This is a genomic window from Ensifer sp. NM-2, from assembly GCF_003024455.1.
Classification (GTDB): Bacteria; Pseudomonadota; Alphaproteobacteria; order Rhizobiales; family Rhizobiaceae; genus Ensifer; species Ensifer canadensis.
Window position 1 is genome coordinate 677,148 of record NZ_PVZR01000001.1, and the last position, 57,166, is coordinate 734,313.

The following is a 57,166-nucleotide window of genomic DNA, read 5'->3' on the forward strand; positions in this document are numbered from 1 at the left end:
CAGGCTTGCTACGATAAGTATCTTCTTCATGACGCGTTCCTATCCGAGGTTTGCTTTGTTGAACATTGAAGGATGCATTCGGCCGAGACCGGTTGCGGGGGACTGATGACGAACAGAATGACGACAATGAGGCCGTTCGCCAAAGCGAACACGCCTTGCCGACGCCAGCCCTGACCCTGGCTTCGCGCCTATCTTAACCACCTTTGGAATGCTCGCAACGGTCGGATCCGCACCGCTCATCAATGTCTCCCTTGTGGTATCGCCACGGGTGCGGCGCTTGTTATTGCTGTGGAAACGACGATCACGCCGATTTGTTCCATTGGGCAAATTCTTCCCAGACCTGTCATCGATCCGGGGATTTGAAGGGCCGCCAGCGGCAATTGCTCCGACGTGCGCCTGCGACCTGTTTCGCCAGCCGCAACCATCGCGCTGGGCATGAAATACCGCGTCGAGTGCTCGCTCCAGCGAAGGCATCGACGAAATTTGATTCGGCCCATGGAACTTCGCGCCGTTCATAACCGTTTGCTGTTCACGTTTTTGATGGAAGGAGCATGCGGATGGAACATATCGCTGCCATCATGGTCCTCGTCGGTTGCATGCAGGGCGACGCCGCCTGCCGTGAAGTCCCGACACCGGTCGTCGGTTTTGAGACTGTCGAGGAATTTCATGAATTGCTTTCGCCGTCGATCGAGGAGGTCGGCAAGGCGTTCAAGAGCGCCTATGGCAAATGTGCCGAAGTCGATCCCGCCCTGTTTGTCGAGGATGCGACGATAGAATGGTGGATCACGCCTTCGCGTCAGCTTGAAGTCAATGTGATCGCTGACGACGGCACCTACGCTGTTGCTGCCCGCACGGACGACAAGCCGAAGTTCCGCAACTAAAGCATCTCCAGGAAAAGTGCGAAGCGATTCTCCGTCGCCGCGCTGAAAGGATCAAAGCATGAACTGGGACATCATTCAGGGCAAATGGGCGGAGTTGAAGGGCAAGGCTCAGATCGAATGGGGCAAGCTGACCAATGACGATCTCGATGTCATCGACGGGCGGCGCAAGGAACTTGCCGGCCGTATCCAGGCCCGCTACGGCATCGCCCGCGATGAAGCCGAACGCCAGATCGACGACTGGGCTTCCCGCCACTGAGAGGCGAACCCGACCGAGCCGAAAGGCCAAAAGCAAACGCCGCCGTGGTGATCGACCGTCGCGGCGTTTGCTTTTGGTTTTTGAGCCCCCACAGCCCCGCGCGTCTTATTAGACGCGCAAGGGTCGCTGTAGCACTTTGAATTGCTGCATGTTTTTATCCTTAATCGAATAGGATTTAAGGAAACAGGCAGTAGCGGAAGAACGGCGCTGCGCAATTATCTCTTCGGTTTCGGCTCGGTCTTTTTCAGTTTTTCGAGAAGATTGTTTAAGTTCTGGCTCGGTTTGTCTGTGTTGTGCGCGTAGAGATCACGCATCGTTCTACCGATGTGAAGATTACTGTCCGGCGTTTCGGCGTTTCGGCGCGCTGTTTCAGCTGCGGACTTCCAAATATGTGACATTGGCATCTTCATGTCGAACCCGCTTCATTCCTTGAGGGAACAACGTAAGACTATCACGAAGGTTCCTGGCGAATTTCGCCTCGGCTGTGCCAAATCGAGACTGTTTTGGCGATCATGGTTAACAGATGGTTTCGAACCTCCGGGGCGGGATTGAAGATTTCATCGTTGCTTGCGTCGGTGCTGGAACAAAATAGGCGGTCATGACGTTTCATTTCCAGCGACGCATACAAGGAGATATCCTATGCTTTACTACGCTCTCGTCTTTCTGGTAGTAGCAATTATCGCAGGTGTACTTGGTTTTGGCGGTATTGCCGGTGCTTCCGCAGGTATTGCACAGATCCTGTTCTTCCTATTCCTCGCCTTCCTGGTGATCTCGCTGGTCGTGGGGCTCATGCGCAGAACCTGATCCAGGCGCTGGTAACGCATTAAACCTGCTGCATAATTATCTGCTTAAATCGATTCAGCTTTAAGGATTTATGCAGTAGGAAATCAACAAGGGACGAATGTCGAAAGACTTCGTCCCTTTCGCATGTCGCGATGCTCCGGTTACATCCCTTGCCCTCCCAGGTGTGCTTGGCTATTCATGCCGAAACGGATCTGACGCGCACCAAGGAATGCGGAACACATGAAATCGCTGGAGCTCCTCGTAGAGCGGATCATTCTGTCCAGTCGCTGGCTGCTGGTCATTTTCTATCTCGGGCTTGTTGCAGCGTTGGCGCTCTACGGCATTTCGTTCATGTACAAGTTCCTGAAGATCGCCGGCATGGTCTTCGTCTACGACGATGCCCAGATGATCCTGTCGATGCTCGGCCTGATCGATGCCGCCCTAGTGGCGAGCCTGATCGTCATGGTGATGATCTCAGGATACGAGAACTTCGTCAGCCGCTTCGACGAGGCTGATGCCGAGGTCTCCTTCCTCGGCAAGCTCGACGCCGGCAGCCTGAAGATCAAGGTCGCATCGTCGATCGTCGCGATCTCGTCCATCCATCTTCTGCAGATCTTCCTCAACACGCAGCAATATACCAGCCAGCAACTGATGTGGGCGACGATCATGCATCTCGCTTTCGTGGTTTCGGCGGTTCTGCTCGGTTATCTCGAGCAGATCATGAATGGGCTGAAGAAGAAGTAGCTTGGGCCGAGCGGCGTGCATCGCTGCTGATGGTCTTGATCGAGTAGCGGGGCACTGGACATGAAGACTGACGTAGTGGTTCTCGGCGCCGGCATCGTCGGCATATCGACCGCCATCCATCTGGCGCGGCGCGGCAAGTCGGTGGTGCTGCTTGATCGTCGCGGTGCGGGCGAAGAGACATCCTACGGCAATGCCGGCCTGATCCAGCGCGAGGGCGTGTTTCCCTACGGCTTCCCGCATGATTTCGGGGCATTGTTCCGCTACGCGCTGAACAACACCATCGACGCGCACTACCATATTCGCGCGCTGCCGGGGCTGGTGCCGTTCCTGGCGCGCTACTGGTGGCATTCCGGCTTCACCCAGCACCAGCGCATCGCCAACATGTATGCGCCGCTGATCGAAAATTCGATCGCCGAGCATGAGGATCTCATCAATGCATCCGGCGCGGGCGACCTGATCCGCAAGGACGGCTGGATGAAGGTCTTCCGCACCGAGAAGGAGCGCGACGCGGCCTACAAGGATGCCGAGAAGCTGTCGACCGGTTTCGGCGTCAATCATCAGAAACTCTCGACCAGCGAATTGAAGACCCTGGAGCCTTCGATCAGGGCCGATCTCGTCGGTGGCCTGCGTTGGAGCGACCCATGGTCGATCCGCGATCCGCACAGCCTCAACAAGGCCTATCTCACCTATTTCCAGTCGCTCGGCGGCCGGCTGGTTTCCGGGGACGCGGCGACGGTGGAACACATTCTCGAAGGTCCGGGCTGGCGGGTCGCGACCCCGGAAGGGCCGCTCGAGGCGCATGAAGTCGTCGTCGCACTTGGTCCTTGGGCCGATACGGTCACGCGCAAGCTCGGCTACCATTTCCCGGTTGCCGTCAAGCGCGGTTATCACATGCATTACGGCATGCAGGAGGGCGCCCAGCTCAACAATTGGGTACTGGATGCCGAGAAGGGCTATTTCCTGGCGCCGATGCTGCGCGGCATCCGCCTGACGACGGGGGCGGAATTTGCCTGGCGCGATGCGCCGAAGACGCCGGTTCAGCTCACCCGCGCCGAGCGTGTAGCGCGCGAGTTCTTCCCACTGGCCGAGCGCCGCGACGAAGAACCGTGGATGGGCGCTCGCCCGTGCACGCCTGACATGATGCCGATCATCGGCAAGGCGCCGCGTCACCAGGGCCTGTGGTTCGCCTTCGGTCATGCCCATCACGGCATGACGCTCGGCCCGGTCACCGGCCGGGCGCTCGCCGAAGCCATGACCGGCGAGAAGACGGTGATCGACATCGCCCCCTATCGCCCGGAGCGCTTCTTCTCCTGATCGTTTATCCGATCGCCAAAAGGGGCCGGGAGCATCGCTTCCGGCCTCTTCTGCATTTGGTCGCCGGTCAGGCGTTCGTGCCGCCGTCGATGGTGAATTCGGCGCCGGTCACGCCCCGGCCTTCGGGCCCGGCAAGCCAGGCGACGAGGCTCGCCACCTCGCTCGCATCGTTGAACCGGGGGATTGCCATCAAGCCGCGTTGCGGATCCGCATGCGCGCCGTCCTGCGGATTCATGTCAGTATTGGTCGAGCCGGGATGGACGATGTTGACGGTGATGCTCTTCGGTCCGAGGTCACGCGCGACCGCCTTGGTAAAGCCGACGAGCGCCGACTTGCTGAGCGCATAGAGGCTGATGCCCGGAAAGGGAACGCGCTGCGCCAGATTGCTGCCGATCGAAATGATGCGTCCGCCTTCCGGCATATGTTTTGCCGCAGCGCTCGTGGCCAGTACCACCGCCTTCACATTGACATCGACCGTGCGGTCGAAATCGTCCGCGGTCACGTCCGTAATGGCGGCTGCTTCATAAATGCCAGCATTGTTGACCAGAATGTCGATGTGGCCGTGCCGCTCGACGACCGTCTGGACGGCGGTCTCCACCGCCTTTGCATCTCGATTGTCGGCGCGTACGGCGAGCGCCTTGCCGCCCGCGCGCTCGATTTCGGCGACCAGTGCATCGGCCTTTGCCTGCGACTGCCCGTAGGTGATGGCGACAATGGCGCCCTCACTTGCCAGCCGCCTGGCGATCGCCGCACCAATGCCGCGTCCGCCGCCTGTCACCAACGCGACCTTGTTTTTCAGATTCGACACGCTCTTGCTCCATATTTGTAGTGATCGATACATATATACGCGGCGACTTGCCTCCCGCTGTCAAGTCATTTATGTATTGATCGATACAAAAAAAGGAGTTCATGCGATGTCCAGCCGTGGCCGGCCGCGCAATTTTTCGCGTGAGGAAGCGCTGAGGAGCGCGATGGAAATCTTCTGGGACAAGGGTTTCGACAACACCTCGCTTGCCGATCTGACGCGGGTGATGGGGCTCAATCCGCCGAGCCTTTACGCTGCCTTCGGCAGCAAGGCGAAGCTTTTCCTCGAGGCCGTCGACCTCTATGGCCGGACCGATGGCGCCGGTATCTGGGAGTTTCTGGACAGCGCACCGACGGCAAAGGAGGCGGTGCACGACCTATTGCGCCGGTCGGCCGAGAATTTTACCCAATGGGCCGAGCCACGCGGCTGCATGGTGGTGCTCTCTGCCCCGCAGATGGAGGGGGTCGACCCGGCGGTGTGCAACGGTCTGAAGGCGCGCCGGCTGGAAAAGCAGGCGGCATTAGAGCAGCGTCTCGAGCGTGGCGTGGCGGAAGGTGATCTGCCCGCGGGAACGGCCTGCGACGACATCGCCGCCTATGTCACGTCGATCCAGCATGGAATGTCGATCCACGCCCGCGACGGAGCCTCGCGTCAGACCCTGATGGCACTCGCCGATTGTTGCGCGGCGGGGTGGGACGCGATGGTCAAGGCGTCATCGACGAGAGAATGACGAGATCTGCTGTCGATGACGGCCGATAAGCGTCGTCTCAATTGATCGCGGTCGCCCCAATGCGCGCGCTCTTCGGCACAACCACGTCCTGGTGCGATCAACACTCGGCCTTTGCCGGAAGAACGCTCTTCCGGCAAAGGCAAGCCATTGCGACAATACCGTTACTGGGCCGGTGCCGGCTGTGTTGTCGTTCCGTTCGTTGCCGGCGGGGTCGTGCCCTGCTGCGGCGTCGTTTCCGGGGCGGTCATCGTTCCGCCGGAAGGTGCGGTGGTCGTATCGGCCGGCGGCGTGGCCGTCGTATCCGTTGCTGGCGGTGTCGCCGTCTGCCCTGATGTCGACTGGTCGGTGGTGGCCGGTGGCGTTGCCGTCTCGGTCGTATCCCGCGTCAGTTCTGCCGGGAGCCAGGCGATCAAAGCGAGCACGAGGCCGGCAAGCAGGATGATGACGAGCGGCCAGCTGCTGCGCCCGGAGCGGACCGGTGCCGGATCTGTCGGCATGGGTGTCGGCTGACCTGTCACCGGGTCGATGAGCGGCTTTTCCTTGAGCTCTTCACGTTGATTCATCGCGTTCACATCCTTTCTGGGCGTCCTCCGGCCTACGGGTCTTGCCGGCCGGAACGGCCTCGGCAAAGGCAGAGGACCGGGTTGTGCGGTTGCAAACTAACGTTGCGAACCTCGCATGCTCGACTGGACGCGCTCTGCAACAGGAAACGCGCGAAAACTTGCAATGTTCCATCGGGTACAACCCACCCAAATCGCATGCGCTTTACAGCCCGCTGTTTTCGCTGCAAGAAAATCATCTCTTTGGGGGAGCGATCATGACGCTTGAGGCATACCGAAGCGGAACCTTTGTCGGGCGCGTCTGGCGATCTGATATTGACGGGCCGGCGCTCGTGACCGTCAGGGACGGCGCGATTGTCGACATCACCTCGAAAATGGCGCCCACCATGCGCGATCTGTTGGAGCTTCCCGACCCGGTTGCCCACATCCGTCAGCTCGATGGCGAACGTCTCGCGTCGGTGACCGACGTACTCACGGGGGAGGGCAAGATCTCGACCCTTCGCCTGCTTGCGCCCTGTGACCTCCAGGCCGTGAAGGCCTGTGGCGTCACCTTTGCGCGCTCGATGATCGAACGCGTCATCGAAGAGCGGGCGGCCGGCGATGCCGCCCGCGCCGAGGCGATCCGCACACGCGTCACTGCCGTCATCGGCGACAGCCTGCGAAACCTTAAGGCCGGCTCACCGGAGGCAGCCCGTGTCAAGGCCGCGCTGATCGAGGAGGGCGTCTGGTCGCAATATCTGGAAGTCGGCATCGGTCCGGATGCGGAAGTTTTTACCAAGGCACAGGTGTTGTCATCGGTCGGTTCGGGTGCCGATGTCGGCCTCCACCCGATTTCGCGCTGGAACAATCCGGAACCGGAAATCGTGCTGGCCGTTGCCTCTGACGGCGCCGTCAAGGGCGCGGCGCTCGGCAATGACGTCAACCTGCGCGATGTCGAGGGCCGGTCCGCTCTGCTTCTCGGCAAGGCGAAGGACAATAATGCCTCCTGTGCGATCGGCCCGTTCATCCGCCTGTTCGACGAGACCTACACGATCGATCATGTGCGCAGGGCCGAACTCGAGCTGCTGGTCGAAGGCGCCGATGGCTACCGCCTGAAGGGAATGAGCAGCATGGCGGAGATCAGTCGTGACCCGCTCGACCTCGTCGCCCAGACGATCGGGCCACACCATCAATATCCCGATGGGTTGATGCTGTTCATGGGCACGTTGTTTGCCCCGGTCGAAGACCGCGACGAGAAGGGGCAGGGCTTCACCCACAGGATCGGCGATTTGGTGACGATTTCAAATGCTGAACTTGGTAGCCTGACCAACGTGGTGCGCCTGTCGACGGATTGCCCGCCCTGGACGTTCGGCATGGCCGCGCTGATGCGCAATCTCGCCAGCCGTGGTCTGATTTAGCCGCGGCTCATCAGCCGGAAATAAGCGCCCGGATTGCGCGCTAGGCAAGTGCCCGCCTTAAAGGAAAGAGGCCCGCCGATCCTCATCGGCGGGCCTCTCATGGAATTTAGTTAAGCTTGGCTGTTGTCTTCGACAGGCGCGTTCGGTCCGTTCTTCTTGATCGAATCGATGGCGTTCTGAGCGCTTGCCTTGCTCGAATAGCCTTCGGTCGAAAACATCACTTCGCTGTTGTACTTGAAGCGAACCCGATATTCGCCAGCCTTGTCTTTGTAGATCTCGAACTTATGAGCCATGTGCCCTCCCATATGTAATCGTGAATCACGCAGGGACTAGCGTGGCAGTTGCAAGCGGCGTTGACAAGATGTCGGCGGTCTCATTCAAATCTACACGTCCGCTTCACCTGACCTTGATCCTCGTATGGACGATGGAGCAATTTCCCACACAGCGGACCGGCCCCGCACTGGAAAGGCAGAAAACCCACCATGAGCATGGAGACTGACGCCCGCTTCTGGGACCGGAGCGCGCGCAAATACGCCATGGGCAAGATTGCCGATCAAGCCGGATATGAGCGCACGCTGGAGCGAACCCGCGCCCTTTTGAGACCAAGCGACCGGGTGCTGGAAGTGGGTTGCGGGACAGGAACAACGGCGCTCCGGCTTGCGAGCCATGTGCAAAGCTATCTTGGGACGGATATTTCCAAAGGAATGGTAGCGATTGCCGAAGAAAGGTGTGCCGCCGATCCCATCCCGGGGCTAGCCTTCCGGGTCGCAACCGTCGAGGCGCTGACGCCCGAAGAAACACAGTTCGACGTCATCATGGGGTTCAACTATCTGCATCTGGTTCGCGACTTGGCCGGCACGCTGGGCCACATTCACGCCCTGCTGGCGCCGCAGGGTCTGTTCATTTCCAAGACGCCCTGCGTCGGGGATATGAACCCGCTCATTCGGCTTGTCCTGCTGCCCGCGATGCGAGCGCTCGGGCAGGCGCCTTACGCCGGCATCTTCCGGGCGGCTGAATTGGGTCAGATCATCCATGCTGCCGGTTTCGACGTGCTTGCCACGGAAAACCACGCGACCAAGGGCAACGACAGCCGTCCCTATATCGTCGCGCGCAAGAGATGACATGTCGGGCCGCGGCTCCGGCGTTCGTGACGATCTCCACGCCGAACTTTGCGAGCCTGATCTTCGCGGTATGTCTGCCGGCAGACTGCGTCAGCCTTCGACATTCGGGCGCAGCCACGCCGAGGTCTGGGGAGAGCCGGCGCGGTGTTCGGTATGCGATTTGCCGGCACACAGCGACCCGACCGCTATTTGCGAGATAGGTCTCGTGATCAAAACGCTCGGCTGTTGTTGGACCAGACCGGTCCCAGGCGCTCTTCTTCCTTGATGCTGTTCGACCCATAGGAGAACCGGAGGCCACCGAAGATCGTGCTGCTGTCGCCCGACACCGACGAACCGAAACCGGATACCTCCTCGTCGGCGTATTTGTATCCGCCGAACAATGTGACCGGGAAGTATACCGAGCGATAGTTCGCCGTCAGCTTCAGGCTGCGGATGTCGTAGTCGATGCCGCTGTCGGTGATGCGGTCGAGAGCGCCGTCGACATCGAAGCGTACGTTGTCTGTAGCATAGAAGCGAGCGCCGAGCGCGGCCATGTAATGGTCGGCGTCGAAACCCTCCCATCCCGCCTGGCCATAACCGGCCGCACCGTGGATGGTCCATGTGTCCTGGAAATAGGCGCCCTCGATGCCGCCCATATAATCGTTGATGTGGCTGTCGAACCCTGCATCGAGACGCGCCGCCTGCACGAACACACCCGCCGCATAGAGGTTGTCTCGGTAATAACCGTGCAGGGTGCCGTTATAAGTATTCGTGTCGGCGTCCCCGATCGAGGCGCGGGCGTAGCCGAGATCCGTCTGGAGATTGAAGCCGCCGCCTGCATCGAAGTTGACGGCGCCACGCAGCGCCCATGCGTCGGCATCAATGTCGCCGGGAGAATCGACGACGCTTCCGTAGGCGCCTTCGATATATCCCGTTACGCCCAGCGATGCCTGTTCGACCGGCGCTTCATAGTAGTCGGCCGCCCCGACCAATGGCCCATCCATATCGGCGGCCGCTGCGAGCGATGCGCTCGACAAGAGAAAAACAAGAAAACCGTTCGTCCGAAACATCTGCCCACCCCCTGAAAACCCTAGCAAAGAGTAAGCAAACATCGTTAATGCAATCTCAACGCGAATTCCGTTTGCAAGGCATCTGGATGTGAGGGTGTCGAACGCGACCGTGTCTTTCGAAAGGGGCATTCTAGGCATCGGCGCAAGGCGTGCGAAAGTCACGCGTGCCGAGGTGTTTACGCTACTGAATTTGTTTGTGAAAGAGTTTGGCTGGGGAACCTGGATTCGAACCAGGACTAACGGAGTCAGAGTGTTATTGCTAACTCTGATTATGTTGATGTTTTTGGCACCGTGTCGCGCTCTTGTCGCGGCTAGCCTTCAATTGGGAAGTCACTGGTATCAAGATTCGTGCCTTCCGACGGCGTCTTTCTCAAGTGACGGATGTCTCGCCTTAAGGCAAGGTTCAGATCGGAGTACCGCTGTTCCGCATTACCTGCATTTACTTTTATCGCTGCAGTGAAGTCGTTTAGCGCCGCGACGACTTGATCCGATCCAATCATTCGCACCTTTCGGGCCGTCTTGTGCCAGTCGGGCCGGTCGGTGGCACTACCGCTGTTAAACAGACAATCAATGCCGGCGACGAGGTCTAGGTATAGATCGCGCCGAAGTTCATAATCCGCCCAAGCATTGTCACTGAGACTCTTACGTTTTTGCAGGCGATAGTTTACGATTGTGCCTACAAGGGCTATTAATGCGGTCACGGCTGTTGCGACGGTCAACCAAAACAGTTCTTTTTCCCAGTCCATCAAGTTTCCCTACCTAAGCAATGCTTGTTCTGCCGCCGCCATCTCCGCTCCTTCATCGTGAGATGGGAACAGGTGCCCGTAAGTGTCGAACGTGACTTGGATCGAGCTGTGACCCATACGGGTCTGAACTGCTTTTGCCGTCAGCTCAAGGCCCCCGTCGACCTTTCGGTTGATGCACCAAGAGGCATACCAGTGCCGGAGTCCATGGAAGCCAGGATACTTCGCAGCGACGATGGGCTCCCCATCTTCATCCGTCTTTCCAGTTGGTACCGTCAGGCCCGCGGCTATCAGCGCTGGCCACAGTCCGCGGCGCAGCATATTTTGGTGATCCTCGATGTTCCCCGCCTGATTGGGGAAGACAAGCCCTGCCTCGCTAATTGGGCATGCAATCTTCCATTCCTTCAGGGTGTTGACGACCATCGGGGGCAGGGGAACGGTCCGTTGTCCTGCTACCGACTTCGGCATGCCGATATCGCCATAGCGATCCGCTCGCTGGCGAACGTGCAGAAGAGCTTTCTTCAGATCCACGTCGTCCCACCGAAGGCCACGCGCCTCACTCGCTCGAATGCCCGTGAAGATCATCGTGACTAGCAATGGGCGATATCGGCCAGCAGCGGCGTCAAGAATGACTTTCGTCTCTGCATTGGTTGGAATGTCTACCCCGACTCGCAATTTCGCTTTGCCGCGCTTCTCTGACGCCTTCGTGCCAGATCGCGCTTTCGACAGTTCGTGCACCGCATTGCGCACCACAAGGCCGCGGCCCTGTGCGTCTGCAAGGATGCTGCCCAGGCTAATAATCACCCGCTTGATCATTGCGGCCGATCGGCCCTTCTCCCTCAAGTCATCCTGAAACGATCGCACCCATGGCGCCGTGACCTTCGTCAGCTTCACAGAGCCGGCGAGGGGGACGATGTGCAGATTGAGGTGCTGCTTGCGCTGGTCGATCGTTGTCCGCTCGAGGCCAGCGGCATCCCCAGATTTCAGCCAGAGTTTGCCGGCTTCCTCAATCGTGATTGTGGCGCTGTCGGCGACGTGAACCCCCTCGCGCACCTCAACCGAGGCGGTCGCAGCGAACTGATCCGCTTCCTTCTTCTTCGTGAAAGTCTTTAGCCGACGCTTTCCTTGGCCGTCGGTGTAGTCGACGACCCAAGCCTCTTTCTCGACACCCTTCGGTGTGGTCCATTTGCGCTTGCGGACTGACATGATCAATCATCCATCTTAAACGGGTCGTCGCCCAATCGCGATGGAGGCTCTTCTCGGAGAATCCGATGTCTCGCCTCTAGGGGTAGTTGTTCGAACCTGACCCTCTCTTCAATTTCCTTCTTCGGCATGTTGCGCACGAGAACTGCCGCTGCTTCAAAGTTGCCTTCGCGAAATTTATTTGCAAGTTCGGCGAGTGCGTGCGCCGGGAGGATGCGGGATAAGAAAATGCTATCTTCCCAGGGGTTTGGCTCAGGCGGTAGGGGATCAGCAAGTTTCTCGGTTCCGCCCGTCAACTCCTGCATCCGCAACTCTTCCTCATCCAGTAGGTGCTGAGATTTTTGATGATCGTACTCGATCTCGGAAAGGCGCTCTCGATAGGAATGCCAAAGTGACCGCACCTCTTCACGAACCGTCGGCTCGATGCCCTTGACGCGACCGTTCACGACCCCCTCAACAGTCTCCTGCATCTCCTTCACGAATTGATCGATTTTTGAATCGGCTGCTCCTGAAGTCATAATTGCGAGCAGATTTGATAAATGCTCCATGCGGTCAGCGATATCCCATTGTTTTGGATATTCGCGTTCGAGAAGTCGTAGAATTTCCTCTGGCGCGGTACGGCCCTGCCGCTGAGCGTACACCGCAATCCGCTCTAACAAGTCATCAGGAATAAATGGCAAGGCTTTGAAAGACCTTTCCAACCGCGAAACGATCTCGGCGTTCATCGACCTCCCATTTTGATCAGCTTCAGTCTTCATTCGGTCCCTCATGCCATTCGGGAGCCGCACCATAAACTGGTCCTGCTTGTCGCTTGGATATTGCTGACGCGCCATCGGTAGGTCCTTTGAGAACTGATGGTACGGAATTGCTATATTCGTCCTCTTGCATCAATAGTACGGAATCGCTAACGTCAAGAGGTAGCGATTCCGTATGATTGCGGAAGAATTAAAGTGGAGGGCTTGAAATTGAATAAGATTGAAAATGAACTCGAGCTGATTTGGGGGGCTGAAGCGATTGCTAAGATCATCGGTCGGTCTACGCGGGCGACTTTTCACATGCTTGATAATAGCGAGCTCCCCGCCAAGAAGGTCGGCGGCCGCTGGGTTGCCGAGCGCGGCAAGCTCATCGCCTTCTTCATGGAGACGGCTGCATGACGGCCGCCCTTACGAAAGCAAAAGACCTGGCAACCGCGCCAACGGTTCCGGGCCATGATCACTCAACCCTGCGAAGGATTGTGAAATGAACAGCAGCGTTCATAACAGCGGGACAGCAGCAAAGCCAGTGCTCTCGTTTAATCGACGCAAGTTGAGCCTCTTGGCCCCAGTCGGCGGTGGCGACTGGGACGTGATTGTCAATCACCAAATCCGTTGCGCGATCGTCGTTGACAGGAACCGTGCTGGGGAGCGGCCGAAGTGAGCGTCCACCCCGCCATCATCCAGCACCGCGGCGCTGAACTCAAAGCACGCATCGAAGAGTTGATCGCCTTGGACGAAGGCGACAACGAACACAACCTCGGCTGGTCCAATCCCCGGTTCGGAGATCAGACGCTCCCTAACTGCTGGAGCGCGAATGATTGCCCTGAAGAGAGTCATCTGAGCGGCTTCAATGGAGACGGTCACCAAATCGGCTTAAAGCTGCTTCGCGAACATATGAAGGACAAGCGCAAGCTTGGAAAGGTTAAGGGTCGGGTCCGCGCGTCCCTCCTCTACGGGAGAACTGTCTGATGAACGCGAGCCGGATTCAGCGGGCCGACGAACCGAAGAGCAAAGTGAAGCTGTCGGCAATCCGCACCGATGGCGGCACGCAATCACGTGCCACCGTGTCCGACGTTGTGGTTGACGATTACGCCGCGGCAATGACTGATGGCGCTACCTTCCCAAAGATGATCATTTTCTACGATGGGAGCGAGCACTGGCTTGCCGATGGCTTTCATCGTCATCGGGCTTACCTCAAGGCTGGTCTCACCATCGTCGAGGCGGATGTTCGCCAGGGAACACGTCGCGATGCGGTCCTCTTCAGCGTCGGCGCGAATTCCTCCCACGGGCTGCAACGGACCCGCGATGACAAGCGGCGCGCTGTCATGACCCTCCTTGATGATGCCGAGTGGTCAAGTTGGCCGAATACTAAGGTCGCGAAAGCTTGCGGCGTGTCCGAAGGGTTCGTCCGTCATCTTCGTATATACGAAGATATCCCCACCTCAGATGTTCGTACCGTTGAGCGGAATGGTACGACGTACACCATGAATACCTCGGCGATCGGAAGCGGTGTGCTCCAATTTGAGCAGCCAGAAAATCTGGTGTCCCAGCGTGTTGTCCTCTCGCAGTCGGAGGCCATCGCGACCCAGACGGCAGAGGATGAGATCACCGCCGAAGACCTCGAAAACGACTCCGGTTTCCAGAAGGCAGCAGAGGCTTTCGCCAGCGCGAAGGCTCTCTACGACGAAGCGATGGCTGCGCCCGCTGCGGAACCAATCAGTCCGGAGCGAGAGGCGAACCTTCGCCGGGTGCTCGGCACACAGGAGCAGCGGTCGACGCTGTTGCGCGTGGTGAACATGGCCAAAGCCGTCGCCGATCTTCCCAAACCTGGCGACATGGTTTCGGCGGTTCCGCCGGCCCTCAATCACACCATTGATGTTTTGTCGCTTCTCGCTGCCGCTAACTGGTTCGAACAGTTTGCCCGCGCGTGGGAGCGCAACCCAGGAGCAAAAGCATGACTGCATACAGCAACATTATCAACAAGGCCGTCGAAACCGCTATGTCAGCAGAGGGGTTCAACGCTCGCGACCTCGCGCCGGCGGTCTATGCGAAAATCAGCGCCGCTGACAGGAAGCGTACCAGCATCGCGACGATTACCAAGGATCTGCGGCAGGCTGCCAACGACCTGCAGAAGAGTGCGCTGAAGGTGCGAAGCGACAAGCAGCTCGGCTTCAGCTTTCTCGTTCTACCCGGCGCGGTTTCGGTTGACGACGACGGCGCAAAGGTCAAGTCGACGTTGGCTCTCTCGCGACTTGAATTCCGGAAGGCTGTAGAGTTGCGGCGCAACAAGCAGTCTGCGATCGGCGAAGTGGCTGACGAAATGGAAAACGCGGAAGCAGTCGCTGCGCCTTACTGGGATGCCCATCCAGACTGGACATTTGGGCAGTGCCTCGATGCGCTGCAGGCAGATGCGAACCGGGGCGACGTTGCATGATCCCTCGCGAATCTACTTCCAACGACGTGGCCGCTATGTGGGTCTCCGAAAACGGGAGCCACCGCACCCGATCATATCTGTGCTTTGCGAGAAATTCGGCCTCACGGCATTACAGGCCTGCGAGGCATGCAAGCTCGCTCAACAGTATCGAACAAATCGAAAGGCGTTCGGGTAGATGGGAAAACTAAACGAGCGAGACCGCAGCCGGACATCGGGAAAAACTGGTGAGAAGAAGCGCCGTTGGATGGAGAGCTTCATTCCGATGCGTTTGGAACTTCTTCTCAGCCCGTCTTGGCAGTCTTGCCCACGCCCCTTGGTCAGGGTCATCGAGCGGCTTTGCATCGAGCATCTCCGACACGGCGGACAGAACAACGGCGAGCTCTTTGTCGCATACACCCAGTTCCAAGCATACGGAGTCTCGAAGAAGTCGATCCTTCGCACCTTGGAATTGGGTGAGAAGCTTGGGCTAATCCAGGTCATGCGTGAGGACGGCGTGATCAAGGGCGACATCAGACCGGCCAACGGCTACCGCCTCACCTTCGTTCCAGAAAAGGGAAAGCTTAACCCGACAGACGAGTGGAAAACGGTGACTAAGCCACAAGCCGAAAAGCTCATCGAAGAATACCGAATTGAGGCCGAAATCGCGGTGAGAGCAAAGAGAAAGGTAGCGGCATGAAAACTACTTCCCAGTTCCCTTTCCTTCGCAGTATCGGTTCCCTTTCCTGCATCTTTCCCGGCGATATCGGTTCCCTTTCCTGCGCTTGTCTCGGTTCCCTTTCTACTACTATCTATTATATCTCGGGGGGGAGGGTCTGATGAGCGGAGATGACCATACTGCACTGCCTCTGGTCTCTTGGCAGCCTCCAGCGTGCGCATTGATCCCGTTCCCTATGATCAATCGCGTTGGGAAGATCAGGGACGTTGCTGCCAAGTTGCTCGACAAGCAGACTGACCGACATGCAGAATACTACTGCAAACAGGTCACGGATGGACTGAGCGCGCAGTTTTCGAAACTCGGTTTGTCGGAAGCGCTGCAGGACGAACAGATCGGCGCGTTCTGGACGAAGGTAAATCAGGAGGTTGTCCGCCTCCGCTACAGGCACACCGGCAGCACGGATCCGCGAGGTGCGGCATGAACGATGACGTATCGCTCTCCCTCGACACGCGATGCAAGAGATGGATGAGCGGCGAGCGTACTTCTCCCCGCGAAAAACTGTCCGAAAACCGAGAACGAATTAAAGAAACTGTCTCGTGACGAGACAATTAACTGCGGCGCAGCCATTTGCCATATGTTTTCGGTGGGCTAGGTAACGCCGTAGTAGGTGTGCAAAGCCGACGCGCGGAAGGAAACGAGCAGCGCTATGTAGTAAGAGGTCTTCCTCAATGGAAATGAGTCAACTTAGTCCGGAGGATGAGCCGGATGGTGCAACACGAAGTGAAAACTAAGCGGAAGAGAGGTTGAAAAATGGCGGCACGACTGCGACCCGGTGAGCCGGGACATGACCCAGATTGGGACAGCCCTGAAGCGATAGCCAAATGGCGTGTTCGCGGAATCTACAACATTCACGAACGGGCGAAAGCATTCCACCGCATCAAGCAGGAAATCGAAGCGGAAGACCAAGCAGTCTCCAAGTCAGGTGCGGCCGACTGAACTACTGCGGCTTCGGAAACGCGTTCAATGGCTAGAGATCGATCGGTGAGGTCGCCGTAAAACAGTAATGGACCCACTTTGATAATTAGCGGAAGAACAATCCAGTCTGACGCCTCGGAGAATAACCGGCAGCCTCAACTCTAAGAAGAGAGCGCCAAGGTGAAACAGCTCGTCGCTGGGTGGGCCTTGCTCGGGACCTACTTCCAAATGAGTCCTGCCCGTAATGAGTCCTGCCCGTACGCACGCACCGCTTAAACTGTCTCGTGACGAGACACTTTCGCCGCTTCCGAAGCGGCGGCGCTTGGCGAGATGATCAAGGCAGGCTGAGAGAACTCGATCCGAAGTGCATGCTCGGTAGTGAAGATGAGGCGCGGCTAGTAGGTCGACCTTAGTTGAAATCAAGAGAGTGGGCAGGGGGGCGTAGCCCTAAGGACTTTACACCGCACTAGAGGCCCACGACGGAAATAGCCGCCTTACCGGTTGAATTTGAATATTGACAGCATGCACCGCTTTCCAAATCGAAAAAACGGTAGCAAATCTTGCACTCCGGCTGCGAGACAGTAAGACAGTCGCCATCTGCGCGCGTTGGTCGACTGGGACCAAGCGAGATCTGGTCTTATCCCGGCACGTCTGCCGACCGCGCGGGTTCACCAGAATCTTTGAATGAAGTCGCCCACAATCTCAGGACATGCTGAGATAGCCAAAGCTGTCCGCACGGGATGGTTTCGCCCGTCGCCCGTCGCCGGTCGCATTGTCATTGGGTCACCTATTGCGTGGCGGACGCCCCGCGAAACCCTGCCGCGTCCGGTCGGTCACAGCCAAAGCCGCTCGCTCATGCGCCGAATAACCGCCTTTCGAAAGGTCGGTTTCGCGCTCGCGCAACCAACAGCTGCCACGGTAAAACTAACCGGCGGCCCCGACAACAGATTTCGTCCGGGCTGCTGGAGCGGTTCCATGAAGGACAGCCCTACGATTGATCCACCCGTTTTACGAAATAGACGACCGCATCCAATCCCCCGACCGCCAACCCGGCGTAAGATACCTAAACGCGGCAAGGCGAGTTATCCGCAACGCCACGACAAGAAAACCGATCGCCACGGCAGGCGCCATGAAAGCCCAAACCGAAGCAACGAAATGAATGAATCCCCATCGGCGTCATGCCGCCGCCCCTTTCAGCGCCCGAAATACGCTTGTCCTGCTGATATCCAGCACCTCGGCTATAGCCTCGGCCGTCTTTCCCTCGGCCCGCAGCCGCTTCACCTCGGCCGCCTTCGCCATCGCTGTGGGTTTGCGGCCGGTATATTTACCCTCGGCCTTCGCCTTCGAAATTCCCTCGCGCTGCCGCTCCAACATAAGCTCGCGTTCAAACTCCGCAATGGAACCCATCATGTTCAACATCAGTTTTCCGGTCGGTGTCGCTGTATCGAGATTGAGGGCGAGAACGCGCAGTTCAACACCCTTGGCCCGCAGCCGCTCCAAAATGGACATCAGGTTGAACATCGACCTGGCCAAGCGATCGAGCTTTGTCACCACGAGCGTATCCCCCTCTCGGGCATAATCGAGAAGCGCCTCCAGTTGTGGCCGCTCCACATCGACCGACGACACTTGCTCCTGGAACACCTTGACGCATGCGGCCTCCTTGAGGTCGCGCAACTGCGCCTCAAACCCGGCCACCTGATCAACCGTGGAAGTCCGCGCATAACCAATAATCGCATGTGACATAAAACACCCGTTAAGTTCCAATAGACTCTAAGTGATATTTAGAAACCAAGGTACCAAACGTCAACTACAATTCTATTGGTACTATTTTAAACACGTAATCAGCCGCTTCAGATCGTCTCATAAAGGCAGGGCCTAATGACACTTGGCAATCGCCTATGGCGGTATTCGGTTAGGGAGCTCGATCACATGTCGGTTGCGTGACACGTTTTGATAGCTGATTTTGGATTCAATGCCTGCAGGGTCCTGGAATTTCTGGCGATGATACGGGACCTTATGTCGAGACGCCGAGCCCACCCAGGCGGCTGCGTCCAGTTACGAAGTTTTCGACGCGGCACCCGTAGTGTCAAAGCCTGCTAGAGCGAAGCCCCCAAACAAACAGCAGTTCGTGGTGCCGAACCCACACGACCTCGAAATTGTGTTTTTGCGGCACGCCGGTCTGGGTCAGCGTGCGGTCCGCGTCGGAAGCCACGGCGGCAAATCAGTGCGGATCTTCAATATGGTACGCGCCGGAGATCGAGGGGAAATGCCGCTACGAATCCGACCTGGCGCAGCAATCGAAGCGAGGGCTCGCTTCCATTCTTGAGGGGGCAAGGTGGAGATCCATCGGCAGGATACCGATCGCTACGGTCGCACATGGCGGTTGTTCGCGTCAACGGGAGTGACGCCGGCGACATGCTTGTTCGGGAGGGCCTGGCCCGCACATGGGGCGGGCGACGGGAGCCATGGTGCTGATGGCTGATTACGATACGATCAAGGACCCGCTTTATCCTGGTCAGCCCGGACGAGGCGACCATCTATGTCGTCAGCCGAAAGTTTTTTCACGAGGTGATGGGTGGCGTTGTGGAGCTACCGCAATGGGCCGGACAGCGATCCAAGTCTGCCAAGGTGCTGGTCGCCTACAAGGGCGACGTGCCGCTAATCGTTGCCATCGCAGAGGGCGGATCGAGCAGCTTACCTAAATAGGCGTCATCGATGCTGAACAATCAAGCTGAACAATCAAACAAACCTGCTCGCTCGACTGAGAATCGGCGCAAGTCGCTGCTATCGACATCCCCCTCATCTTCCTGCTAAGCAGGCTCTAATCGGCTTAATTCGGCTGATTTCTTCGTGCTTCCCCTATCCTTTAGATAAAGGCGTTTTTTGGCTGTTTGCCTAGGGCATGGGGCAAATCGAAGTATGAGGCAAAGCGATGGATGAACGCTGGCTGACGGTTGAGGACATATGCCGATACCTGAACGTGAGCAATGAAACAGTCTACAAGTGGATCGAGCAGCGTGACATGCCGGCTCACCGCGTAGGACGGCGCTGGATGTTCAAGCAGAATGAGGTTGACGATTGGGTGCGCTCCGGTGGCGCGTCGGATAAGCCCGAGAGCAACGATAGTGATGAAAAGCGGGGGTAATCATGCCAGAGCCGATCCAAGACAAAATCAGGGACGCGATCAAACAATCGGAGGGGCTCTACCACCGGCTGGTTCTGCTGGTTGGCGAAACTGGATCAGGCAAGACATCGGCCATCCGCGATGCGGCGCGCGAGCTCGACGTCGACGTCATCAATGTCAATCTAACGCTTTCCGTTAAGCTGCTCGAATTGACGGCAAGGCAACGCGCCGTGCACCTGTCCAAGCTGCTGGGCGAGGCGGTCGAGAACTCCGCGCCCGTCGCGCTTCTCGACAACACCGAGATTCTCTTTGATCACGATTTGCAACAGGATCCCCTTCGTCTCCTCCAAAGCATGTCGCGCAATCGCTGTGTGGTGGCTTCCTGGAACGGAACAATTAGGGACAACAAACTGTCTTATGCCGAAGCCGGGCATCCAGAATACCGGAGCTACGACCCGACTGAGACGTTGGTTGTGGACATGAAACAATCAGTTGCAACCGATCCAGTTGGTCGAGTGAGGTCAGCATGAAATACGCAGACCTGATCCAATTCGACCCTATCGAATCGGTTGTTCAGTTACGCGACGCCAATAAGGTCGATGCCGCGCGGCAACTCGTGAAATCCTACGTCATCTCCGATGAGATGGCGGATCGGCTGATCAATCTCGTCATCCCGCAATTGCAGTTTGATATGCCTGCCGACAATAAGGGTCTTCTGATAGTCGGCAACTATGGCACCGGTAAATCACATTTGATGTCGGTGATATCCAGCCTTGCGGCCGATGTGTCTTTGCATGACGCCATTCACCATGTCGGTGTTCGAGAAGCGGGTTCCCGCATCGCCGGACGCTTCAAGGTGATCCGCACCGAGATCGGCGCGACCACCATGTCCTTGCGTGACATCCTGATTGCCGAGTTGGAGGAGAACCTCGACAAACTCGGCGTGGATTACGTGTTCCCGGACCCGGACACGATCTCCAGCCACAAGCGCGCCTTTGAGGATATGATGGAGAAATTTGGTCAGGTCTATCCTGACCAAGGGTTGCTTATCGTCGTGGACGAATTGCTGGATTACTTGCGCACGCGCAAGGATCAGGAGCTAATCCTTGACTTGAACTTTCTGCGTGAAATTGGCGAGAGCGCCAAGGGGTTGCGCTTCCGTTTCATCGCCGGCGTCCAGGAAGCCATCTTTGATAGCCATCGCTTCAATTTCGTGGCCGACAGCATCCGGCGCGTGAAGGACCGCTTCGAGCAGGTTCTCATTGCCCGCAACGACGTAAAATTCGTCGTGGCCGAGCGTCTGCTCAAGAAGACCGCCGAACAGCAGGCGCGCATTCGCGAGCATCTTTCGGCTTTCGCCAAATACTACGGCAACCTCAACGAACGGATGGACGAATTCGTTCGGCTTTTCCCGGTTCATCCCGACTATATCGACACCTTCGAGCGGGTGACCGTCGTTGAAAAGCGCGAGGTGCTCAAGACGCTCTCGCTGGCCATGAAGGAGCGTCTGGACAAGGCTGTGCCGGTTAGCGAACCGGGGCTGATCGCTTTTGACAGCTATTGGAACAATCTGAAGGCCAATGCTGCCTTCCGCGCCATTCCCGAAATCAGAGCGGTGATCGATTGCAGCCAGGTTCTGGAATCGCGGATCGAGAACGCCATTGGCCGTAAGCAATACAAGCCGATGGCGCTACGGCTCATTCACGGATTGTCGCTACACCGCCTGACAACAGGCGACATTTATGCGGCCATGGGCGCAACGCCTGAGGAGCTGCGTGACCGCCTCTGCCTGTTCGAACCAATGATTGCCGAAATGGGCAGCGGCGAGCCGGACAAGGATTTGCAGACGCACGTCGAAACGGTCCTGCGCGAGATCCACAGGACGGTCAGCGGCCAGTTCCTAACCGAGAACAAGGAAAACCGACAATATTATCTCGATCTGAAAAAGACCGATGATTTCGACGCGCTTATAGAAAGGAAGGCCGAAACACTTTCGGACTCCCAGCTCGACCGCTACTACTACGAGGCGCTGCGCCGCGTCATGGAATGCCAGGATGTCACCTATGTGACCGGCTACAAGATCTGGCAGCACGAACTTGTCTGGCAGGAACGCAAAGCGGCGCGAACGGGCTACCTCTTCTTCGGCGCGCCGAACGAACGTTCCACGGCGGTACCGCAGCGGGATTTCTATATCTATTTTCTTCAGCCCTATGATGCGCCTCGCTTTAAGGATGAGAAGAAAAGCGACGAGGTCTTCTTCCACTTGGTAGGCGCTGATAGCACCTTCCTCACGGCACTCAGGTCTTATGCGGCGGCGCTTGACCTTGGCCAGACCGCATCCGGCCCTGCGAAGGCCACCTATGAAGCAAAGGCCAATGGTTTCCTGAAGAGCCTGGTGCAATGGCTTCAGAAGAACATGAGCACGGCGTTCGAGGTGACGTGGCAAGGCCGGACCAAGCCCCTTGCTGAATGGGCCAAAGGCAAATCCATCCGCGATCTTTCCGGTCTTGCGCCGCATGAAACCGTCAATTTCCGCGATCTGGTCAATACGATTTCCGGCGTATGCCTCGCGCCACATTTTGCCGATCACGCGCCGGATTATCCGGCCTTCTCGGTCCTGATCACAGGTACTAGCCGCGCGCAGGCGGCGCAGGATACGTTGCGCGCTATTGCGGGCCAGAACCGCACCAAACAGGCAAATGCCATCCTGGACGCGCTTGGCCTGCTCAATGGGGAACGCCTCGATCCAGCCAAATCCCGTTATGTCCGCAGCATTCTGGATGTCGTCAAAGCCAAGGGGCATGGGCAGGTCATCAACCGCGATGAAATCATCAAGGATGATCTCGGGCTAGAATATATGGACCCGGCAGCTGCGAGGCTGGAACCCGAATGGGCGGTCGTCCTGCTGGCAAGCCTTGTCTGGTCCGGGGATATCGTGCTGTCCATTCCGGGCAAGAAGTTCGAGGCGACCGATCTCGGCCATTTGGCGGCGACAAGCGTCGATGAGTTGATCCGTTTCAAGCACCTTGAACAGCCGAAGGAATGGAACCTCGCCGCGCTCAAGGAGCTATTCACGCTCATGGGGCTCTCGCCAGGCATGGCGCAACTCGTGACCCAGGGCCAGGACGAACCGGTCCGAACCCTTCAGGATGTGATCGGCAAGCACGTCCGGCGAATCGTCGAAGCCCAGCAAATGTTGCGGGAGGGCATTTCCCTATGGGGGATTGATCTGAGCAATATCGGCGATCTAATGGTACGAGCGGAAAGATTGGACGCGGCAAAGGAGTTCCTCGAAACAACTCAAGCCTATTCCTCGCCCGGCAAGCTGAAGAACCTGAAATTTTCCGCCAGTGACATCGATATCCACGGGGAGGCGATCCGCACCCTTGGGCTGATGGAAACTCTCCGGGATTTTGTTGCCCGAAATGGGGCAACCAGCAATTGGCTCAGCATCGCCGAATCGGTGCTTTCCGCCGATCACGAGTGGACAAAGCGCGTGCGCGTCACGCGGTCTGAACTTGAAAATACCATCCGGGGCGCCGAGCTCACTCAGGTTCCCGGAGAACTGGATCGCATGGGGCGCGTATTGCGCTCGTTCAAGCGCGAGTTCATCACGCTCTATATGGATCTGCACACACGCGCGCGTTTGGGCGTGAATGACGACAAGCGCAAGGGCGGGCTTCTTGCCAATCCGCGTTTGCAGACGCTCCAAAAACTTGCCGGCATTGAACTAATGCCTCGATCGCAACTGACCGATTTCCAAAACCGCCTGGCCGGGCTCAAAAGTTGTTTTGCGTTGACCGAACGCGATCTTGACGCTTCTCCTGTCTGCCCGCATTGCGGCTTCCGCCCGCAACAAACGAGCACGATCAGTGGCGCCAACCTACTGGCGCAGATGGACAAGACGCTCGATGACATGCTTGCAAGCTGGACATCCGCGCTGCTCGCCAATCTCGAGGACCCGATCACGCGGCATAATCTCGATCTTTTGCCGCCAGCGGAACGGCAAGCCATCACAGACTTTGTGACGGCAAAGGCGCTGCCTGAACCACTCAATTCCGATTTTGTCGCTGCATTGCGCGAGGCGTTCTCCGGCCTAGTGCGGGTGACAGCCAGCCTCAGGCAACTAGATTACGAGTTGCTCGGCGATCAAAGCGCGGTAACCGTCGATGATTTGCGCGCGCGATTTGAAGCTTGGATCGATAAGCTCATCAAAGGCAAAGATCGCCAGAAAGCACGTATCGTTCTGGAGCTTGACCAGCACCAGAACGATCAGGATCAGGGGGACGGGGCATGAAGGCCGATCTTTTCGAGAATATTGACGAGGAAAACCGCACGGCCAAGGCAGCCGGACCGGTCACCTGCCTTGGCACGACCTTTGCCAATGATAACGAACGGCGAACCCACTTTACCGAAAAGCTTCGGGAGAAGTTGAAGGACCCCGAGTTCCGCAAAATCGAGGGATTCCCTATCGGTTCGGATGAGGACATCCTCGCGCTTTCCGACCCGCCCTATTACACCGCATGCCCGAACCCGTGGATCGGCGACTTCATCGCCGAGTGGGAGGCGCAGAAGCCTGAGCAGCCCGAGGGACACCATTATCACCGCGAGCCCTTCGCCGCCGATGTGAGCGAGGGAAAATACGACCCAATATACAAATACCATCCGTATCCAACAAAGGTGCCACACAAGGCAATAATACGTTACCTCCTTCATTACACGAACCCTGGGGATATCGTATTTGATGGCTTTTGTGGAACTGGCATGACGGGAGTCGCAGCTCAAATGTGTGGCGACCGTGATGCTATAATTTCCCTTGGATACCAAGTTAAACAAGATGGGGAGATTTTACGCGAGGAGATTGATGAAAATGGAATCAAAACGTGGGTTCCATTTTCTCAAATCGGCATCAGGAAAGTTGTGCTAAATGATTTATCTCCAGCCGGAACCTTTGTTACGTATAACTATAATACTCCATTGGATATAAGTTCCTTTGAAAAGGAAGCAAATCGTATACTTAAAGAGATTGAAAATGAATGCGCATGGATGTACGCAACAAAACACCTAGATGGTCGTATCGGCAACATTAACTATACAGTATGGTCTGATGTTTTTGTGTGCCGCGAATGTGCGGGAGAGGTAGTTTTCTGGAATGCTGCTGTTGAAAAAGATGATGGCAAAGTAAAGGACGAATTTGCATGCCCTCATTGCAATTCACGTCTTACTAAAAGGAGCTTAGATAGGGCCTGGACAACCGTTTTCGACCCCGTTGTCAATCAAACCCAAAAGCATGCCAAGCAAGTGCCTGTGCTGATAAATTATTCAGTTGGCTCATCGCGCCACGAAAAAGTGCCAGATCAAAATGATATTGATACTCTTAAAAAACTAGAGGAGTTCAAGGCTCCTTATTGGTTTCCAGATCAAAGGATGATTGAGGGAAAAGAAACAAGGCGCAACGATCCATCTGGTTTAACACACGTCCATCATTTTTACTCAAAGAGGAATTTGTATTCTCTGGCCAAACTAAAATCGTTGGTCCCGTCGTCGAAGTTCAACCTACTGATTACAAAGGTTTCGTTTCAGATAACGAAGCTTTATAGATTTACTTATCAGAGCGGTGTTTGGGGCGCGGGAGGTGGACCATTGTCCGGGACGCTTTACGTTCCATCTCTTGTAAAAGAGCTAAATATTATTAAACAAATCAAGGATGCTTTAAAGCAAAGACGTGGGATTTCTCACCCGTTGAATTACGGGAGTTTTGTGGGATCTACACAGTCGAGTTCGTTGCTTTCCTCAATTCCCGACAACAGCCTAAGTTATATCTTTATCGATCCGCCGTTTGGTGCGAATCTGTACTATTCAGAGCTAGCTTTTCTTTGGGAATCGTGGTTGCGTATATTAACAAATAACAAAGAAGAAGCGATTGAAAATGATGCACAAGGTAAAGGATTAGATGACTATCGTCTTCTGATGCAAAAGTGCTTTGCAGAGGCATATCGCGCCTTACAGCCAGGACGCTGGATGACAATAGAGTTTTCCAACACCAAGGCTAGTGTTTGGAACAGCATACAAACAGCCTTGCTTGAGGCGGGTTTTCTTGTTGCTAACGTGTCTGCCTTAGACAAGCAAAAAGGTAGTTTTAAAGCTGTAACCACCCCGACTGCGGTCAAACAAGACCTCGTCATCTCGGCATACAAACCCAATGGCGGTTTTGAAGAGCGCTTTCAGAAGGAGGCGCAAACCGAAGAAGGTGTATGGGATTTTGTCCGCACGCATCTGAAGTATTTGCCGGTCACCAAACGTCAAGGCGTTTTGCTACAAATGGTGCCAGAGCGGGATCCTCGCATTCTATTCGATCAGGTCGTCGCCTATTATGTGCGCAAGGGCTTCCTCATTCCCATTGCTACCAGCCAGGAGTTTCAAGCAGGGTTGGCACAGCGGTTCACTGAGCGTGACGGCATGTACTTCTTGCCGGATCAGGTAGCCGAATACGACCGCAAGAAAATGCTCTCAGGCGGTCTAAACGAAACCATTGAGATGTTCGTCAAGGACGAGGAGTCAATGATCCATTGGCTCCGCAAGCTTATCAAAGAAAAACCGCAGACTTTCTCCGATATCAATCCGCAGTTCATGCAGCAACTCGGTGGCTGGAGCAAAAACGAGACACAACTCGACCTGCGCGAGCTTCTGAACCAGAACTTCCTTCCCTACGACGGCAACGGCCCCGTTCCGGAGCAAATTCACGCCTACTTGTCTTCGAATTGGAAGGAGTTGCGCAATCTCCCCAAGGACGACCCCAGCTTACGCGCCAAGGCGCGCGACCGCTGGTATATGCCTGACCCCAACAAGGCGGGCGATCTCGAAAAGCTCCGCGAAAAGGCTCTGCTCAAGGAATTCGAGACGTACTGCCAAGAGAAAAAGAAGCTCATGATTTTCCGCCTTGAAGCCGTTCGCGCTGGCTTCAAGAAGGCATGGGCTAACCGTGACTACTCCATCATCGTCGCCGTGGCGGATAAGATCCCCAACAGTGTCCTCGAAGAGGATCCAAAACTGCTCATGTGGTACGACCAGGCGACCACGCGGATGGGAGGTGACGCGTGATCACCAGTTGGAAGGTATCCAATTTCAAATCTATCCGCGACGGGGACAATCTGCCTCTTGGGCCGTTGACGATCTTTGCCGGCGCAAACAGCAGCGGCAAGAGTACCTTTATTCAGTCCATATTGCTCGTCGCCCAAACGCTGTCGAACAAGGTCAGCTCCCGTTCGGTGGTTCTCAACGGGGCACTCACCAGCCTTGGGCAGTTCGATGATCTGAAATCCACCGGCAGCGACGCGGACCAGATCGTCATCGAATGCACCTGTCGACCGCTATCGGACGCAGATGGCTCACCCCTGTGGGGAGGGCCATCCCTCCCGGCACGAAGGGGATTTTACTACGGCCGAAGATCAATGGGGCTCCGTGAAGTTTCCTTTGAAATTGCATTTGACGCTGATCCGTCGAACCCGGAACGCGACGTTTTCCAAATTCAACCGAGGCTTTTTTCCAGTGCATTGGAATGCGTATTACGTGACGAAGACAATGTTGATCAGAGACATTCCGTTGTCGTTCGCCATGCGGACACCGAGAAGTTAGCAAGCAAAATTGACCTTCTAGCCGACAACTCAGATGCGGACGATTATGTCCGTGCGGGCTTGGCATATGACGTCAGTCTTGATGACGTGTCTTTAACTGAAGTGAGAGAGGAAACACATTCTGCGCAGCCCATCGGGTGCGTGTTGAGGCACTTCCTGCCGGCTCGCATTCTCTACGCCATCGATCCCGTTCAGGAGGACGCACGAGCGATCACTGCGGTATTGCAGAGCAATCGTTCTACCCGCTCCACCATTTTGGCGGCACGGCCTTGGCAGACGAGAGACGTGCTCTTGAGCAATGGCATTTTGAAGATTCTGAAGGATATCCTCAAGGAAGAAGGTATCGACCTGGGCGAGGTGATCAGTGCTCGAACACAGCAAGCATCTCTGTTCGAAGCTGAAGGTGAAGCTCTTCCTCTGGAACTTTGGCAAGAGATTCTGCGGTCTATGCCAACAGAACAGCGCATCAAAGCCCAACAAGCACTTCAGGAGTCTGAAGACTTGTTTGAGAGAATCGCGGACACCCTGAAACAATCCACTTCTTCAACGAAGTCCCCGACAGTTGTTATGCCTCTGGGGACGCGGGAAGTTGTAGAGTCTGCGAGGTATCTTGACGAATTTTTTGCCTCTTCCGTGAAGTATCTTGGTCCCTTGCGAGACGCGCCAAAGCCTCTTTACCCACTGGCGCCAGCGGCGGATCCTTACGACGTTGGCCTGCGGGGCGAGCATACGGCATCTGTTCTGGACCTTCATAAGAACAGGCAGGTACGATACATTCCGTCATCGCACTTCAAGCTGCCTACGGTAGAACGACGGACCATCACCCGAACCTTGGAAACTGCGGTTATTGACTGGCTTCAATACCTGGGCGTCGCAAGCTCCGTCGAGAGCAAGGATATGGGCAAGCTGGGGCACGAACTCAAGGTTGCCTTGGCGAACTCTAATGGAAAGCATGACTTAACCCACGTTGGTGTCGGCGTTAGCCAAGTGCTTCCGATCCTGGTCATGTGCCTGTTGGCTGAAGCGGACTCTACATTGGTGTTCGAGCAACCAGAGTTGCATCTGCATCCAAAAGTTCAGACGCTGCTCGGCGATTTTTTCCTCTCTATGGCTCTGTGCAACAAGCAATGCATTGTCGAGACACATAGCGAGTATCTCATTGATCGCCTCCGATTCCGGATCGCCGCTGCGGAAGGGGACATCCTGACGGATCGCGCGAAGATATATTTCGTTGAAAAGCCCGGAGCGGCTTCAACCTTCCGGGAGGTCACGATCAACGAGTATGGAGCCATTGTCGACTGGCCCGAAGGCTTCTTTGATCAATCGCAGCAGCAGGCCGAAGAAATACTCAAGGCTGCCGCAATGAAACGGAAGGCCCGTCGGAATAAGGGTGATGCCTGACATGCTCAACGTAACCATTGACGCCGGTGTCATCGCTGTTCCTCATCCTGTCGGTTCCGCTGACGAATTACACAAGTACGTGGATACATTGCTCGACTGGAGTAAGCTTCTTGATGAGCCGTGGGTGGCTATTCACATCAGTGAAGGAGCTGCGGCAGCGCTCTTTGCAGATCAGCTATATCCATTGCGTGACCAACTCAAAACGCTCTTTAACGACTACGGAATAGTCGAATATGATGTCAATACAGTTGCGAAGGTGGCAGACAAGTTACTTACTTTGACGCCGTCATTCGAAACATATTATCGAGTGAAGGAGGTGCTGGCGGATCCGATCAACACAGCTCCTGACATCATAAAGCTGACGACACATGACGGTTTACAATCAGATTTGGCGCGTTGCGTAGTATTGATCGCAATCCTGCGCAAGCATTGTCAGCAGCCGCTGGCGGGGCACTCACTCATTCTCCGTTCGGCACCGAAGCCAATTGTCAATGTTCGGGCACAGATTCACGACATTGAACACGAACGTGATGATCTCCCCGAGTTACCCGCGCCCCCCCAATTTTTCGATGGCGAAGTCCTCGTATGCGACGACTTCAAAGGGCTTGTGGGATGTCTGGATGATAGCGCAATTCTCACCGGCGCATCTGATGCACTGGGTATTGAGTTGGCTATCAAAATCGCTTTGTTCAAAGACGATCTGGAAAAGGGCAAAGAGCCTGATTGGGCTGGAGCGGTAGTTCCAAAAATAGGACACGGCTTCCTAGAAACATGCTGGAAGTGCTGCCGTGATCAAGGAGGAACTCTCTCTCCAAAAATATTACGCGCAGTTGTCGAAACGATGCTGAACCAAAACATGGCAGCGGTTCATCCTTTGAGAGTTGGCAAGGGAGGTGATGACCCTCAGCGCATGAGAGGAAGCGACAAAGCGCAAAGGAGGGATATCGATTACGAATTTCATCTGCACTACTGGGAATGTGCGGCCGGCGCCGTCGAATTGGGGTCTGTCGTTCATCACAATGATTTTTCGATACCAGAATGATGGCAGTGGCGGATCAATGGCTCTTCAGCACCAACCACAACTGTGCCTGCTTGTGTCTGGAGGAACAGACGTTGTGGGGGCAGTCGGTGTGCCGTGTGTGGCTGCCGAACCAGGATGCCGTTGTCCGGATTCCACGCTCCGCGTTGCGGCCGTTGGGGGCCGAACTACGGCCTGACATTGAGGCGCACCGCATCGCCTATGTCGCGGCGGCGGCCAAAGTCGCCGAAGTTCTGGATGGTGGAACCAGCGATGGGGATGGCCCGGTGTTGTTGGCGCCGATGGAATCCAATGTCATTCCGCTGCCGCACCAGCTTCACGCACTCTCTCGCGCCATTTCCGGCGATCGTGTTCGCTACCTCTTGGCTGATGAGGTCGGTCTCGGCAAGACCATCGAGGCCGGTCTGGTCATGCGCGAATTGAAACTGCGCGGTCTTGTGCGGCGTATATTGGTCGTAGTGCCCAAGGGGTTGGCCACCCAATGGGTGGCGGAGATGCAGAGCCATTTCAACGAGCGGTTCCAGCTTATCCTAGGCGAGGACATTGGAGCGATGCAGCGCCTCTCATCTGGGAACGGTACCGCCATCTCCCCATGGACGACGTTTGATCAGGTGATAGTGTCGCTGGATTCGGTCAAACCACTCGACAGACGGCGCGGCTGGTCGCCGGCCCGGATCGCCGAATATAACCGCGGCCGCTTCGAGGATCTCATCACGGCGGGCTGGGATCTCGTCGTGGTGGACGAGGCGCACCGTCTGGGCGGCAGCACCGATGCCGTTGCCCGCTACAAGCTGGGCCGAGGTCTCGCCGAGGCCGCGCCCTATGTCCTGCTGCTCTCGGCGACACCGCATCAGGGCAAGAGCGATGCCTTTCATCGCCTGATAAACTTGCTCGACAATGACGCCTTCCCGGACGCGGAAAGCGTTACACGGGAGCGGGTTGCGCCCTTTGTCATCCGCACGGAAAAGCGCAAGGCCATCGACGCGGAAGGCAAACCGCTGTTCAGGCCACGGCACACGCACATGGCCTGCGTTTCCTGGGAAGAGCGGCACCGCCCGCAACAACAGCTCTATGAGGCGGTCACGGACTATGTGCGAGATGGCTACAACCAGGCTTTGCGGGAAAAGAAGCGCCATATCGGCTTTCTGATGATCTTGATGCAACGGCTGGTCACCTCCAGCACCCGCGCCATCCTGACCACGCTGGAGCGGCGGGAAGCCGTTCTCAAGGGCGTTGAGGCACGCGACCGGCAATTGAGCCTGCGGCTCGATGCGGCCAATGGCGCCGATGCCGAAATCCAAGAGCTTTACGACATGGACGGGCAGGAATTGCTCGACGAGCTTCTAACCCGTGTATCGGCTCATCAGTTCGAACGCAGCCATGTCGGAACACTGCTGGAAGCCGCCCGCGTCTGCGAGCAGGCTGGCCCCGACGCCAAGACGGAAGCGCTGATCGACTGGATCTACCGGCTTCAGGCCGAGGAGAACGAGTCCGATCTGAAAGTGCTCATCTTTACTGAGTTCGTCCCCACGCAGGAGATGTTGCAGGAGTTTCTGGAAGCGCGGGGCATTTTGGTGGTGACGCTCAACGGCTCGATGGACATGGACGCCCGCAAGCGGGTTCAAGATGCCTTCAGGCATGAAGCCCGCGTGCTTGTTTCGACGGATGCCGGCGGCGAGGGCCTGAACCTTCAATTCTGCCACGTCATCATCAACTACGACATTCCTTGGAACCCGATGCGTCTGGAGCAGCGGATCGGCCGGGTGGATCGCATCGGCCAGACTCGAACGGTGCGCGCCATCAACTTCGCGATTGAAGATTCCGTGGAACTCCGGGTTCGCGAAGTGCTGGAACAAAAGCTCGCCGTCATTTTCGAGGAATTCGGCATCGACAAGACCGGCGACGTGCTCGACTCGGCTGAGGCCGGTGAACTGTTCGAGGAAGCTTTTGCCGCTGCAATACTCGATCCCGAAAGCATCGAGCGCACTACCGATCATACGGTTATGCGGATCCGTGATGAAATCCGTATGGCGCGGGAATCCTCGTCGCCGCTTGGCGCCTCCGCGGAGCCGGACACGCAATCCGCCGAGCAGCTTCGCCTGCATCCGCTGCCAACTTGGCTGGAACGGATGACCGTCAGCTATCTTGGCGGCCATGGGGGCAAAGCGGAGAGAAGACACTTGGCTTGGGAGTTGACTTGGCCCGATGGCGAGCGGTTAGCGAATTGCGTATTCAGCGCGCAGGATGCCGAGGGCATGCCCGATGCGGACCTGCTCACACTGGAGAACAGCCGGATTCGTGGATTGGCGCTTAACTTGCCCTTGATAGCAAGGGGGCAGCCCATCCCGGTCGTCTCGATCTGTGGCCTGCCACCCGGCATCGATGGCGCATTCGGCTTGTTCGAAATCCGGATGCAAAGCGGCCTAACCGCAGGCGGCCGGTTCATCCGTGTTCCTCTCGTGCGGCGGCGAATGTTGAGCGTGTTCGTGGATGGGCAGGACAGGCTCTTCCTGCCCACTGCGCGCCACATCTGGGGTGCGATCCAGACGGCGGAGATCAGGATTGAGACTATCTTGGACCCGGATATGAGCGATGCTCTCCATAGCCGGCTGACGGACGCCGCGAAACAGTCCGGAGAAGCGATCTTCACAACCTTACATCAGGAGCACCAGAACGCCATCGAAAGGGAAATGGAGCGTGGTGGCACGAGTTTGCGGGCGCGCCGTCGCGCCATAGAACGAGTGGGGCTATCCGAGGTACGCCAGCACCGCCTGAAGCGATGCGATGCTGATGAAGCGGAATGGCAACTGGAAATGGCCCAAGCACGGGAAATCATGCCAGAACTCCGGCCACTCCTCCTGATGCAGGTCGCAGACATGAGAGCGCCATGACGAGTTGGCGCGACACGATACTTGCCGCTTTGGTGCCGCAGGTCAGTCGGCTGACTCTTGTGGCCGATCCGGACGCGCTCCTTACCGAAGAGCGCTTGAGGCTGGAATTGCGGCAGCGGGGTTTCGACCTGATCGAATTCAGCGATCCGGTCGAGTTCCGCTACTGTTATGAATCGCAGTATCGATCGATTTGGGATCGAGGAGACACTACCTCCCTTGTCGTCGCGCTGCGTCTGCCTGATTCCGCAATTGACACGCTTCCCTATGACCTCTTGCGCGCGGGCAAGCGGCTCTCGTTCAACATGGGAAGCCTGTTTCCCAGTTTCAGCTACCCGGTTCTGCAATCGCTCGATAGCAGCCTTCTGGATGCCTTGTTCGATGCACAGTCCAAGGTCTCGCCCGACCGCATGGGGGACAATGCGACCAAGGACTTCGTTTTACGACACATATTCGGCATTGCAGCCGAACTGATCACCACCGATGTCGATTTGCTGCGAGTACTTCTGCGTCTGCACTACCGAAACACCAATCTGCCGCCAACGCTGAGTGCCCGCCTCGTGCAAGTGATCAAGGCGCAGACCGCATTCCGCGACTGGCCGCTGGAAGCAATCGTACCTGATGAAGCCGCTTTCTACGCGTTCCTCCAGGAGCGCTGGCCAACCTATTTGCGAAACCATGACAGTTCCGGTTTCCGAGAGGATGGCACGGAGTATGGCCTTATCTATCCCGGCCCTGACCATCTCTCCTTCGGTCACCACGATGTTCGCGTCTATATCGACAACCTCTTCGTCGAGGGGAAGTTGACGCCGATCCATCTGCCTTCGGGTGCGCCCGAGCCGCAAGACTGGATGCGCGGTGGCATCGTGACGGAGACAGAGGACAGCAACGCATCGCGGATCGCCCGCCTGTTTGAGCTGGTTGACGCGGAGCGTCCAAACGAGAGCAGCCGGCACACAGACTGGATTGCCTTCGCTCACAGGTGGGCGGAACTGAGTGCGCTAGTGCATTCAACTGAGAGGAATGAGTCCAGGGATCGTTTTCGGAAGGCATGTGCGGAGATAAACGACGCCTTCGCTTGCTGGTTGGACGGGCACTATGCGAGCCTGATCAACCTGCCGCCTAATACGCCTGCGATGGTGCATCATGTCGCAAGGCTCATGGCGCGGGAAATGGAGCAGTCAAAAAACACCCGCACGGCGCTGATCGTCATGGACGGGCTGGCCCTCGATCAGTGGATCACGGTCCGGCATTCCCTCCAGAAGCATGACCCGACGCTTCTTATGCGGGAGTCCGCAGTCTTCGCTTGGATTCCGACGCTCACTTCCATATCCCGGCAAGCCATCTTCGCCGGAAAACCGCCCTTTTATTTTCCATCATCGCTCCATTCGACCCATGCCGAAGGCAATCTCTGGAGAAAATTCTGGGAAGATACCGGCTTTACGAAAGCCGAGATCGCTTATCAGAAAAGCTTGGGCGACATGCCCGCCAGCGGCGACATCAATGAGACGCTGGACACCGTTCTGACGTCACCTAAACATAAGATCGTCGGTCTGGTTGTCGATAAGGTCGATAAGATCATGCACGGTATGCAGCTAGGCAGCCCGGGCATGCACAATCAGATTGCTCAATGGTGCCAGGGCGGCTTCCTCAGCGCACTGATCGGACGGCTACTTGATCGGGGCTATGACGTATGGCTGACGGCCGATCACGGCAACATCGAATGTCGTGGAAACGGGCGGCCAAAAGAAGGCGTGATCGCAGAAGTGCACGGAGAACGCGTCCGGATCTATCCTACGCCAGAACTGCGCGATCAGACTGCCGCAGCCTTCGAGTTCGCTCGGCCATGGCATCCGGTCGGTCTGCCGCCTGAGACATTCCCCCTGGTTGCGCAAGGCAATGACGCCTTTGGCACGCCGGGCGAAACGCTCGTCGGGCATGGCGGCATCGCTATTGAGGAAGTCATTGTGCCCCTTATCAAGTTCGAGCGACGGGAGGCATAATGGACACCCGCCACAATTCCATTGGTATCAAGCAGGTCATTCCGTATGAATGGATGCGGAAAGCGGCAAGTCTGGTGCTCGCCGGATTGCTGCCCAAGGAAATTCGCCAGGAATTGCACGCGGCCCTAACTCTAGAGGGGAAACAGGTTCAGTCGGGCGAGCGCAGCGCCTGGACCAGAACGTTTCTCGTCAACAATCTGATGGCGATCTGGTCATCGCCAGATACTGAGTTGTCCTCGTTTCGGGATATGGCGCTGGATCTTCTTCGCGCCTATCCAGACCAGGCAATTGTCATCCACTGGGCGATGATCTCGGCTGCCTATCCCTTCTGGTTCAACACGGCGAGACAAACAGGGCGTTTGCTCAACCTGCAAACTCAGGTAACCCAAGCGCAGATCGTCAGTCGCCTCAAGGAACAATACGGCGACCGCCAGACCGTTAGCCGCTATGCGCGCTTCGTGGTTCGCTCCTTTGTCGATTGGCGCGCTCTCAAAGATGCGACGACAACAGGCTGCTACGAGAAGGCTAATCCTCTCACTGTCGCCGAGCACGAAGTCGCCGCCTTGCTACTCCATGCGGCACTGTTGGCGAGCCCGGAAGGCAAAGCGCCACTTGGCGTGCTTCTAAGCAGTCCGGCGTTCTTCCCTTTCCATCTTCCGGCCCTGCGTGGAGAGAATCTGCTCGGACGCGCGGGCTGCCTTAAGATCGTTCGCTATGGCTTGGATGAAGAGCTTTTGACGATCACAGGATGATGGAGAACCCCTGTGAGTTCATGGCGAACCGCGACCTGCGGGCTTCGAGAGGCTGTGGTAAAGGGGTAAAGGCGCTTGGTCAGGTTAATTGATTGCCGGCCCGTTCTTCAGATGTCTCCCGAACGACGAACGATGGCCGAAATTGTCTCATGGAGAGACATTTAAAATGATAATTAATTCAACTGGATGAGTGACAATGAACGCAGGGGGTGACGTAGCCGACCAGCACGAAGGAATTGCGACTGAATGTGGCACACAGGTTTAGGCGTATGGTAGCGAGAACCGGGGCATTTCTATCTTAAGTCTTCGGCTTCGGCGAGACGCTCCCGAAGTTTCGCCTTTAGGCCGAACGCTTCGAAACTGTCCGTCAGTGGCAGATATAAGAAGACCAGGAATACACCAGGCAGGCCACCAGTTACCGCTGCGGGTGCAGCCTTGTCCTGATATGCGAGCGTCAAACAGATGACGACCGACCCCACACATCCGACCCACAGCATGGCTCTCTCAACTTTCAATCGCTTCACCGGCGCTGTGCCCTATCTGCGCAACCTGACGGGATTTGCGGGAGAGTCAAGGCCGGGGAAAGGCAATGTGCTCGATGGTTATTCGATTATCAGCGCCTTTACCCGGCCGGCGCTTCTTTCGCTTTTTGATCGGCGACTTGAGACGATGTTCGTTTGCGTTCTCCGGGTAAAGCGGAAACATTGGTGGCGGGTTTCAACAAATTTCTTCGCGGCTATTTGAAGGCCGCCAAGCTTCGACCTGCTTGGCTTGCCACCTGCCGAAGGGTGATCGTGAATACCGAGCTTCCGTCCCTCTATAAGTCCTTTTTTCGCCAACACTGGACCCCACCTGTCGCCGACATGTTGCATCGCATGTCGCGTGGATCAGCCGAGGTTATCCGGAAACGGTTGGAAATCAAGGGAACTGGATGCAACATGCCGCGACATAAGAAGCTTGCAAATTTGCATCCTCATTTCTGTAAGGTGCTGTTCTTACTTAGAAAAAGAGTGGCTGGGGAACCTGGATTCGAACCAGGACTAACGGAGTCAGAGTCCGTGGGTCTACCGTTAACCTATTCCCCAAAGCCGCCGTCGGGGCGAAGCCCGTCGGGTTGGTTGGCGGGCTTATAAACAAATCAGCGGCCGATGCAAATACCTTTTGCAAAAAAAATCGCACAGGCGGCGGCGATGGTGTGCTTGGCGGCGATGTCAACAGGCCGGCGAACCGGCAACCCCGGTCTGTCCGTTGGTGTCGGGCAGGGGAAAGCCGCGCAGCCACTTTGTTGTGCACAAGCCGTTTCTCAAAAAAAGTTTGGCGAATGGGGACTGCACTGGTACAGTCGCCCCAACGAAAAATCGAGAAAGCGCCTTGAGCGGCCGAAAGGCTTTGCGCGGCGCGATGGTTGAGACAAGTGAAAGACCCCGATCACGGCGAAAAGCCGTCCGAATCCGGGGCGTCGGCAGCAGGCCGTAGCGATGGACCCAAGATGGGTCCGCGCAACGGCAAGGGCAAGCGGAAACGGCGCAAGTCGTCTGCTTTGCCGTCTGCAATTGCCAGCCAACCCGGCGGTGCCGGCATGGCAGGGCGTCCCGCAGGACCAGACGATGCGGAACCGGCGCGCAAGCGCAAACGGCGTCGTCGTTCGAAATCCGCAAAACAGCAGGCTCAGGCCGCGCCCGCTTCCGCGGGCGGTCGCGACGTGCAGCTTGTCGACCCGGCAATGGGCGACAGGAAGGGGCACAAGCGCAACAAGAAGGCGCGGCATCGCCGTGGCATTCAGGGACGGCCGCTCACCTCGGGCGAGCGTCAGCAGCAAGCACAATCGCGCCCCAGCGAGGGCGCAACCACGTCTAGGCCCGGAGCGCCTCAGTCCGGCGGGCAGGCTGCCCCGCGGGGCGACCAGCCGCGCGCGCCGTTCGTTGCCGCCAGCGAGCCGCCGGCGCCGCTTTATGCGGCGCTGGATCTCGGTACCAACAATTGCCGTCTGCTGATTGCGCAGCCGACCCGCCCCGGCCAGTTCCGGGTGGTGGATGCCTTCTCGCGCATCGTCAGGCTGGGTGAAGGGCTGGGTGCCAGCGGCCGGTTGTCCGAGGACGCGATGGACCGCGCCGTCGAGGCGCTGAAAGTCTGCGCTACCAAACTGGGTGCGCGGATGATTCGCCGCCGCCGGCTGATCGCCACCGAAGCTGCGCGCGCCGCCGAAAACGGCGAAAGCTTCCTCGAGCGCGTGGCCAAGGAAACCGGGCTCGAGCTTGAGATCATCAACCGCGAGACCGAGGCGCGGCTTGCCGTGTCGGGCTGCTCGTCGCTGGTCGATCGCGAGACAAGGTCGGTCGTTCTCTTCGATATCGGCGGAGGCTCCTCGGAGATCGCCGTCATCCGCATCGGCGATAGCAGGTCTAATCGGCTCGCCAATCACATCACCCACTGGACCTCGCTGCCGGTCGGCGTCGTGACCCTTTCCGAACGCCATGGCGGCCAACATGTCACCCCGGCAAACTTCGAAGCCATGGTCCAGGAAGTCGAGGGCATGCTGTCGCGTTTCGACAGCCCGCCGGTCGAAGCGCTGGCAACGGGCATTGCCGGCAGCGGCTTCCACCTGATCGGCACGTCGGGCACGGTGACCACGCTTGCCGGCGTTCATCTGGATCTTCCGCGCTACGACCGCCGCCGCGTCGATGGTCTCTGGCTTTCCGATGACGAGGTGTCCGCCATGCAAGCGCGGCTGCTTTCGTGGGATTTTGATGCGCGGGCGGCAAACCCTTGCATCGGCCCCGATCGCGCCGATCTGGTGCTGGCAGGCTGCGCAATCCTCGAAGCGATCCGTCGCCGCTGGCCATCGACGCGCATGCGTGTTGCCGATCGCGGGCTGCGCGAAGGCTTGCTGACCGACATGATGGCGGATGATGGCGCCTGGCGGCGCTCGCGACCGCGCCGGCATCAGCGCAGCTCAACCACATAATTCCTTCAATCGGACAACGATTTAGGCAATTGTGCGATAACTTCTGCAGATACGGCAGGCCCGGTGCGTCCGAAGGGATGTGCGGCAGTCGCCGCCACGAAGGAAACAAGACATGACGAAACCTCCTGTTGGCGGCAACCGCAGCGGTCGAAAGCTTGGTCAGAAGGTCAAGAAGGGCAAGCTCAAGGCTTCGTCCCGCCGCTGGATCGAGCGCCATATCAACGATCCCTATGTCCAGCGCGCCCAGCTCGAAGGCTACCGGGCGCGCGCGGCCTTCAAGCTCTTGGAGATCGACGAGAAGCACAAGATCCTCAATGGCACCCGTCGCATCATCGACCTGGGTGCCGCTCCCGGCAGCTGGTCGCAGATCGCCGCCAAGGTGACCAATTCGACGGATGGCGATCCGCGTGTGGCAGCGATCGACTTCCTGGAGATGGATCCGCTGCCGGGCGTTCGCATCCTGCAGATGGACTTCCTCGACCCGCAGGCGCCTGAGAAGCTGATGGAAGCGATCGGCGGCACGCCGGATCTGGTCATCTCCGACATGGCGGCGCCGACGACGGGACACCGCCAGACGGACCATTTCCGTACCATGCATCTCTGCGAAGTCGCAGCCCATTTCGCCGTCGACGTTCTCGCAGAAGGTGGGCATTTCCTGGCAAAAACCTTCCAGGGCGGCACCGAGCGCGATCTGCTCAACATGCTCAAACAGAATTTCCGCCAGGTCATCCACATCAAGCCGGCGTCTTCGCGTGCCGAATCGGTGGAAATGTTCCTGCTCGCCAAGGGCTTCAAGGGACGCCGCGTCACCGACACGGACGAACCGATGGAAGACGAGGCTGCGGACTAAATCATGCTGCTTTATGTGACGGTCGGCACCAACGATCTCGACGGCGCGGGCGTGTTTTACGACCCGGTTCTGGCGACGCTCGGATACCGCCGTCAGCGCCAGGACGAGACCGAAATCGGCTACAGCGCCGATGGCGATATCAGGTGCCGCTTCTGGGTGGTGACACCGTTCAATGGCAAGCCTGCGACCTTTGGCAATGGAGCGACCATCGCGCTTGAAGCCGAAACGCGCGCGGCGGTCGATGCCTTCCATGCGGCAGCACTTGCCAACGGCGGCACGGACGAGGGCGCCCCCGGCCTCAGGCCGTTCCACGCGCATTTCTACGCGGCCTTCGTGCGCGACCGGGATGGCAACAAGCTGTCTGCCGTCTGCGAACGGCCGGAATAATCTTTCACTTTCCTGCCGTCGTTTCGATTTCCCGCACGGGCAGCCTGTGGCCGGAAACGGATGCGCCGGCATTCTTCGCCATTGTCAGGAACGGGATTGCCGCCAGAAGGTTGGCGATGGCGATGATCATGAAGGCAGTATGGAAGTTGTCGAGTTGCAGCGGCCCGCCGCTGAGCGAGGTCTCGATTTCGAGGATCGCGCCGGCAACGGCCACGCCGAGCGCCAGGCTGATCTGCTGCAGAACCGCGCTCATCGATGTCGCCTTGCTGGCATCCGCATCGTCGATATCGGCAAACGACAGTGCGTTGACGCTGGTGAAGAAGAACGAGCGGGCAAAACCGGCGATCAAGAGAATGGTGACCATCACCAGATAGGGCGTTGCCGGCGTGAAGAAGCCGTTGGCGAAGGTGGTGACCGCTGCAATGATGGCGGCGATGATCAGCGTCGTGCGGAAGCCGGCGAAGGCGAGCACGCGGCGCGCATAGAATTTGGTGGTGATCGCGCCGACCGCGCCGATGAAGGTGATCATCCCGGACTGGAACGGGTTGAGGCCGAAACCGACCTGCAGCATCAGCGGCATCAGGAAGGGCACCGCGCCGACGGAAATGCGGAATACCGTGCCGCCGATCTGGGCGGCGCGAAACGCGCTGTCCTGAAACAGTTTGAGGTCGAGGATCGGGTGCGGATGGCTTCGGGCATGGACGATGTAAAGCAGGGTGGCGATCACACCCGTGATGACCGAGCCGATACCGATGATCGGCGGCAGCGCCGGCAGGCTGATGACCGACAGGCCGAAGACGACGCCGGATGCGGCGATGCCGCCGAGCAGGAAGCCGACAATGTCGACCGGCGGCGGATTGCGGGGTTCCATGTGGGGCAGGTAGATGCCGGAGAGGATATAGCCGGCGATGCCGACAGGCACGTTGATCAGGAAGATCCAGTGCCAGGAGAAATAGGTGGTGATGAAGCCGCCGAGCGGCGGCCCGGCAAGCGGCCCCACCAGCGCCGGGATCGTGAGCAGCGCCATGGCCGAGACGAGCTCGCTGCGCGGTGCGCTGCGCACCAAGACGAGGCGGGCGACGGGCGTCATCATCGCACCGCCCATGCCCTGCAGGAACCGTGACAGCACGAAGGCGAGCAGGCTGTCGGAGATGGCGCAAAGGATTGAACCAGCGATGAAGACGAGGATCGCCGCGCGAAAGATCTTCTTGGCGCCGAAACGGTCGGCCATCCAGCCGCTCAAGGGGATGAAGATCGCCAGCGACACCATATAGGCGGTCAGCGCCAGCTTGAGCGTGATCGGCCCGACGCCGATGTCGCGGGCGATAGCCGGCAGCGATGTCGAAATGACGGTGGAATCCATCTGCTCCATGAAGAGCGCGACGGCTAGGATCATCGGGACGATACGGTTCATGCGAATTTACCTTGGGCGTGGTCAGCGTCAGCTCGGCTCCAAGCTAGCGCTTGCGATGGCTTTGTCGGGACCAAACCGACGATTGTGGATCAAAAGCCTGTGATCCCGCCTGTCCGTTGCTGTCAAGACGCTAGTTCTGGCCGGGTGATGGAACCGAAGCTGCGATTTCGGGAGAAAATGATGACGAGCGACATGTCGATGAACCGCCGCACCTTGATGACGGCGGGGACAACGGGTGTATTGGCGGCACCCTCAATCATGGTGGGATCTGCCGCAGCGCAGGAAAAAGCGGACAACCGGAACATGCAATCAGCACAAACGCCCATCCGGGCTCTCAAACTCGGCGCGCTCAAGGTTGTTGTCATCAGCGACGGCACGCGCGTCTCTGCCAGGCCGCATGAGACCTACGGCACGAACCAGTCGGAACAGGCCGTATCCGAATTGCTGGCCAAGAATTTTCTTCCAACCGACGCGCTGCTCAACAGCTATTCGCCTGTTCTCGTCGATACCGGGAGCGAGGTGATCCTGTTCGACACCGGCCTGGGCGAAGCCGGACGGGAAGCGGGTTCCGGCCGCCTCATCGACGGCATCCGCGCGGCTGGCTACGCGCCCGAGCGCGTCTCCGTGGTGGTGCTGACGCATATGCACGGCGACCATATCGGCGGCCTGATGGAGGGCGGCAAGCCGGCCTTTGCCAATGCCCGTTATATCATCGGCGAGGCCGAATATGCCTTCTGGAAGGACCCGGCCCGGGTCGGCACGCCGGCCGAGGGTGGCCATAAGGGTGTGCTGGAAAAGGTCGTGCCGCTCGCCGAGAAGGCGACGTTCATCGGCGACGGCGCCGACGTGGCGCCGGGCATTTCGGCGATGGCTGCCTTCGGCCATTCCCCCGGACACATGGTGTTCCGTCTCGAATCGGACGGCAAGGCGATGATGCTGACGGCCGATACCGCCAATCATTATGTCCTGTCGCTGCAGCGGCCGGACTGGGAGGTGCGCTTCGACATGGACAAGGCAGCGGCTGCCGTCTCGCGCCGCAAGGTCTTCGACATGATTGCGAACGAAAGACTGCCCTTCATCGGCTACCACATGCCATTCCCGGCCGTCGGTTTCGTGGAAGTGCACGACCAGGGCTATCGCTTCGTGCCGGCGAGCTACCAGCTCGATATCTGAGCTTTGCGGACGGGCAAAAATGTTGCCATGCAACAACAATGGGTCGAGCCCGGGACATTTCCCGGGCTTTGCTATTTTCATCCTGACATATCCGTGTTACGAGCCCTCGCCAACTTCCAAGAAAAGCTTTGAAGTCACCCGGTGGGCAAATCGCAGCCCGTTTCCCGGGGATTTTCGTTTATTGAAGGGAATTGGCCATGGCGCGTATCATCGAAACGGCAACCGGTCTGGAGGCTCTGACCTTCGACGACGTTCTGCTCCAGCCCGGGCATTCCGAAGTCATGCCGGGACAGACGAACATCTCTACCCGCATCGCGCAGGATATCGACCTCAACCTCCCGATCCTTTCCTCGGCCATGGATACCGTGACCGAAGGACGCCTGGCGATCGCCATGGCACAGGCCGGCGGCATCGGCGTCATCCACCGCAACCTGACGCCGGTCGAGCAGGCCGAAGAGGTCCGCCAGGTCAAGAAGTTCGAAAGCGGCATGGTCGTCAATCCGGTGACGATCGGTCCCGATGGCACCCTGGCGGACGCCCTCGGCCTGATGAAGATCCATGGCATTTCCGGTATCCCGGTCGTTGAAAACGGCGGCAACGGTGGCCAGAAGCAGGGCCGTCTCGTCGGTATCCTCACCAATCGCGACGTGCGTTTCGCCTCCGATCCGAACCAGAAGATCTACGAGTTGATGACGCGTGAAAACCTCATCACCGTCAAGGAAAGCGTCGACCAGCAGGAGGCCAAGCGCCTGCTGCACATGCACCGCATCGAAAAGCTTCTGGTCGTCGACGGCGACGGCCGTTGCGTCGGCCTCATCACCGTCAAGGACATCGAGAAGTCGCAGTTGAACCCCAACGCCTCCAAGGATGCGCAGGGCCGTCTTCGCGCCGCCGCCGCCATCTCCGTCGGCGATGATGGCTTCGAGCGCGCCGAACGTCTGATCGACGCCGGCGTCGACCTTATTGTTGTCGATACCGCGCACGGCCATTCGCAGCGCGTTCTCGATGCGGTCACCCGCGTCAAGACGCTGTCGAACTCGGTTCGCATCATGGCCGGCAACGTCGCCACCGCTGATGGCACCAAGGCGTTGATCGACGCCGGTGCCGATGCGGTCAAGGTGGGTATCGGTCCGGGCTCGATCTGCACCACGCGTATCGTGGCCGGCGTCGGCGTTCCGCAGCTGGCCGCGATCATGGCTGCTGTCGAAGCCGCTCAGGCCGCGGACATTCCCGTCATCGCCGACGGCGGTATCAAGTTCTCGGGCGACCTGGCCAAGGCGATCGCCGCCGGCGCTTCCGCCGTCATGGTCGGTTCGCTGCTTGCCGGTACCGACGAAAGCCCAGGTGAAGTGTTCCTCTACCAGGGCCGCTCGTTCAAGGCCTATCGTGGCATGGGTTCCGTTGGCGCGATGGCGCGGGGCTCGGCCGACCGCTATTTCCAGGCCGAAGTGCGCGACACGCTGAAGCTCGTACCGGAAGGCATCGAAGGCCAGGTTCCCTACAAGGGCCCTGTGTCCGGCGTTCTGCATCAGCTCGCCGGCGGCCTCAAGGCGTCGATGGGTTATGTCGGCGGCGCGACGATCAAGGACTATCAGGAGCGCGCCACCTTCGTGCGCATCTCCGGCGCCGGCCTTCGGGAAAGCCATGCGCATGATGTCACCATCACCCGCGAAAGCCCGAACTATCCGGGCTCGCACTAAGAGTCCTCCCGGGGGCGCCGGCCGGCGCCCCCGTTTTTCCTGATGGGGGGTGCCATCCGGCGCCCCCGTTTTCCTGTTTGGTTGTGTCGAGTGGAGTAAGAGCGGTGACGGGCTTCGAGATCTTCCGGCCGATGGTGGCGCATGTGCTGCTCGTTTTCGTCCTCTATGCCCTGCTGTCGATCCGCCGCGTCGGTCTCGTGCGGGCCGGCAAGGTTTCGGTTTCGCAGTTTCGCGAGAACCGCGACGAGCCGGGCGAGAGCCTGGTCGTCCGCAACAGCATCGCCAACCAGTTCGAACTGCCGGTGCTTTTCCACGTCTGCTGCGTGCTTCTCTACATCACCGAGGCTGACAATATCGTCTCGCTGGCGCTCGCCTGGGTGTTCATTGCTTCGCGCTATCTGCATGCCTTCGTCCATGTCACCAGCAACCGCATCCGCTACCGCCGACCGCTGTTCATGGTCGGCGTGGCTGCACTCGGTGGGATGTGGATCTGGCTTTCCGTCTGGATGGCGATGAACTGATGGCTGCGTGTTTCCTTAAATCGCAGCCGGTTTCAGGACAAAACAGGCAGCAATTCAAAACGCTACAGCGACCTCTGCGCGTCTGGTAAGACGCGCGGCGCTTTGGGTCGGGTGCCGCTCCGGCACGACTGACGCAAATCTGCGACACTTTCCGACATGAACTTCGCGCCTTGATGCGTATCAAGTACCCGTCACGACTTTGCGGATAGTCTGGCTGTCGTTAGCGTAGCTTTGTCGCTGGCGCCTCGCGTGCCCGGCAAAGGCCTTTGCGCCGACGTCGAACAAGACAGCATCGGAGATCGATATGACCGCAACGATGAAAGCCGCCGTGGTGCGCGAATTCCGCAAGCCGCTCGTGATCGAGGAAATGCCGATACCAGTGCCCGGTCCCGGCCAGGTGCTGATCAAGTTTCAGGCGACCGGCGTCTGCCATACCGACCTGCATGCGGTGAACGGTGACTGGCCGGTAAAACCCAATCCACCATTCATCCCCGGCCACGAGGGCGTCGGTTATGTCGCCAAGCTCGGCTCCGGCGTCAAGCGGCTGAAGGAAGGCGACCGCGTCGGCGTGCCGTGGCTGCACACCGCCTGCGGTGGTTGCACGCCATGCCGGACCGGATGGGAGACGCTCTGCGGCAGCCAGCAGAACACCGGCTATTCGGTCAACGGCACGTTCGCGGAGTATGGCCTGGCCGATCCGGACTTTGTCGGCCGGCTGCCTGATAAGCTCGAGTTCGGCCCGGCGGCGCCCGTCCTTTGCGCCGGCGTCACGGTTTACAAGGGTCTCAAGGAAACGGAAGTGCGCCCCGGCGAATGGGCGCTGATCTCCGGCATCGGCGGTCTCGGTCACATGGCGGTTCAATACGCCAAGGCCATGGGCATGCATGTCGCAGCCGTCGATATCTTCCCCGACAAGCTGGCGCTGGCGGGAAAGCTGGGCGCCGATCTCGTCGTCGATGCGCGCGACAAGGATGCGGTCGAGCAGGTGCAGAAGGCGACCGGCGGCGTGCACGGCGCGCTGGTGACGGCCGTGGCACCCAAGGCGATGGAGCAGGCCTTCAACATGCTGCGCTCCAAGGGAACGATGGCGTTGGTCGGTCTGCCGCCTGGCCAGATGTGCGTGCCGATCTTCGATACGGTCCTGAAGCGCATCACCATCCGCGGCTCTATCGTCGGCACCCGCCAGGACCTCGAGGAGTCACTGGAGTTTGCGGGCGAGGGCAAGGTCGCCTCCCACTTCACCTGGGACAAGATCGAGAACATCAACGCCATCTTCCAGCGCATGGAAGAGGGCAAGATCGATGGCCGCATTGTGCTTGATCTCGCCGGCTGATCCGCCTGCTGCGAAGTGTGCCTTTCCGCCAAGCGGTAACGCAAGTTTGTATGTTCGATGCCGCCCGCTGACCTATTCTGTCGCGGGCGGTAATCTTTCGCGCTGCCGCCACTGCATAATTCCTTAAATCGGAACCGATTTGTGGGAGAAATCATGCAGCGAGTTTAAAGCCTTACAGCGCCCTTGGCGCACCATATCTAACGCGCGGCGCTGTTGAGGAGAAGAAACCGAAGGAGGCCGTCATGAACAAACCCGTCATCACGCAGGCAATGATCGACGCTTACGACGAGTACACCCATCTCAGTCTTGATCGCCGCCGTTTCATGGAAACGCTGACCGCGCTTGCCGGCTCTGCCGCGGCCGCAGCATCAATTGCCCCCTTGCTTGCTGCTAGCAGCGCCAAGGCCGAAATGATCGCAGATACCGACAATCGCATCATCGGCGAGGACATTTCCTATCCCGGCGCCGACGGCGACATGAAGGGCTATCTGGTCCGCCCGGCAAACATGACCGGAAAGCTGCCGGCCGTCATCGTCATCCACGAGAACCGCGGGCTCAATCCACATATTCGCGATGTCGCCCGCCGCATGGCGCTCGAGGGCTTCATCGCGCTCGCCCCGGATTTTCTGTCGCCATCGGGCGGCACGCCGGCGGATGAGGACAAGGCACGCGAGATGATCGGCGCGCTCGATGCCGCCGAAACCAATGCGGATGCTGTGGCAACCGTCGCATTCCTCGAAGAGCACGCGCAGTCGACCGGCAAGGTCGGCGCCATCGGCTTTTGCTGGGGCGGTGGACTGGTCAATCGGCTTGCGGTCAATGCGCCCGATCTCAAGGCGGGTGTCGCCTATTATGGCGCGCAGCCCAAGGCCGAGAACGTGCCGAAGATCAAGGCGGCGCTGTTGCTGCATTATGCCGGCCTCGACGAACGCATTAATGCGGGTATCGAAGCCTATCGCAAGGCGCTGACCGACAATGGCAAGGACGCGACGATCTATGTCTATGACGGCGTCAACCACGCCTTCAACAACGACACGTCGGCCGCCCGCTACGACAAGGCCGCAGCCGATCTTGCCTGGAGCCGCACTGTCGAATTTCTGAAGGCGAAGCTCGGCTAGAGCAATTCCAGGAAGAGTGTGAAACGGTTTCCCGTCCGGAATTGCGTTATTTCAACGAGTTAGATCATTTCACTGTTTCGATGAAACAGTGAAATGATCTAGCCGCTCACGCCTATGAAGGCGGCGCGATCAGCAGCGCTACCTTGTAAGCGGGGAGAAGAGGCGGGCACTGGGTCCGCCTCTTCCCTCCCGTCTCGTTTCGCATAAAAAAGGCCGCGCCTCCCACGGGAAGCGCGGCCTTTTTGCTAAGTGTCGAAAAATGCTTACCAGCCCGGCAGCATGTGGCTTTGCCGCAGCCGCGGATAGCGCGGAAAACCCTTGATATCGCCGTCGATGTCGTCGTTGACGGTGATCGGCGTGATGTTGTCCAGGCAGGCGGTGATGTGGTTGGTGATCGCATTCGATAGCGATGGCGACAGACCCGGCCGCTTCATGATGCCGATCTGCACTGGAGCCAGCGCCGGGAAGCCGTCCGCAAGCGTCAGCACCTTCATGCCCGGACGCAGCGCCGATTCCGGCAGGACCGAAACCGCCATGCCGGCAAGCACGGCGGCCGCGACCACGGTCGAGGACCAACTGGTAAACAGGATCTGGTATTCCTTGCCGGTCGCATCGAGCGCGGCGCAGGCCGCCTGCCGCCACTGGCAGTCGCGTCGGCCGACCGCAAGCGGGATTGGCGCATTTTCCGGCAGCGGATGGTTGATCGAACTTACCCAACAGAGCGGCTCTGTGCGCACCACGTCCGAGGCTCGGGCACGTGGATTGTGCGTAACCAGTGCGATGTCGAGATCGCCCTTGGCCATCTTCTCCGCAAGATCCACCGAAGGTTCGCAGATGATGTAGAGCTCGACGTTCGGATGCGTCTTGGCAAACCGCACGATGATCTCCGGCATGTAGCGGTCGGCATAGTCATCAGGCGTGCCGATGCGCAGCGTGCCCTCGAGGCGATTGTCGTCGAAGGAGGCCATCGCCTCGTTGTTGAGACGGATCATCCGGCGGGCGAAGTTGAGCAGCCGGTCACCCTCGACGGTCAGGCGGTTGCCGCGCCCGTCCTTCATGAACAACGGCTTGCCGATGCGCTCTTCCAGGCGCCGCATCTGCATGGATACGGCCGACTGTGTCTTGAAAACCCGGTCGGCGGCCTTGGTGAAGCTGCCCGTGTCGGCGATCGCGACAAAGGTTTGCAGCTGATCAATGTCAAGCGGTGCGGACATGGCCGTGATACACCCATAAGATTGTTTGATGAATATCATTAAAAACATTCGTTGGACTGATCAATAAGGATTTGCGATCTATCAGGGGCAAATTTCATTGATCCCGGCCGGCACAGGTGCCGGCTAATCCCAACTTCCCTGGCCCACCCCTGCGTTTGACCTCGCGCAGGGGACGGGTCCCTTCGTGCCTGAAAAAAGGAGTACCGTCATGCGCACGACCGACCACGTCCTCGACCTCGTTGCCGGAAAGCAGGCCTATGCCTCCCGCGCCGCTGGCGTTATCGGCGTGATGACGGCTGCATGGCGCCTGTTTCGAAGCCGATGCCAGATTGCGCGTCTGAATGAGCTGGATGACCGCCAACTGCTCGATATGGGGCTACGGCGCGAAGATGTGCACGAGGCGATCACCTCGCCCTTCTTCGACAATCCCGCCAGCTATCTGACGCGTGCGTCGCGAAACCGCGTGAGCCTCTTCTACAAGGGGATTCGTCACGATTGATTTCCCTATGGCGCATCCCGCCGCTTGAGATGCGCCAGTCGAGCATGATCCGCGCAAGCTGCCGCCAACGCGGGTCATGCTACGAATTTCGAAGTTTCGGTGCTGCTGCCTCTATCGCGCGCCCAAACGTTCCCCGCAGGGTAGAGCCAATAGACCCTGCCGCTTGGCCCGGTACATGAACCAAGACATGTACCGGGCCTTTTTCTTTTCCAGCAGGTGCCGGATTGGTGAGGGTAGCGTCGTCGAGCGTTTCCGGTTTAGACGGAGTCGCAGAAACGCTCTATCTCTTTGTTTTTACGCATTTCCAGGCGGAAAACCACTTCGCACTTTTTCTGGAAATGCTCTAATCCAGCTCAGGCCTTGTCGCCGGTGCCGGTCTTGTAGCTGTCGAACAGCGCCTCGATGTTCTTCTGATATTCCTTCTGCATTTCCAGCCCGCTGTCGAACATGCTGTTCATCATCTGCGAAAACTGGGCGACGGCAGGATTGTCAGCAGCCGGCTTGGCTGTCGTGCCGGCGCCGGTCTGCATCATGTCCTGGAACGCCTTCATGAAGGGATTATCGGCGAAGAGGTCGGGCGCCTTGGCCTTCTCTTCTTTCTTGCCGGCACCGAAGAAGTCCTGCATCGCCTGCGTAAACGGATTGTCGAAGGGGTTGGCCTGCGGCTCCGGCTTCCTGGCAAGGCCGGCCGCCTGCATCCACTGCTGCATCATCGTTGCCATCGGATTGTTGGCAAAGGCGACGTTCGCGCCTGCAAACTGGCCCGTCGCCTGCTTGAACAGCCCGCCCATCAACGTATCGGCCATGGCCGGCAGCATCTGCTTGTAGATCTCCTGGCTGATGCCGGTGACCTGGGCTGCCTGGGCCGCGATCGCGCGCGACATTTCCTTGGAGCCGAAGAGCTGGCCGAGGATGCCGTTGCCGTCGGCCATGCCTTGCGGCGTGAATGCCTGGCTCACGTCCTCGAAGTATTTGGCATAGCTGCCGCTGGACATCGCCGTCAGCAGCGCGCCGAAATCGTAGGGGTTTGTGGTGTTGCGCTTGAAGGCGGCGGAAAAGGCCGGGAGCAGCGCTGCGGTAGCTTTCGCCATCTGCTCCTGCGCAAGCCCGAATTGTCGAGCCATCAGCTCCGTGGCCTGTCCGTTCTGCGCCTGCGTGAACATGTCAAAAAGCGGTGCCATCCCCGGTTCCCTTCGGCTGCTGCCTGATTCCTTAGATCGGAACGATTTAAGGGGAAAATGATGCAGCAAGTGTAAAGCGTGGCAGCGTCCTTTGCGCGTCATGTCTGATGCGCGGCGCTGCAAGCGACGCATATCGTTGCACTATACCGGGAAATTGGAGGCTGGAAACCGCTTTTTACTGCATAATTCCTTAAATCCGGCTCGATTTAAGGACGAAATTATGCAGCAAGTTTAAGCGGTTACAGCGTCCTTGGGCGCGTCATGCCTGACGCGCGGCGCTGTAATGGCAGGCTTACCGGCTCAGTACTGGTACTCGGCAAAGACCGGATCGACGGAGCCATTCCAGCGGCCGTTGTAGAGCGACAGCAGATCCTCGGCGAGCGTTGCCTTCTTGGCAAGCACTTCGTCGAGCGGTGCGAGGAACTGGCTTTCGTCGATGCCGTCGCCGTTCAGCCGGTTGCGTCGCTTCAGGCCGCCGCGCGAGATCGAAACGACTTCGCGGGCGATGTCGTAGAGGCTGCCGGCGCGGAATTTTGTGTTGAGCGCCTGGGCGGGCACTGTGTCACGCAGTGAGCCGACCTCCTCGAAGGTCCAGTCGCGCGTGAGTGCTTCGGCGGCAGAGAGCGCCTCGCCGTCGTAAAGCAGGCCGACCCAGAAGGCAGGCAGAGCGCAGATCCGACGCCAGGGGCCGCCGTCGGCGCCCCGCATCTCCAGGAAGCGCTTGAGGCGCACGTCGGGGAAGAGGGTCGAGAGATGATTGGTCCAGTCGCCCATGTTCGGCTGCCAGTCGGCGATCTCGCCCTTGAGCGCTCCGCCCATGAACTGACGGAAGGTGACATGGGTACAGTCGTGATAGTGGTCGTCGCGAACGACAAAATACATAGGCACGTCGAGCGCCCATTCGACATAGTCCGCAAAGCCGAAGTCCGGCTTGAAAGCGGAAGGCAGAAGGCCGGAGCGCTGGTTGTCTGTGTCGCGCCAGATATCGCCGCGCCAGGACAGGAGCCCGTTCGGCTTGCCATCGGTGAAGGGGGAGCTTGCAAACAGAGCGGTCGCCAGCGGCTGCAGCTTCAAGGACACCTGCATCTTGCGGCGCATGTCCTCTTCCGAGGAGAAGTCGAGGTTCACTTGGATCGTGCAGGTGCGATACATCATGTCGAGACCCTTGGTGCCGACCTTGGGCATGTAGCGGCTCATGATGCCATAGCGCGATTTCGGCATGCGCGGCGTTTCGTCAAACGTCCATTTCGGGCTGCCACCGATGCCGAGGAAGCGAATGCCGAGTGGCTCGGCCACTTCGCGCAGGACGGCGAGGTGCTGGTTCGATTCCTTGCAAGTCTGGTGGAGGTTTTCGAGTGGCGCACCGGAGAGCTCGAACTGACCGCCCGGCTCCAGCGAGATCGCCCCGTTGCCGGAATGCTCGGCAAGACCGATGATATTGCCCTCGTCAACGATCGGATCCCAGCCGCTCTTTGCAGCCATACCGTTGAGCAGCGCCTGGATGCTGGCGTCGCCGTAATAGGGCACGGGGCTGTTGTCCGCCTTAAAGAAGGCAAACTTTTCGTGCTCCGTTCCGATCCGGAACCGCTCCTCCGGTTTCGAGCCCTCCGCCAGATAAGCGGTCAGGTCAGCGACAGAGGTTACCGGCGTCTGGTCGGTGGTATCTCGGGCCATGAGCGTCTTCTTTTGCTTGAGCGGTTCCGCCGGTCAGCGGAAGTGGATGGGGCTGCTTGAACCGTATTCAGGTGCGGTGCAAGTCAATTTCTTTCAAGATCTGTTCAAAAAAAGTATGCGCCGCGCTTGCGTGCGAACGACCGGTTAGTGCCAATCACCGACCGTTGCCTGTATGACCGCCATGGCCGCAACCGCTGCGGTATCGGCCCTGAGAATGCGGGGGCCAAGAGGAATGGCGGTGACGAAATCGAGGCTGCGCAGCAGGCTTCGCTCGCTGTCGGAAAAACCGCCTTCGGGCCCGATCAGCAGTGCCAGCTTCTTTTCCTTAATGCCGTTCAGGATCGGTAGCGGATTCTGGCTGTTGCTGCCTTCGTCGCAGAAGATGATGCGCCGATCCGCGGGCCAACTTTGCAGCAGGTCCTCAAGCCGGCGGGGCTCTTCGACACTGGGTATGCCGAGCACGCCACATTGTTCCGCGGCCTCGACGACATTGGCGCGCACCCGGTCGAGGTTGCCGATCTTGCCCTGAACATGTTGCGTCATCACCGGCTGGAGCACCCCGGCGCCCATCTCGACGGCCTTCTGCACGAGGTAGTCGAGGCGGCCGACCTTTAGCGGTGCAAAGAGATAGACGAGATCGCAAGGTGCCGGCTGCGGACGTGTCTGCTCGACGGCAGTCAGGATCAGGCGCTTCTTGGTCGGGAGCGAAAGCTCGGCTCGCCATTCGCCGTCGCGGCCGTTGAACACGAGGACGGACCCGCCTTCCTCGTAGCGGAGCACGTTGATCAAATAGTTGAACTGTTCCTTGGTCGTCTCCTGGGTTGCACCGGCATGGAGTGCATGTTCCACGAACAGTCGCTGCATGCGAAAATTGGCGCGCATGTCGATTACCTCTAGATGAACAGGCTGGAAAGGATGAAGTAGACGACGGCCGAAAGCAGGGCCGAGGCCGGAACGGTGATGACCCAGGCGGCAACGATCGTCAGAAAATGCGAGCGGCGCACCAGTCGGCGGCGGCGGACCTCGGCAAAGTTGGTCTCGGTCGATCCCATGAAGTCTGCCTGCCCGGTCTTCTGGCGCACATATTCCAGGCGACGCTGCGAGTGCCGAGTATACCATTCGCGGAAGAAGCCGACGCCGAAGACGGCGCCGACCGCCGTGTGGGTCGAGCTGATCGGCAGGCCGAGGGCGGAGGCGAGCAGCACGGTTACCGCGGTTGCCAGCGCAACGCAGAAGGCGCGCATCGGATTGAGGCGGGTGATTTCCTGGCCGACGACGCGGATCAGCCGTGGGCCATAGAGCAGCAGGCCGAGCGATATGCCGATGGCGCCGATCGCAAGTTCCCAAAGCGGTGTTGGCGATCTCTCCGTGGTGATGACACCGTCGAGCGCGGACACGATCGCCGACAGCGGACCGATGGCGTTGGAAACGTCATTGGCGCCGTGTGCGAAGGAAAGCAGCGCAGCCGCCAGGATCAGCGGCGCACGAAACAGCTTGCGTAGCGACTGATTGCGGTTGTCGAGACCCTCCGACTGACGGCGAATCCACGGTTTGCTCAGGAAATAGACGACGATGCCGACGATCAGGCCGAGGCCGAGGCCCGTCACCAGCGAGATCGAGGCAACCTGCACCAGGGCGATCACCGCGAGATAGGCGGTAAAACAACCTGCCGTCACCCCGAGAAGCACGGGCATCCAGCGCCTGGCCGATGCGATCTTGTCCTCGCGGTAGATGATGAATTCCTTGAGAAGCGCAAGGAAGGCAGCGGCGATGACGCCGCCGAGAACAGGTGAAATCGACCAACTGGCGGTGATGCCGGCAAGTTCCCACCATTGCACGCTGGAGACGCCTGCAGCCGCAATGCCCGCTCCGACGATGCCGCCAATGATCGAATGGGTCGTTGAAACCGGCGCGCCGGAATAGGTGGCGATATTGATCCAGACGGCCGACGAGGCGAGCGCCGCCATCATCACCCAGACGATCGTCTGGGCCCCGAGAATGTCTTCTCCGTAAATGATGCCCGCCTCGACCGTCAGTGTCACCTGACGGCCGGCGAGCATCGCGCCAGCGATTTCGAAGACGGCGGCGATTGTCAGCGCCGTTACCATCGACATCGCCTTGGCGCCAACGGCCGCGCCGACGTTGTTGGTGACGTCGTTGGCGCCGATGTTCATCGCCATGTAGCCGGCGATCGCGGCTGCGGCGATGATGATCGGCGCGGTCGCCGAGTTCGTCACGAAGCTTGCGGCAAATGCCATGCTGAGCAGCAGGAACAGGAGAGCGAGGCCCGGGGCTGCCAGACCACGCATCACCTGCTGCGATGCCTCCTCGGCAAGGCTGAACTTGTCCAGATCCTTGTCGAGCGTCTGCTTTTCAAGGCGCGTGCGCGACTTTGGCAATGGCGGTCTCCCTTTTCACCATGGCCACTACTGCCACCGCGAAATGCTTTCAAGCGGAATTGATGATGTCTGCAAAGCTGTGCAAAAGATGGCCGAAGATATCGCCCGCGGTGGCTAGCCGGTGACGGCCTTGGGGACCGGCGAGGGCGGTGCCGCCACGCGGCGGCCGAAGGCGAGGATAAGCTCCTTCAGTGTCGGCTCTGCGACACGGCTGGCTGCCTCCTCGCAGCTGACCCATTCCAGCTTGCGCACACCTTCCTCGGGGAAGTGCTTGCAGAGATCGTCTACCTCGAGGGCATGCACCTGGACCTTGACCGAGATCTTCAGGCCGTGATCCATGCGCTTCTTGTAGAGATAGAAGCCGGCCGGGGCCTTCTGCACTCGGCCCTTGACGCCTGCCTCTTCATAGGCCTCGCGCTCGGCCACCTCGTGGGCACGCTTGCCTTGCATAGGCCATCCCTTGGGAATGACCCAGCGGCCGGTATCACGGCTGGTGATCAGCAGAATCTCGAGCGCCTTGGACTTCTTGCGAACACGGAAACAGAGCGCTGCATATTGCATGCGCGCCGGTCGACGCAGCATCAGCTGCACATCGGATGCGAGCCGGTTCAGGAAGTTCAAGGTCGTTTGCTCTCCTCTTAGCGAATCAGTGTTCGTTGGACGTTCCAGCCAGTATGCCAGCGTCGCGTTGCGTGTAAACGTCGCACCGTGTCGGCTGCCGGATATGCGGTCAGCTTCGCTGCAAACTGTGGTCCCGATGCGACAGAATATGGTGCTTTCGCGCCTGTTTTGCCAGCGGGGCGGCAACCGGGCGTTGGTCCCGGCTTCAGCTCGCCTGATCGCGCTGCTGGAGGCGCAGCCGCGCGATGCGCGCCCACTCGCCGGTGCGCTCGGCCTCGCGGGTGGAGGCGGCAACAAAATCGATATGGCTTTGGGCAGCGGCCTTGGCCGCTTTCGGGTCTCCGGCCATGATCGCGTCGTAGATTGCCTCGTGTTGCGCGAGCAGCCGGTCACGCGCCCCTGGCGCGTCGAAGACCGAATTGCGGTGAAAAAAGATCCCCTGCGTCAGCAGCCGGTAACAGGCGCGCAGCGTGTGCATGAGGATGATGTTGTGGGCGCTTTCGCCGATCGCCTGATGCAACTCGACGTCGGAGGCTAGTTCGTCGTTGAAGTCACCACTGCGGTGGGCGGTTCGCATTCGCTCGATAATGCGCGTGAGGATATCGCGGTCGAAATCCGTTGCGCGCGTTGCCGCCAGTTCCGCGGTCAAGCCTTCGAGTTCGCGGCGATATTCGAGATAATCCTGCGTCGCCTTGTGGTGGCGGCCGATCAGCTCGATCAGCGGCTTGGAGAAGACTTCGCCGACGACATCGGCAACGAAGGTACCGCCGCCGTGGCGGCTCTCGACGAGGCCGCGCGCCTCCAGTTCCTTCAACGCTTCGCGCAGGATCGGCCGCGACACGTCGAAACGCTTCGACAGTTCCCGTTCGCCCGGCAGCCTGTCGCCGTCGCGCAGGATGCCTTCGAGGATGAGAAGCTCGATCTGTTTGACAACCTCGTCCGCCGTGCGGCTGTGGCTGATGCGGGCATAGAGGTCGATCTGGTCTTCGGTCACGCTTGGGTCTCCCATGCGCCGCAATCTAGGCATCGGCAGCCAACTGGTCAATTTCCTTGTCCACTTTGGCCGCCCTGACAAAAGTCAAACTGCGGCAATGCGTCCTTTTGCTTTTGCTCATTCGGTTGATAAGAGAGTCATGATGAACGCGTGAGGGGGATAAAGCGCTTCATGGCAAAGGGAAGTTTTGCATTTCCGGTCGCGCCGATGCGAGCGCAGGCGCTGGGCGAGGTCCATTCGCGGCCTTACGCCCTGGTGGCGACGCCGCGCGTGATCTTTCAGCTCGCCTTCATGACCGAGGGCGGCTCGATCGTCGACCACGCCGTTCTGTCGGAATTGTCGCGTTCGCGTGGCATTGCGCCGCCTGGACGCGATGCCAACCATCATGCCATGGCCTGGGGGCAGGGCACGCTGCGCTGGGAACGGCATACGGAATTTTCGACCTATTTTTGGGACGGCCCGGCGCCGGAGCATTTCGGTGGCGAGGTGGCGATCCACCCATTCGGCGACGGCTTTTCGCCGCCCGGCTCGCTCATTTCGGGCATCCGCCTCGAGATCCGCGCGGACTCACCGGAGACCCGCGAGGCGATCAAGGCTTTCGACCCGACCAGCCTCTGTTACAGCGAGACGAAGAACGGCCAGGCGATCCTCGTCACTGACTTTCGCCAGAACGGTGACGGTCTGACGCAGATCCTGGTGATCGACCGCGGCATGACCGAGGCCGGCACCGGCGCGTTGATCCAGCGTCTGCTCGATATCGAAACCTATCGGACGCTGGCGATGGTCGGCCTGCCGTTGGCGCAATCACTGTCGCCGGAGATCCGCCGCACCGAAGACGGCCTGACGGCGATCACTCAGCGCATGAAGGAGAACGTCCGCGAAGAGGCGGACGACATGCTGGCGGAGATCACCCGGCTTGCGGCCGATCTGGAGGCGGGTGCTGCACTCAGCCTCTATCGCTTCGGCGCCAGCCGCGCCTATTACGGCATCGTCCAGGAGCGCATCCGCACCCTGGCCGAGACGGCGGTCCCCGGCTACGAGACGATCGGCACCTTTCTCGAGCGTCGGCTGGCGCCGGCAATGCGCACCTGCCAGTCGGTGGAGGAGCGGCAGGCGAACCTGTCGCGCAAGCTCGCCCGCGCCACCGCGCTCCTGCGCAGTTGGGTCGATGTCGAACTGGAGCGGCAGAACAGCGCCCTTTTGAACTCGATGGATCGGCGCGCGAAGTTGCAGCTGCGGCTGCAGCAGACTGTCGAGGGTCTGTCGGTTGCCGCGATCTCCTATTACGTCGTCGGTCTGTTCGGCTATCTCGCCAAGGCGGTCAGCCATGAGCTGCCGATCGATCCCGGTCTGTTGACCGGACTTGCCGTGCCCTTCGCGGTCGCCGGCGTCTGGCTCATCGTTCGCCGCATCCGCCACCATCACGGCGACGGCGAGCACAAATAGCGCCTATCGTTCCCAATAGGGGACAGGCCCGTAGAGGCCGGCGAGATAATCGATGAACAGGCGCACCTTGGCCGGCAGGAACTGGCGGCTCGGGTAGACGGCCGATAGCGTCAGGTTCTTCGAGCCCTCCCATTGCGGCAGCACCTGCACCAGCTGGCCGCTGCGCAGCTCCGGGCCGATATCCCAGGTGGAGCGGAGCGCGATGCCGGCGCCGGCGATCACCGCCGCCCGGACGATTTCAGAGGAATTGGTCACCAGCGGCCCTTCGGGGTGCCAGACGAGCGATCCCTCCGGCCCTTCGAGCTTCCAGTTGTCGTTGTTGTGGGCGGGCAGGCAGAAATGCCGGGCGAGGTCGCCAATCTCGTTCGGGGCGCCGTTGCTGGCAATGTAGTCCGGCGAGGCGCAGAGCAGCCTGCGGACCGGCGCGAGCT

Annotated in this window: 54 protein-coding genes and 1 tRNA gene (2 of these 55 only partly in view); 36 read left to right on the plus strand and 19 right to left on the minus strand. The window is 58.8% G+C overall.

From position 1 onward, the window contains the following. Positions 1 to 30: the beginning of a glycine zipper domain-containing protein gene (locus C6558_RS03330; RefSeq protein WP_025426010.1), read on the minus strand. 219 nt of this gene lie to the left of the window's left edge; 30 of the gene's 249 nt are visible here — the first part of the coding sequence; it begins with the start codon at positions 28 to 30; its stop codon lies off the left edge, out of view. 527 nt (positions 31 to 557) lie between these two features. Here C6558_RS03330 and C6558_RS03335 point away from each other — a divergent pair. The 5 genes from C6558_RS03335 (at position 558) to C6558_RS03355 (ending at position 3,978) form a co-directional block, all read left to right on the plus strand. Continuing rightward, a complete protein-coding gene (locus tag C6558_RS03335; RefSeq protein ID WP_025426011.1) occupies positions 558 to 881 on the plus strand; it encodes a hypothetical protein in 324 nt (107 codons plus the stop codon). Positions 882 to 939: 58 nt separating this feature from the next. Beyond that, positions 940 to 1,137, plus strand: coding sequence for a CsbD family protein (locus C6558_RS03340; RefSeq protein WP_025426012.1), 198 nt, complete (start codon positions 940 to 942; stop codon positions 1,135 to 1,137). Positions 1,138 to 1,776: 639 nt separating this feature from the next. Next, positions 1,777 to 1,941 (plus strand): DUF1328 domain-containing protein, encoded by a 165-nt coding sequence (locus C6558_RS03345; protein WP_025426013.1) that lies wholly within the window; start codon positions 1,777 to 1,779, stop codon positions 1,939 to 1,941. Between the two features lie 219 nt (positions 1,942 to 2,160). Then, entirely contained in the window at positions 2,161 to 2,664 is a 504-nt protein-coding gene (locus C6558_RS03350; protein WP_081788838.1) for a TIGR00645 family protein, read from the plus strand. 60 nt (positions 2,665 to 2,724) lie between these two features. Continuing rightward, entirely contained in the window at positions 2,725 to 3,978 is a 1,254-nt protein-coding gene (locus tag C6558_RS03355; RefSeq protein ID WP_025426015.1) for an FAD-binding oxidoreductase, read from the plus strand. 67 nt (positions 3,979 to 4,045) lie between these two features. On the opposite strand, the gene C6558_RS03360 is transcribed toward C6558_RS03355, so the two are convergent. Beyond that, a complete protein-coding gene (locus C6558_RS03360; RefSeq protein ID WP_084814476.1) occupies positions 4,046 to 4,819 on the minus strand; it encodes an SDR family NAD(P)-dependent oxidoreductase in 774 nt (257 codons plus the stop codon). A gap of 73 nt (positions 4,820 to 4,892) precedes the next feature. Between C6558_RS03360 and C6558_RS03365 the strand changes: the two genes are divergently transcribed. After that, entirely contained in the window at positions 4,893 to 5,513 is a 621-nt protein-coding gene (locus tag C6558_RS03365; RefSeq protein WP_084814475.1) for a TetR/AcrR family transcriptional regulator, read from the plus strand. A 161-nt stretch (positions 5,514 to 5,674) separates the two neighbouring features. On the opposite strand, the gene C6558_RS03370 is transcribed toward C6558_RS03365, so the two are convergent. Continuing rightward, the gene (locus tag C6558_RS03370) at positions 5,675 to 6,076 is read right to left on the minus strand and encodes a hypothetical protein (protein WP_107026838.1); all 402 of its coding nucleotides are present in this window, start codon (positions 6,074 to 6,076) and stop codon (positions 5,675 to 5,677) included. A 254-nt stretch (positions 6,077 to 6,330) separates the two neighbouring features. Here C6558_RS03370 and C6558_RS03375 point away from each other — a divergent pair, with 254 nt between their 5' ends. Next, positions 6,331 to 7,470, plus strand: a complete 1,140-nt coding sequence (locus C6558_RS03375; protein WP_107026893.1) for a fumarylacetoacetate hydrolase family protein — start codon at positions 6,331 to 6,333, stop codon at positions 7,468 to 7,470. A 110-nt stretch (positions 7,471 to 7,580) separates the two neighbouring features. On the opposite strand, the gene C6558_RS03380 is transcribed toward C6558_RS03375, so the two are convergent. After that, on the minus strand, positions 7,581 to 7,763 hold the full coding sequence (locus C6558_RS03380) for a YegP family protein (protein WP_025426020.1): 183 nt from the start codon (positions 7,761 to 7,763) through the stop codon (positions 7,581 to 7,583). 189 nt (positions 7,764 to 7,952) lie between these two features. On the opposite strand from C6558_RS03380, the gene C6558_RS03385 reads away from it, so the two are divergent. Further along, on the plus strand, positions 7,953 to 8,591 hold the full coding sequence (locus tag C6558_RS03385) for a bifunctional 2-polyprenyl-6-hydroxyphenol methylase/3-demethylubiquinol 3-O-methyltransferase UbiG (protein WP_057211566.1): 639 nt from the start codon (positions 7,953 to 7,955) through the stop codon (positions 8,589 to 8,591). Between the two features lie 209 nt (positions 8,592 to 8,800). On the opposite strand, the gene C6558_RS03390 is transcribed toward C6558_RS03385, so the two are convergent. The 4 genes from C6558_RS03390 to C6558_RS03405 form a co-directional block, all read right to left on the minus strand. Continuing rightward, complete coding sequence (locus tag C6558_RS03390) at positions 8,801 to 9,640, minus strand: hypothetical protein (RefSeq protein WP_025426022.1); 840 nt, start codon at positions 9,638 to 9,640, stop codon at positions 8,801 to 8,803. 311 nt (positions 9,641 to 9,951) lie between these two features. Further along, complete coding sequence (locus tag C6558_RS03395; RefSeq protein ID WP_107026839.1) at positions 9,952 to 10,386, minus strand: hypothetical protein; 435 nt, start codon at positions 10,384 to 10,386, stop codon at positions 9,952 to 9,954. Between the two features lie 9 nt (positions 10,387 to 10,395). Continuing rightward, positions 10,396 to 11,589: a site-specific integrase gene (locus C6558_RS03400; protein ID WP_107026840.1), complete on the minus strand. Its 1,194-nt coding sequence runs from the start codon at positions 11,587 to 11,589 to the stop codon at positions 10,396 to 10,398. 2 nt (positions 11,590 to 11,591) lie between these two features. Next, the gene (locus C6558_RS03405; protein ID WP_107026841.1) at positions 11,592 to 12,419 is read right to left on the minus strand and encodes an Arc family DNA-binding protein; all 828 of its coding nucleotides are present in this window, start codon (positions 12,417 to 12,419) and stop codon (positions 11,592 to 11,594) included. Positions 12,420 to 12,545: 126 nt separating this feature from the next. Between C6558_RS03405 and C6558_RS03410 the strand changes: the two genes are divergently transcribed. The 7 genes from C6558_RS03410 (at position 12,546) to C6558_RS03445 (ending at position 16,426) form a co-directional block, all read left to right on the plus strand. Beyond that, a complete protein-coding gene (locus tag C6558_RS03410; protein ID WP_371412229.1) occupies positions 12,546 to 12,740 on the plus strand; it encodes a DNA-binding protein in 195 nt (64 codons plus the stop codon). 258 nt (positions 12,741 to 12,998) lie between these two features. After that, on the plus strand, positions 12,999 to 13,310 hold the full coding sequence (locus tag C6558_RS03415) for a hypothetical protein (RefSeq protein ID WP_107026842.1): 312 nt from the start codon (positions 12,999 to 13,001) through the stop codon (positions 13,308 to 13,310). Next, on the plus strand, positions 13,310 to 14,299 hold the full coding sequence (locus C6558_RS03420) for a hypothetical protein (protein ID WP_107026843.1): 990 nt from the start codon (positions 13,310 to 13,312) through the stop codon (positions 14,297 to 14,299). The genes C6558_RS03415 and C6558_RS03420 overlap by 1 nt, the downstream gene beginning before the upstream one ends. Continuing rightward, entirely contained in the window at positions 14,296 to 14,775 is a 480-nt protein-coding gene (locus C6558_RS03425) for a hypothetical protein (protein ID WP_107026844.1), read from the plus strand. Before C6558_RS03420 ends, C6558_RS03425 begins: the two co-directional genes overlap by 4 nt. Positions 14,776 to 14,950: 175 nt before the next feature. Beyond that, entirely contained in the window at positions 14,951 to 15,451 is a 501-nt protein-coding gene (locus tag C6558_RS03435; RefSeq protein ID WP_107026845.1) for a hypothetical protein, read from the plus strand. A gap of 139 nt (positions 15,452 to 15,590) precedes the next feature. After that, positions 15,591 to 15,911 carry a DUF6074 family protein gene (locus tag C6558_RS03440; RefSeq protein WP_107026846.1) on the plus strand — a complete coding sequence of 107 codons (321 nt, stop codon included), beginning with the start codon at positions 15,591 to 15,593 and terminating at the stop codon, positions 15,909 to 15,911. Positions 15,912 to 16,240: 329 nt separating this feature from the next. Further along, positions 16,241 to 16,426, plus strand: a complete 186-nt coding sequence (locus C6558_RS03445) for a hypothetical protein (protein WP_107026847.1) — start codon at positions 16,241 to 16,243, stop codon at positions 16,424 to 16,426. A 1,155-nt stretch (positions 16,427 to 17,581) separates the two neighbouring features. Here C6558_RS03445 and C6558_RS03450 read toward each other — a convergent pair. After that, positions 17,582 to 18,148, minus strand: coding sequence for a recombinase family protein (locus tag C6558_RS03450; RefSeq protein ID WP_107026848.1), 567 nt, complete (start codon positions 18,146 to 18,148; stop codon positions 17,582 to 17,584). A 1,189-nt stretch (positions 18,149 to 19,337) separates the two neighbouring features. Here C6558_RS03450 and C6558_RS03455 point away from each other — a divergent pair. From C6558_RS03455 to C6558_RS39575, 10 genes are all read left to right on the plus strand, one after another. Beyond that, positions 19,338 to 19,550, plus strand: a complete 213-nt coding sequence (locus C6558_RS03455) for a helix-turn-helix domain-containing protein (RefSeq protein WP_107026849.1) — start codon at positions 19,338 to 19,340, stop codon at positions 19,548 to 19,550. A 2-nt stretch (positions 19,551 to 19,552) separates the two neighbouring features. Next, positions 19,553 to 20,059 (plus strand): BREX-3 system P-loop-containing protein BrxF, encoded by a 507-nt coding sequence (brxF, locus tag C6558_RS03460; protein WP_107026850.1) that lies wholly within the window; start codon positions 19,553 to 19,555, stop codon positions 20,057 to 20,059. Beyond that, positions 20,056 to 23,826, plus strand: coding sequence for a DUF6079 family protein (locus tag C6558_RS03465; protein ID WP_107026851.1), 3,771 nt, complete (start codon positions 20,056 to 20,058; stop codon positions 23,824 to 23,826). Before brxF ends, C6558_RS03465 begins: the two co-directional genes overlap by 4 nt. After that, positions 23,823 to 26,630: a DNA methyltransferase gene (locus C6558_RS03470; protein ID WP_107026852.1), complete on the plus strand. Its 2,808-nt coding sequence runs from the start codon at positions 23,823 to 23,825 to the stop codon at positions 26,628 to 26,630. Before C6558_RS03465 ends, C6558_RS03470 begins: the two co-directional genes overlap by 4 nt. Next, on the plus strand, positions 26,627 to 28,564 hold the full coding sequence (locus C6558_RS03475; RefSeq protein ID WP_107026853.1) for a DUF3696 domain-containing protein: 1,938 nt from the start codon (positions 26,627 to 26,629) through the stop codon (positions 28,562 to 28,564). The genes C6558_RS03470 and C6558_RS03475 overlap by 4 nt, the downstream gene beginning before the upstream one ends. Next, on the plus strand, positions 28,557 to 29,606 hold the full coding sequence (locus tag C6558_RS03480) for a hypothetical protein (RefSeq protein WP_107026854.1): 1,050 nt from the start codon (positions 28,557 to 28,559) through the stop codon (positions 29,604 to 29,606). The genes C6558_RS03475 and C6558_RS03480 overlap by 8 nt, the downstream gene beginning before the upstream one ends. Beyond that, a complete protein-coding gene (locus tag C6558_RS03485) occupies positions 29,603 to 32,494 on the plus strand; it encodes a helicase-related protein (RefSeq protein ID WP_107026855.1) in 2,892 nt (963 codons plus the stop codon). Before C6558_RS03480 ends, C6558_RS03485 begins: the two co-directional genes overlap by 4 nt. Then, the gene (pglZ, locus tag C6558_RS03490) at positions 32,491 to 34,494 is read left to right on the plus strand and encodes a BREX-3 system phosphatase PglZ (RefSeq protein ID WP_107026856.1); all 2,004 of its coding nucleotides are present in this window, start codon (positions 32,491 to 32,493) and stop codon (positions 34,492 to 34,494) included. Before C6558_RS03485 ends, pglZ begins: the two co-directional genes overlap by 4 nt. Then, a complete protein-coding gene (locus C6558_RS03495; RefSeq protein WP_107026857.1) occupies positions 34,494 to 35,246 on the plus strand; it encodes a hypothetical protein in 753 nt (250 codons plus the stop codon). Before pglZ ends, C6558_RS03495 begins: the two co-directional genes overlap by 1 nt. A 462-nt stretch (positions 35,247 to 35,708) precedes the next feature. Beyond that, a complete protein-coding gene (locus tag C6558_RS39575) occupies positions 35,709 to 35,990 on the plus strand; it encodes a hypothetical protein (protein ID WP_146160868.1) in 282 nt (93 codons plus the stop codon). Positions 35,991 to 36,257: 267 nt separating this feature from the next. Here the strand turns inward: C6558_RS39575 and C6558_RS03505 are convergent. Then, positions 36,258 to 36,331, minus strand: a tRNA-Gln gene (locus C6558_RS03505). 63 nt (positions 36,332 to 36,394) lie between these two features. On the opposite strand from C6558_RS03505, the gene C6558_RS39580 reads away from it, so the two are divergent. The 4 genes from C6558_RS39580 to C6558_RS03520 all read left to right on the plus strand — a co-directional run bounded on the left by C6558_RS39580 (position 36,395) and on the right by C6558_RS03520 (position 39,448). Beyond that, the gene (locus C6558_RS39580; protein ID WP_128090403.1) at positions 36,395 to 36,655 is read left to right on the plus strand and encodes a hypothetical protein; all 261 of its coding nucleotides are present in this window, start codon (positions 36,395 to 36,397) and stop codon (positions 36,653 to 36,655) included. A gap of 5 nt (positions 36,656 to 36,660) precedes the next feature. Continuing rightward, positions 36,661 to 38,211, plus strand: a complete 1,551-nt coding sequence (locus C6558_RS03510) for a Ppx/GppA phosphatase family protein (protein ID WP_025426023.1) — start codon at positions 36,661 to 36,663, stop codon at positions 38,209 to 38,211. A 112-nt stretch (positions 38,212 to 38,323) separates the two neighbouring features. Then, complete coding sequence (locus C6558_RS03515) at positions 38,324 to 39,061, plus strand: RlmE family RNA methyltransferase (protein ID WP_025426024.1); 738 nt, start codon at positions 38,324 to 38,326, stop codon at positions 39,059 to 39,061. Positions 39,062 to 39,064: 3 nt separating this feature from the next. Beyond that, complete coding sequence (locus C6558_RS03520; protein WP_025426025.1) at positions 39,065 to 39,448, plus strand: VOC family protein; 384 nt, start codon at positions 39,065 to 39,067, stop codon at positions 39,446 to 39,448. A 4-nt stretch (positions 39,449 to 39,452) separates the two neighbouring features. On the opposite strand, the gene C6558_RS03525 is transcribed toward C6558_RS03520, so the two are convergent. Continuing rightward, on the minus strand, positions 39,453 to 40,862 hold the full coding sequence (locus C6558_RS03525; protein ID WP_025426026.1) for a DHA2 family efflux MFS transporter permease subunit: 1,410 nt from the start codon (positions 40,860 to 40,862) through the stop codon (positions 39,453 to 39,455). A 180-nt stretch (positions 40,863 to 41,042) separates the two neighbouring features. Here C6558_RS03525 and C6558_RS03530 point away from each other — a divergent pair, with 180 nt between their 5' ends. From C6558_RS03530 to C6558_RS03550, 5 genes are all read left to right on the plus strand, one after another. Then, positions 41,043 to 42,035 (plus strand): MBL fold metallo-hydrolase, encoded by a 993-nt coding sequence (locus tag C6558_RS03530; protein WP_025426027.1) that lies wholly within the window; start codon positions 41,043 to 41,045, stop codon positions 42,033 to 42,035. A gap of 197 nt (positions 42,036 to 42,232) precedes the next feature. Next, positions 42,233 to 43,735: an IMP dehydrogenase gene (gene guaB / locus C6558_RS03535; RefSeq protein WP_025426028.1), complete on the plus strand. Its 1,503-nt coding sequence runs from the start codon at positions 42,233 to 42,235 to the stop codon at positions 43,733 to 43,735. A gap of 104 nt (positions 43,736 to 43,839) precedes the next feature. After that, positions 43,840 to 44,256 (plus strand): MAPEG family protein, encoded by a 417-nt coding sequence (locus tag C6558_RS03540; RefSeq protein ID WP_025426029.1) that lies wholly within the window; start codon positions 43,840 to 43,842, stop codon positions 44,254 to 44,256. A 304-nt stretch (positions 44,257 to 44,560) separates the two neighbouring features. Further along, entirely contained in the window at positions 44,561 to 45,589 is a 1,029-nt protein-coding gene (adhP, locus tag C6558_RS03545) for an alcohol dehydrogenase AdhP (protein ID WP_025426030.1), read from the plus strand. A gap of 242 nt (positions 45,590 to 45,831) precedes the next feature. After that, entirely contained in the window at positions 45,832 to 46,707 is an 876-nt protein-coding gene (locus C6558_RS03550; protein WP_025426031.1) for a dienelactone hydrolase family protein, read from the plus strand. A 263-nt stretch (positions 46,708 to 46,970) separates the two neighbouring features. Here C6558_RS03550 and C6558_RS03555 read toward each other — a convergent pair whose 3' ends face one another. Continuing rightward, positions 46,971 to 47,921 carry a LysR substrate-binding domain-containing protein gene (locus tag C6558_RS03555; RefSeq protein ID WP_025426032.1) on the minus strand — a complete coding sequence of 317 codons (951 nt, stop codon included), beginning with the start codon at positions 47,919 to 47,921 and terminating at the stop codon, positions 46,971 to 46,973. Between the two features lie 208 nt (positions 47,922 to 48,129). Between C6558_RS03555 and C6558_RS03560 the strand changes: the two genes are divergently transcribed. Then, positions 48,130 to 48,420 (plus strand): DUF1127 domain-containing protein, encoded by a 291-nt coding sequence (locus C6558_RS03560; RefSeq protein ID WP_057211569.1) that lies wholly within the window; start codon positions 48,130 to 48,132, stop codon positions 48,418 to 48,420. A 353-nt stretch (positions 48,421 to 48,773) separates the two neighbouring features. Here the strand turns inward: C6558_RS03560 and C6558_RS03565 are convergent, their stop codons facing one another. From C6558_RS03565 to C6558_RS03590, 6 genes are all read right to left on the minus strand, one after another. Continuing rightward, positions 48,774 to 49,601: a DUF937 domain-containing protein gene (locus C6558_RS03565; protein WP_057211571.1), complete on the minus strand. Its 828-nt coding sequence runs from the start codon at positions 49,599 to 49,601 to the stop codon at positions 48,774 to 48,776. A gap of 300 nt (positions 49,602 to 49,901) precedes the next feature. After that, a complete protein-coding gene (locus C6558_RS03570) occupies positions 49,902 to 51,275 on the minus strand; it encodes a glutamate--cysteine ligase (protein ID WP_025426035.1) in 1,374 nt (457 codons plus the stop codon). Positions 51,276 to 51,419: 144 nt separating this feature from the next. Then, positions 51,420 to 52,157 carry a 16S rRNA (uracil(1498)-N(3))-methyltransferase gene (locus C6558_RS03575; RefSeq protein WP_025426036.1) on the minus strand — a complete coding sequence of 246 codons (738 nt, stop codon included), beginning with the start codon at positions 52,155 to 52,157 and terminating at the stop codon, positions 51,420 to 51,422. Positions 52,158 to 52,168: 11 nt separating this feature from the next. Beyond that, complete coding sequence (locus C6558_RS03580; RefSeq protein ID WP_025426037.1) at positions 52,169 to 53,674, minus strand: inorganic phosphate transporter; 1,506 nt, start codon at positions 53,672 to 53,674, stop codon at positions 52,169 to 52,171. 114 nt (positions 53,675 to 53,788) lie between these two features. Continuing rightward, positions 53,789 to 54,295, minus strand: coding sequence for an NUDIX hydrolase (locus C6558_RS03585; protein WP_025426038.1), 507 nt, complete (start codon positions 54,293 to 54,295; stop codon positions 53,789 to 53,791). Between the two features lie 205 nt (positions 54,296 to 54,500). Then, entirely contained in the window at positions 54,501 to 55,289 is a 789-nt protein-coding gene (locus C6558_RS03590; protein ID WP_245449111.1) for a FadR/GntR family transcriptional regulator, read from the minus strand. Between the two features lie 171 nt (positions 55,290 to 55,460). On the opposite strand from C6558_RS03590, the gene C6558_RS03595 reads away from it, so the two are divergent. Beyond that, positions 55,461 to 56,735: a DUF3422 family protein gene (locus C6558_RS03595; RefSeq protein ID WP_025426040.1), complete on the plus strand. Its 1,275-nt coding sequence runs from the start codon at positions 55,461 to 55,463 to the stop codon at positions 56,733 to 56,735. A gap of 3 nt (positions 56,736 to 56,738) precedes the next feature. Here C6558_RS03595 and C6558_RS03600 read toward each other — a convergent pair whose 3' ends face one another. Continuing rightward, on the minus strand, positions 56,739 to 57,166 hold the end of the coding sequence (locus C6558_RS03600) for a LysR family transcriptional regulator (protein WP_025426041.1). Its footprint extends 469 nt past the window's final position; only the last 428 of its 897 coding nucleotides appear in the window; the start codon falls outside the window, past its right edge — the gene reads right to left on this strand; the stop codon is at positions 56,739 to 56,741.

Excerpts from the sequence above, each read along its gene's own strand:
- C6558_RS03335 (WP_025426011.1), top strand. The coding sequence starts at position 558 with ATGGAACATATCGCTGCCATCATGGTCCTCGTCGGTTGCATGCAGGGC.
- C6558_RS03340 (WP_025426012.1), top strand. The coding sequence starts at position 940 with ATGAACTGGGACATCATTCAGGGCAAATGGGCGGAGTTGAAGGGCAAG.
- C6558_RS03345 (WP_025426013.1), top strand. The coding sequence starts at position 1,777 with ATGCTTTACTACGCTCTCGTCTTTCTGGTAGTAGCAATTATCGCAGGT.
- C6558_RS03350 (WP_081788838.1), top strand. The coding sequence starts at position 2,161 with ATGAAATCGCTGGAGCTCCTCGTAGAGCGGATCATTCTGTCCAGTCGC.
- C6558_RS03355 (WP_025426015.1), top strand. The coding sequence starts at position 2,725 with ATGAAGACTGACGTAGTGGTTCTCGGCGCCGGCATCGTCGGCATATCG.
- C6558_RS03360 (WP_084814476.1), bottom strand. The coding sequence starts at position 4,819 with ATGTATCGATCACTACAAATATGGAGCAAGAGCGTGTCGAATCTGAAA.
- C6558_RS03365 (WP_084814475.1), top strand. The coding sequence starts at position 4,893 with ATGTCCAGCCGTGGCCGGCCGCGCAATTTTTCGCGTGAGGAAGCGCTG.
- C6558_RS03370 (WP_107026838.1), bottom strand. The coding sequence starts at position 6,076 with ATGAATCAACGTGAAGAGCTCAAGGAAAAGCCGCTCATCGACCCGGTG.
- C6558_RS03375 (WP_107026893.1), top strand. The coding sequence starts at position 6,331 with ATGACGCTTGAGGCATACCGAAGCGGAACCTTTGTCGGGCGCGTCTGG.
- C6558_RS03380 (WP_025426020.1), bottom strand. The coding sequence starts at position 7,763 with ATGGCTCATAAGTTCGAGATCTACAAAGACAAGGCTGGCGAATATCGG.
- C6558_RS03385 (WP_057211566.1), top strand. The coding sequence starts at position 7,953 with ATGAGCATGGAGACTGACGCCCGCTTCTGGGACCGGAGCGCGCGCAAA.
- C6558_RS03390 (WP_025426022.1), bottom strand. The coding sequence starts at position 9,640 with ATGTTTCGGACGAACGGTTTTCTTGTTTTTCTCTTGTCGAGCGCATCG.
- C6558_RS03395 (WP_107026839.1), bottom strand. The coding sequence starts at position 10,386 with ATGGACTGGGAAAAAGAACTGTTTTGGTTGACCGTCGCAACAGCCGTG.
- C6558_RS03400 (WP_107026840.1), bottom strand. The coding sequence starts at position 11,589 with ATGTCAGTCCGCAAGCGCAAATGGACCACACCGAAGGGTGTCGAGAAA.
- C6558_RS03405 (WP_107026841.1), bottom strand. The coding sequence starts at position 12,419 with ATGGCGCGTCAGCAATATCCAAGCGACAAGCAGGACCAGTTTATGGTG.
- C6558_RS03420 (WP_107026843.1), top strand. The coding sequence starts at position 13,310 with ATGAACGCGAGCCGGATTCAGCGGGCCGACGAACCGAAGAGCAAAGTG.
- C6558_RS03425 (WP_107026844.1), top strand. The coding sequence starts at position 14,296 with ATGACTGCATACAGCAACATTATCAACAAGGCCGTCGAAACCGCTATG.
- C6558_RS03435 (WP_107026845.1), top strand. The coding sequence starts at position 14,951 with ATGGGAAAACTAAACGAGCGAGACCGCAGCCGGACATCGGGAAAAACT.
- C6558_RS03440 (WP_107026846.1), top strand. The coding sequence starts at position 15,591 with ATGAGCGGAGATGACCATACTGCACTGCCTCTGGTCTCTTGGCAGCCT.
- C6558_RS03445 (WP_107026847.1), top strand. The coding sequence starts at position 16,241 with ATGGCGGCACGACTGCGACCCGGTGAGCCGGGACATGACCCAGATTGG.
- C6558_RS03450 (WP_107026848.1), bottom strand. The coding sequence starts at position 18,148 with ATGTCACATGCGATTATTGGTTATGCGCGGACTTCCACGGTTGATCAG.
- C6558_RS03455 (WP_107026849.1), top strand. The coding sequence starts at position 19,338 with ATGGATGAACGCTGGCTGACGGTTGAGGACATATGCCGATACCTGAAC.
- brxF (WP_107026850.1), top strand. The coding sequence starts at position 19,553 with ATGCCAGAGCCGATCCAAGACAAAATCAGGGACGCGATCAAACAATCG.
- C6558_RS03465 (WP_107026851.1), top strand. The coding sequence starts at position 20,056 with ATGAAATACGCAGACCTGATCCAATTCGACCCTATCGAATCGGTTGTT.
- C6558_RS03470 (WP_107026852.1), top strand. The coding sequence starts at position 23,823 with ATGAAGGCCGATCTTTTCGAGAATATTGACGAGGAAAACCGCACGGCC.
- C6558_RS03480 (WP_107026854.1), top strand. The coding sequence starts at position 28,557 with ATGCCTGACATGCTCAACGTAACCATTGACGCCGGTGTCATCGCTGTT.
- C6558_RS03485 (WP_107026855.1), top strand. The coding sequence starts at position 29,603 with ATGATGGCAGTGGCGGATCAATGGCTCTTCAGCACCAACCACAACTGT.
- pglZ (WP_107026856.1), top strand. The coding sequence starts at position 32,491 with ATGACGAGTTGGCGCGACACGATACTTGCCGCTTTGGTGCCGCAGGTC.
- C6558_RS03495 (WP_107026857.1), top strand. The coding sequence starts at position 34,494 with ATGGACACCCGCCACAATTCCATTGGTATCAAGCAGGTCATTCCGTAT.
- C6558_RS39575 (WP_146160868.1), top strand. The coding sequence starts at position 35,709 with ATGACGACCGACCCCACACATCCGACCCACAGCATGGCTCTCTCAACT.
- C6558_RS39580 (WP_128090403.1), top strand. The coding sequence starts at position 36,395 with ATGCAAATACCTTTTGCAAAAAAAATCGCACAGGCGGCGGCGATGGTG.
- C6558_RS03515 (WP_025426024.1), top strand. The coding sequence starts at position 38,324 with ATGACGAAACCTCCTGTTGGCGGCAACCGCAGCGGTCGAAAGCTTGGT.
- C6558_RS03520 (WP_025426025.1), top strand. The coding sequence starts at position 39,065 with ATGCTGCTTTATGTGACGGTCGGCACCAACGATCTCGACGGCGCGGGC.
- C6558_RS03525 (WP_025426026.1), bottom strand. The coding sequence starts at position 40,862 with ATGAACCGTATCGTCCCGATGATCCTAGCCGTCGCGCTCTTCATGGAG.
- C6558_RS03530 (WP_025426027.1), top strand. The coding sequence starts at position 41,043 with ATGACGAGCGACATGTCGATGAACCGCCGCACCTTGATGACGGCGGGG.
- guaB (WP_025426028.1), top strand. The coding sequence starts at position 42,233 with ATGGCGCGTATCATCGAAACGGCAACCGGTCTGGAGGCTCTGACCTTC.
- adhP (WP_025426030.1), top strand. The coding sequence starts at position 44,561 with ATGACCGCAACGATGAAAGCCGCCGTGGTGCGCGAATTCCGCAAGCCG.
- C6558_RS03550 (WP_025426031.1), top strand. The coding sequence starts at position 45,832 with ATGAACAAACCCGTCATCACGCAGGCAATGATCGACGCTTACGACGAG.
- C6558_RS03555 (WP_025426032.1), bottom strand. The coding sequence starts at position 47,921 with ATGTCCGCACCGCTTGACATTGATCAGCTGCAAACCTTTGTCGCGATC.
- C6558_RS03560 (WP_057211569.1), top strand. The coding sequence starts at position 48,130 with ATGCGCACGACCGACCACGTCCTCGACCTCGTTGCCGGAAAGCAGGCC.
- C6558_RS03565 (WP_057211571.1), bottom strand. The coding sequence starts at position 49,601 with ATGGCACCGCTTTTTGACATGTTCACGCAGGCGCAGAACGGACAGGCC.
- C6558_RS03570 (WP_025426035.1), bottom strand. The coding sequence starts at position 51,275 with ATGGCCCGAGATACCACCGACCAGACGCCGGTAACCTCTGTCGCTGAC.
- C6558_RS03575 (WP_025426036.1), bottom strand. The coding sequence starts at position 52,157 with ATGCGCGCCAATTTTCGCATGCAGCGACTGTTCGTGGAACATGCACTC.
- C6558_RS03595 (WP_025426040.1), top strand. The coding sequence starts at position 55,461 with ATGGCAAAGGGAAGTTTTGCATTTCCGGTCGCGCCGATGCGAGCGCAG.